47 protein-coding genes, 2 tRNA genes and 3 rRNA genes (2 of these 52 running past the window's edge) are annotated in these 57671 nt (G+C 42.7%); 33 read left to right on the forward strand and 19 right to left on the reverse strand.

The features are described 5' to 3' along the window. The 14 genes from R8P61_14995 to R8P61_15060 all read right to left on the reverse strand — a co-directional run. Window positions 1-471 carry the start of a hypothetical protein gene (locus R8P61_14995; GenBank protein ID MDW3648375.1) on the reverse strand. Its footprint begins 543 nt before the window's first position, so 471 of the gene's 1014 nt are visible here — the first part of the coding sequence; the start codon lies at window positions 469-471; its stop codon lies off the left edge, out of view. A gap of 148 nt (window positions 472-619) precedes the next feature. Continuing rightward, on the reverse strand, window positions 620-1069 hold the full coding sequence (locus tag R8P61_15000; GenBank protein ID MDW3648376.1) for a hypothetical protein: 450 nt from the start codon (window positions 1067-1069) through the stop codon (window positions 620-622). A gap of 397 nt (window positions 1070-1466) precedes the next feature. Next, the gene (locus R8P61_15005; GenBank protein MDW3648377.1) at window positions 1467-1949 is read right to left on the reverse strand and encodes a hypothetical protein; all 483 of its coding nucleotides are present in this window, start codon (window positions 1947-1949) and stop codon (window positions 1467-1469) included. 130 nt (window positions 1950-2079) lie between these two features. Continuing rightward, window positions 2080-3375, reverse strand: coding sequence for a BTAD domain-containing putative transcriptional regulator (locus R8P61_15010; protein ID MDW3648378.1), 1296 nt, complete (start codon window positions 3373-3375; stop codon window positions 2080-2082). 505 nt (window positions 3376-3880) lie between these two features. After that, a 5S ribosomal RNA gene (gene rrf / locus R8P61_15015) occupies window positions 3881-3992 on the reverse strand. A 183-nt stretch (window positions 3993-4175) separates the two neighbouring features. Further along, window positions 4176-7029, reverse strand: a 23S ribosomal RNA gene (locus R8P61_15020). A gap of 216 nt (window positions 7030-7245) precedes the next feature. Continuing rightward, window positions 7246-7319, reverse strand: a tRNA-Ala gene (locus R8P61_15025). A 60-nt stretch (window positions 7320-7379) separates the two neighbouring features. After that, window positions 7380-7453, reverse strand: a tRNA-Ile gene (locus R8P61_15030). A gap of 139 nt (window positions 7454-7592) precedes the next feature. Next, a 16S ribosomal RNA gene (locus R8P61_15035) occupies window positions 7593-9107 on the reverse strand. Together the 16S, 23S and 5S rRNA genes with 2 tRNA genes alongside form the textbook arrangement of a ribosomal RNA operon. Before the next feature lie 420 nt (window positions 9108-9527). Continuing rightward, on the reverse strand, window positions 9528-10391 hold the full coding sequence (locus R8P61_15040) for a hypothetical protein (GenBank protein MDW3648379.1): 864 nt from the start codon (window positions 10389-10391) through the stop codon (window positions 9528-9530). Between the two features lie 49 nt (window positions 10392-10440). Then, on the reverse strand, window positions 10441-13041 hold the full coding sequence (locus tag R8P61_15045) for a leucine-rich repeat domain-containing protein (protein MDW3648380.1): 2601 nt from the start codon (window positions 13039-13041) through the stop codon (window positions 10441-10443). Then, window positions 13038-13913, reverse strand: a complete 876-nt coding sequence (locus R8P61_15050; protein MDW3648381.1) for a hypothetical protein — start codon at window positions 13911-13913, stop codon at window positions 13038-13040. Before R8P61_15050 ends, R8P61_15045 begins: the two co-directional genes overlap by 4 nt. Window positions 13914-14102: 189 nt before the next feature. Next, entirely contained in the window at window positions 14103-14669 is a 567-nt protein-coding gene (locus tag R8P61_15055; protein ID MDW3648382.1) for a hypothetical protein, read from the reverse strand. A 37-nt stretch (window positions 14670-14706) separates the two neighbouring features. After that, on the reverse strand, window positions 14707-15396 hold the full coding sequence (locus R8P61_15060) for a hypothetical protein (protein MDW3648383.1): 690 nt from the start codon (window positions 15394-15396) through the stop codon (window positions 14707-14709). Between the two features lie 198 nt (window positions 15397-15594). Between R8P61_15060 and R8P61_15065 the strand changes: the two genes are divergently transcribed. The 10 genes from R8P61_15065 to R8P61_15110 all read left to right on the forward strand — a co-directional run bounded on the left by R8P61_15065 (window position 15595) and on the right by R8P61_15110 (window position 25013). Beyond that, window positions 15595-16530 carry a polysaccharide deacetylase family protein gene (locus tag R8P61_15065; GenBank protein MDW3648384.1) on the forward strand — a complete coding sequence of 312 codons (936 nt, stop codon included), beginning with the start codon at window positions 15595-15597 and terminating at the stop codon, window positions 16528-16530. Window position 16531: 1 nt separating this feature from the next. Next, window positions 16532-16972: a GNAT family N-acetyltransferase gene (locus tag R8P61_15070; GenBank protein MDW3648385.1), complete on the forward strand. Its 441-nt coding sequence runs from the start codon at window positions 16532-16534 to the stop codon at window positions 16970-16972. Window positions 16973-17230: 258 nt separating this feature from the next. Then, a complete protein-coding gene (locus R8P61_15075) occupies window positions 17231-18019 on the forward strand; it encodes a hypothetical protein (protein MDW3648386.1) in 789 nt (262 codons plus the stop codon). Window positions 18020-18165: 146 nt separating this feature from the next. After that, window positions 18166-18474: a DUF3817 domain-containing protein gene (locus R8P61_15080; protein MDW3648387.1), complete on the forward strand. Its 309-nt coding sequence runs from the start codon at window positions 18166-18168 to the stop codon at window positions 18472-18474. A gap of 6 nt (window positions 18475-18480) precedes the next feature. Beyond that, on the forward strand, window positions 18481-19515 hold the full coding sequence (locus tag R8P61_15085) for an adenosine deaminase (GenBank protein MDW3648388.1): 1035 nt from the start codon (window positions 18481-18483) through the stop codon (window positions 19513-19515). A 5-nt stretch (window positions 19516-19520) separates the two neighbouring features. Further along, entirely contained in the window at window positions 19521-20483 is a 963-nt protein-coding gene (locus R8P61_15090; protein MDW3648389.1) for an ornithine cyclodeaminase family protein, read from the forward strand. A gap of 101 nt (window positions 20484-20584) precedes the next feature. Continuing rightward, entirely contained in the window at window positions 20585-22207 is a 1623-nt protein-coding gene (locus tag R8P61_15095) for a hypothetical protein (protein ID MDW3648390.1), read from the forward strand. Window positions 22208-22296: 89 nt separating this feature from the next. Beyond that, entirely contained in the window at window positions 22297-23355 is a 1059-nt protein-coding gene (locus tag R8P61_15100; protein ID MDW3648391.1) for a DUF3500 domain-containing protein, read from the forward strand. Beyond that, complete coding sequence (locus R8P61_15105) at window positions 23336-24277, forward strand: alpha/beta hydrolase (protein ID MDW3648392.1); 942 nt, start codon at window positions 23336-23338, stop codon at window positions 24275-24277. The genes R8P61_15100 and R8P61_15105 overlap by 20 nt, the downstream gene beginning before the upstream one ends. 88 nt (window positions 24278-24365) lie before the next feature. Next, window positions 24366-25013, forward strand: coding sequence for a TetR/AcrR family transcriptional regulator (locus tag R8P61_15110; protein ID MDW3648393.1), 648 nt, complete (start codon window positions 24366-24368; stop codon window positions 25011-25013). On the opposite strand, the gene R8P61_15115 is transcribed toward R8P61_15110, so the two are convergent. Next, window positions 25010-26425 (reverse strand): MFS transporter, encoded by a 1416-nt coding sequence (locus tag R8P61_15115; GenBank protein MDW3648394.1) that lies wholly within the window; start codon window positions 26423-26425, stop codon window positions 25010-25012. The two genes, R8P61_15110 and R8P61_15115, sit on opposite strands and share 4 nt — an antisense overlap. Window positions 26426-26558: 133 nt before the next feature. On the opposite strand from R8P61_15115, the gene R8P61_15120 reads away from it, so the two are divergent. The 10 genes from R8P61_15120 to R8P61_15165 all read left to right on the forward strand — a co-directional run bounded on the left by R8P61_15120 (window position 26559) and on the right by R8P61_15165 (window position 39604). Then, on the forward strand, window positions 26559-28100 hold the full coding sequence (locus tag R8P61_15120) for an NAD(P)/FAD-dependent oxidoreductase (protein ID MDW3648395.1): 1542 nt from the start codon (window positions 26559-26561) through the stop codon (window positions 28098-28100). A 40-nt stretch (window positions 28101-28140) separates the two neighbouring features. Then, on the forward strand, window positions 28141-29301 hold the full coding sequence (locus tag R8P61_15125; GenBank protein MDW3648396.1) for a hypothetical protein: 1161 nt from the start codon (window positions 28141-28143) through the stop codon (window positions 29299-29301). After that, window positions 29298-30959, forward strand: coding sequence for an AMP-binding protein (locus R8P61_15130; GenBank protein ID MDW3648397.1), 1662 nt, complete (start codon window positions 29298-29300; stop codon window positions 30957-30959). The genes R8P61_15125 and R8P61_15130 overlap by 4 nt, the downstream gene beginning before the upstream one ends. A gap of 12 nt (window positions 30960-30971) precedes the next feature. Beyond that, complete coding sequence (locus R8P61_15135; protein ID MDW3648398.1) at window positions 30972-32012, forward strand: alpha/beta hydrolase; 1041 nt, start codon at window positions 30972-30974, stop codon at window positions 32010-32012. A 70-nt stretch (window positions 32013-32082) separates the two neighbouring features. Beyond that, window positions 32083-33246 (forward strand): acyl-CoA dehydrogenase family protein, encoded by a 1164-nt coding sequence (locus tag R8P61_15140; protein ID MDW3648399.1) that lies wholly within the window; start codon window positions 32083-32085, stop codon window positions 33244-33246. A gap of 94 nt (window positions 33247-33340) precedes the next feature. Beyond that, a complete protein-coding gene (locus R8P61_15145; protein MDW3648400.1) occupies window positions 33341-34522 on the forward strand; it encodes an acetyl-CoA C-acyltransferase in 1182 nt (393 codons plus the stop codon). Between the two features lies 1 nt (window position 34523). Continuing rightward, entirely contained in the window at window positions 34524-35705 is a 1182-nt protein-coding gene (locus R8P61_15150; GenBank protein MDW3648401.1) for an acyl-CoA dehydrogenase family protein, read from the forward strand. A 66-nt stretch (window positions 35706-35771) separates the two neighbouring features. Further along, window positions 35772-36842, forward strand: coding sequence for an SMP-30/gluconolactonase/LRE family protein (locus R8P61_15155; GenBank protein MDW3648402.1), 1071 nt, complete (start codon window positions 35772-35774; stop codon window positions 36840-36842). 114 nt (window positions 36843-36956) lie between these two features. After that, window positions 36957-39119 (forward strand): penicillin acylase family protein, encoded by a 2163-nt coding sequence (locus R8P61_15160; GenBank protein MDW3648403.1) that lies wholly within the window; start codon window positions 36957-36959, stop codon window positions 39117-39119. Window positions 39120-39232: 113 nt separating this feature from the next. Further along, a complete protein-coding gene (locus tag R8P61_15165; GenBank protein ID MDW3648404.1) occupies window positions 39233-39604 on the forward strand; it encodes a DoxX family membrane protein in 372 nt (123 codons plus the stop codon). 71 nt (window positions 39605-39675) lie between these two features. Here R8P61_15165 and R8P61_15170 read toward each other — a convergent pair whose 3' ends face one another. Further along, on the reverse strand, window positions 39676-40134 hold the full coding sequence (locus R8P61_15170) for an isoprenylcysteine carboxylmethyltransferase family protein (GenBank protein ID MDW3648405.1): 459 nt from the start codon (window positions 40132-40134) through the stop codon (window positions 39676-39678). 201 nt (window positions 40135-40335) lie between these two features. On the opposite strand from R8P61_15170, the gene R8P61_15175 reads away from it, so the two are divergent. From R8P61_15175 to R8P61_15190, 4 genes are all read left to right on the forward strand, one after another. After that, complete coding sequence (locus R8P61_15175) at window positions 40336-41301, forward strand: exo-alpha-sialidase (protein ID MDW3648406.1); 966 nt, start codon at window positions 40336-40338, stop codon at window positions 41299-41301. A gap of 67 nt (window positions 41302-41368) precedes the next feature. Then, window positions 41369-42874, forward strand: a complete 1506-nt coding sequence (locus R8P61_15180; GenBank protein MDW3648407.1) for an alkaline phosphatase D family protein — start codon at window positions 41369-41371, stop codon at window positions 42872-42874. Next, window positions 42871-43593 (forward strand): SH3 domain-containing protein, encoded by a 723-nt coding sequence (locus tag R8P61_15185; GenBank protein ID MDW3648408.1) that lies wholly within the window; start codon window positions 42871-42873, stop codon window positions 43591-43593. The genes R8P61_15180 and R8P61_15185 overlap by 4 nt, the downstream gene beginning before the upstream one ends. 128 nt (window positions 43594-43721) lie before the next feature. Further along, window positions 43722-44375: a hypothetical protein gene (locus R8P61_15190; GenBank protein ID MDW3648409.1), complete on the forward strand. Its 654-nt coding sequence runs from the start codon at window positions 43722-43724 to the stop codon at window positions 44373-44375. Here R8P61_15190 and R8P61_15195 read toward each other — a convergent pair. Both R8P61_15195 and R8P61_15200 read right to left on the reverse strand, forming a co-directional pair. Continuing rightward, on the reverse strand, window positions 44372-45418 hold the full coding sequence (locus tag R8P61_15195) for a lactonase family protein (GenBank protein MDW3648410.1): 1047 nt from the start codon (window positions 45416-45418) through the stop codon (window positions 44372-44374). The two genes, R8P61_15190 and R8P61_15195, sit on opposite strands and share 4 nt — an antisense overlap. Window positions 45419-45427: 9 nt before the next feature. Next, window positions 45428-46348, reverse strand: a complete 921-nt coding sequence (locus R8P61_15200) for a sugar phosphate isomerase/epimerase family protein (GenBank protein ID MDW3648411.1) — start codon at window positions 46346-46348, stop codon at window positions 45428-45430. A 165-nt stretch (window positions 46349-46513) separates the two neighbouring features. Here R8P61_15200 and R8P61_15205 point away from each other — a divergent pair, with 165 nt between their 5' ends. The 9 genes from R8P61_15205 (at window position 46514) to R8P61_15245 (ending at window position 55060) form a co-directional block, all read left to right on the forward strand. Further along, window positions 46514-47317 (forward strand): helix-turn-helix domain-containing protein, encoded by an 804-nt coding sequence (locus tag R8P61_15205; protein ID MDW3648412.1) that lies wholly within the window; start codon window positions 46514-46516, stop codon window positions 47315-47317. A gap of 54 nt (window positions 47318-47371) precedes the next feature. Then, window positions 47372-48307, forward strand: coding sequence for a sterol desaturase family protein (locus R8P61_15210; protein ID MDW3648413.1), 936 nt, complete (start codon window positions 47372-47374; stop codon window positions 48305-48307). Then, a complete protein-coding gene (locus R8P61_15215) occupies window positions 48304-48792 on the forward strand; it encodes a DUF2165 domain-containing protein (protein MDW3648414.1) in 489 nt (162 codons plus the stop codon). The genes R8P61_15210 and R8P61_15215 overlap by 4 nt, the downstream gene beginning before the upstream one ends. A gap of 63 nt (window positions 48793-48855) precedes the next feature. Continuing rightward, the gene (locus R8P61_15220) at window positions 48856-49983 is read left to right on the forward strand and encodes a helix-turn-helix domain-containing protein (GenBank protein ID MDW3648415.1); all 1128 of its coding nucleotides are present in this window, start codon (window positions 48856-48858) and stop codon (window positions 49981-49983) included. Window positions 49984-50069: 86 nt separating this feature from the next. Further along, a complete protein-coding gene (locus R8P61_15225) occupies window positions 50070-50456 on the forward strand; it encodes a hypothetical protein (GenBank protein ID MDW3648416.1) in 387 nt (128 codons plus the stop codon). A gap of 123 nt (window positions 50457-50579) precedes the next feature. After that, complete coding sequence (locus R8P61_15230; protein ID MDW3648417.1) at window positions 50580-51743, forward strand: acetylxylan esterase; 1164 nt, start codon at window positions 50580-50582, stop codon at window positions 51741-51743. A gap of 118 nt (window positions 51744-51861) precedes the next feature. Then, window positions 51862-53277 carry an alpha/beta fold hydrolase gene (locus R8P61_15235; GenBank protein ID MDW3648418.1) on the forward strand — a complete coding sequence of 472 codons (1416 nt, stop codon included), beginning with the start codon at window positions 51862-51864 and terminating at the stop codon, window positions 53275-53277. Between the two features lie 47 nt (window positions 53278-53324). Further along, a complete protein-coding gene (locus R8P61_15240) occupies window positions 53325-54359 on the forward strand; it encodes a histidine kinase (GenBank protein MDW3648419.1) in 1035 nt (344 codons plus the stop codon). Then, window positions 54356-55060: a response regulator transcription factor gene (locus tag R8P61_15245; protein ID MDW3648420.1), complete on the forward strand. Its 705-nt coding sequence runs from the start codon at window positions 54356-54358 to the stop codon at window positions 55058-55060. Before R8P61_15240 ends, R8P61_15245 begins: the two co-directional genes overlap by 4 nt. On the opposite strand, the gene R8P61_15250 is transcribed toward R8P61_15245, so the two are convergent. Next, on the reverse strand, window positions 55057-57671 hold the 3' portion of the coding sequence (locus R8P61_15250) for a DUF6807 family protein (protein ID MDW3648421.1). It continues 1177 nt past the right edge of the window; only the last 2615 of its 3792 coding nucleotides appear in the window; its start codon lies off the right edge, out of view — the gene reads right to left on this strand; its stop codon occupies window positions 55057-55059. The two genes, R8P61_15245 and R8P61_15250, sit on opposite strands and share 4 nt — an antisense overlap.

Below are 57671 nucleotides of genomic sequence, written 5' to 3' on the forward strand. Positions count from 1 at the left end.
TCGACTTGTTAAATGCTCTATCTTCCCTTTCAACTCTTCTCCTTCATCTTGTTTATAAAAATCCAGACGAAAACTTGCTTTATGCATAGAATTAATGGGCATTTCCGTATCCGTTTTCTGTTTTTCCTGCTGGGTTTTCAATTCATCCAATTGGGCAGTTAGACTTTTCTCCTGCTTATTCCAGGATTTCTTTTCGTTTTTATATTTCTCCTCAAATTCCATTCGAAAAGCTTCCTGTTTTGCCAATTCGGCTTCACTCTTTTCACTCCTTTCTTCCAGCATCATGGACTTTTCCATCCATTCATCTCGTTCTGCCTCAAGCTTCAAAACTTCTTCATTATCAATCAGTTGAGACGGATCCACCAGATTTTGGGTAGAGTCCATCAAATCCTTCATTTCTCCCTTTAATCTCCTGACTTCCTCAAGCAATTCCGCCTTCGTCATTCGATTTATTGATTTTTGATGGGCCATATCTATGAATTTTGTTAATAGTAAGTAAGGTTAAATAAAAACCCGGATCATTAGATTGAGCCGGGTTTATGAATGTTTGCAAGATCCAATCATTCGAAAGTATCAGATCTTTGTCCAATCAGGATTGTATTCATGCTCTAAGGCTATTTTATCCTTCGTAGAACTTGATTAATCCCAAATCTCCAAATGCTGCAACAGGACCAGGAGTACCGGTAGTTCCTTCCAGGCTCAAGCATACAACTACTCTATAAATGCCTTCATCTACAGTGTTTGCAGGAATGACAACATTCAAGTTGTAAGTAGTCGCCGATGGCTCGTAAAAAATTACGGTTGAAGGAGTTGCACCAGCAAATTCACCACCGCCCATTTTTTCAAGGAAAACTTCACCTTTCCAGGTACCAGACAAGAAAGTAGCAAGGGTACCACCTACATCCCAGTTGATATTAACTGTTGCGGATTGGTCTGTCTGAATTACTTCAGCTACAGCAGGAACACCAGGAAAACCAGTGCTATCTTCTGCTCCTTCAGCTAGGCTGAAAGTACCGTTAGTAATAAGAAAGGAACCTGTAAAAGCATTTTCAAATGTGAGTGAAGGCATAACTATGAAGTTTGTTGATAGTATCTGTTTTGGATTCACACAATGTTTAATTTAAAACAGACGCGATCGGATTGATAATTTGATTAAAGAGCGTGCGAATCGAAAGACAACTTAGGAAGGCCTACTTAAGAGATGCTTATATGAGACTTAAAGCAGATTAAAATTCGATTTAATTTCAATTAATCCTTATAACTTGCTCAATATCAATAAGTTAAACACAAAACAATTGCTTAAAGAAATTATATTAGTCATAAGAACAGTAAAGGAGGATTCAATCATTAAGCACTCCTAAAAGCGGAGAATAAGTGTTTTTTAAGCAGCTTTACTTATGAACTAACAGGATTCTTTGGATAGCCAGGAAAAGGGGGCGAGGAATAGGTACGAATATATCCGTTTATCAGTTTCTTACCGTTGAACTGCCGTATATCATCAGTTTAGCCATTTCCTGAAAAAGACAAAAAACTTCATCATCCGGCTCGGAATAAGGCAAAAAAGTGAGAAGCATACATATCTTGTACATACCGGAAGGAATAGGACTATCACCAACTACAAGGCTGGAAAAACTCAGGGAGAAAGGGGAATCGGCTACCTCCAGTTCAGCGAATGGAATAGCATTGCCTTTTCTCTCCAAAAATACGTCTAAATAAAAGTCTCCCGGAGGAAAGTGGTTTATAAATTCAGGTCCTAGAATACCTGGAGGGAGTAAAGAAAAGTAATCAATTGATTGGCATATATATTTTTCAATGCCTTTTTCCGGGGAAAGGTTAAACTGGCAGATAGGAATTGAGTCTTCAATAGACTCTTCATTTATTCTACCAAGATTCAGGAGACTTGCTTCTATTTGAGCTTTGAGGTTCTGGAATAATCTATGTAAAACCATAGGATAGAGCTTGGTATTCCAATTATGAATCTAAAAGATACAAGCTCAGACTAAAATAGCACTTAAATTCTACTTAAGGATTGCTTAAATAGACTTCAAATTCACCTATAATCGCATATTATTTAATCATTTAGCAAAGTTGATTAGATCGAATTTTTTCAAACATTTCCTGCGTTTTAGGTGCTGGAGAAATATTCAGCTCTTCCTTGAGCACCTCACAACATCTTTGATATTGTCTAATCGCCTGATTGCGCCGCCCGGATTTGCAGTGTGCCAACATCATTTGTCTATGGATATGCTCCCTACAAGTATCGAGCCTTAAGGCCTGCTCTCCATAATGGTGGGCCAGTTTGTATTCCTCCATATCTATGCGATAATCAATCAACCTTTCGAGGATAGCCAGATAGGTTTCCTGCAAATTATCACGCTCAGGTTGTATCCACTCGGAATACAAATCATCCATTAAAAGCGTATTGGTATAAAATGAAGCGGCTTTCTCATAACAGGAAATAGCGGATATTATTCCCGTACTTCTTTCCATGGATTGCCCCTTTTTCCAGTGGTCCAGAAAAGCCTTGACATCGACCTTTATTTCCCATTCAGGATTCAGGGAATAGGCTCCATTTTTATAAATAAGGATATCAGAATCCGGTAAAAACTTCTCAAAAGATTTTCTGATTCCATGCAAGGCTACATTAAGGCTATTTCGGGAACTGGCTGTAGCCACTTTGGGCCAAAAGGTTTCCATCAGAATTTCGCGGGCTATCGGCCTTGGGTGATGATAAAACAAATAGCTTAATAAGCCCTGTCCTTTCTTTCCAGGTAGATTGCTCATCTTCTTTCCCTGAATAAAGATTTCAAGTTTTCCCATCAGTTTCACTTCAATACTAGTAGAATCCTCTTCCTCATATCGCCAATTTTCTGTGGCTTGATGAGAAATACCGATGGGAACAGAATTGAAATGCAAAGAAGAATTTGCAAGGGCAATCGAAGGGCCTGGAGCGTATCTGTTTGACAGTTTAAATAAATTCGTCAGGCTGCTCAGTACAGCTTTTATACTGTTAGTTGGCTTTTTTACCCCTCTTTCTATGAGTTTTTCTACCAGTTCCAGGATTTGATTCTGGTCAGGGTTTATCAGAAAATCATCAACTCCTTTTCGAAAAGCATAGGCAACTTCCTGAGGCTTAGCTTCTTGTTTGATTAGAAAAATGGGTTTATCCTCATACACCTTAAAGAGATCTTCAAGGATATTGAGGTTGGACGAACCCGGGATAAAAATGATAATATCCACCTGATTTCGGAGAAAGCTGTGCTGAAGATTCTGAGGTACTTCCCAGAAAATTTCATAGCCTTCTTTAAATATTTGTCCTAACCACTCAACATATGAAGGAATGTTTGTCGTAATTAAAATTTTTGGACGTTTCATTGAGCAAGGTAAATCAGCAGTTAACGAATAAATGCGTCAAGGAGGATCTAATTAGATCCGCAGGAAAAAGCTTGTATTGATTAAGAACCCTATTAAAGGGTTTGCAGCATTCCAGGTAAACGTCTATGGAACAGGGAAATAAAGCCCTTATGAGGTAAAGCTATTTGCTAGGATAGGAAGGGAATAATTTATCTTAATGTACAATAAAGATACAAGAAAGAAAAATATTCAGCACGAGAAAGTGCTTCTATAGTATACTTACGTCCTTAGTTACGAGAGGTTACAATATTTTAGGGACTATTTTTGGGTTGGCAATAATATGACATATCTTATTTTTTGTATTTGAGGTACAAAGCAGCCCTCAGGAAACTTAATTAGCCAGTATAAGTAGGGACAGATTATAATCTGTCCCTACTGCTACGATCTTCTATTTCTCTCTTTCCTTTCCCTAAAGTTCTAAAACGACAAAGCCCTCAGCTTTCACTGAGGGCTTGTATCTTATAAAGGGAGGCGTCTACCTACTCTTCCGCGTTCTACCGCAGTACCATCGGCGTGGCAGGGCTTAACTTCTCTGTTCGGGATGGGAAGAGGTGGACCCCTGCGCTATGGACACCAATTCTTTGTACCTGTAAGCTGTTTTCTGATCTTTCGATCTTCTTTTATCAAAGTCCCTCTGCTTTCGCAGTCCCGAACCTTTGTCATCAGTCTTACAAGTCTGGTTCTTATTGACTTGTCGAAGGAAGAACACAGTAGCAATAGCAATCTTGTAGAAGTATTCCACTCCGAAGAGTAGGAACACTGGAAGAAAATCTATCGGGTAATTAGTACGGCTCAGCTGAACATGTTACCATGCGTACACTTACCGCCTATCAACGTAGTCATCTTCTACGACCCTCAAGGGAAAATTCATCTCATGGTGGGCTTCGCGCTTAGATGCTTTCAGCGCTTATCCCTTCCCGACATAGCTACCCTGCAATGCAACTGGCGTCACAACAGGTACACTAGCGGTCAGTCCAACTCGGTCCTCTCGTACTAGAGTCAGCTCCATTCAATTTTCCTACGCCCGCTACAGATAGAGACCGAACTGTCTCACGACGTTCTGAACCCAGCTCGCGTGCCACTTTAATGGGCGAACAGCCCAACCCTTGGGACCTTCTCCAGCCCCAGGATGTGACGAGCCGACATCGAGGTGCCAAACCTCCCCGTCGATATGAGCTCTTGGGGGAGATCAGCCTGTTATCCCCGGAGTACCTTTTATCCTTTGAGCGACGGCCCTTCCATACAGAACCGCCGGATCACTATACCCAACTTTCGTTCCTGGTCGACTTGTCTGTCTCTCAGTCAAGCACACTTCTGCTATTGCGCTCTACGTATGATTACCAACCATACTGAGTGTACCTTTGGAAGCCTCCGTTACACTTTTGGAGGCGACCACCCCAGTCAAACTACCCACCACACAATGTCCTTCCGTAGAAGTTAGGCAACTATTAAAGAAAGGGTGGTATTTCAACAACGGCTCCCCGAACACTGGCGTGCCCGGTTCATAGCCTCCCACCTATCCTACACATCCTTTAACCATTGTCAATGTGAAGCTGTAGTAAAGGTTCACGGGGTCTTTTCGTCCCGTAGCGGGTATCCGGCATCTTCACCGGAACTACAATTTCACCGAGCTCGTGGCCGAGACAGTGCCCAGATCGTTGCACCATTCGTGCAGGTCGGAACTTACCCGACAAGGAATTTCGCTACCTTAGGACCGTTATAGTTACGGCCGCCGTTTACTGGGGCTTCAATTCAGAGCTTGCACCCCTCCTTTTAACCTTCCAGCACCGGGCAGGTGTCAGGCCTTATACTGCGTCTTTCGACTTTGCAAAGCCCTGTGTTTTTGATAAACAGTCGCCTGGGCCATTTCTCTGCGGCCCCCCGAAAGGGGCGTCCCTTCTCCCGAAGTTACAGGACTAATTTGCCTAGTTCCTTAGCCACGGATCACTCGAGCACCTTAGGATTCTCACCCCGACTACCTGTGTCGGTTTACGGTACGGGTCTTTTACACCTGAAGCTTAGAGGATTTTCTCGGCAGTCTTTACCCACACTTTCTACGCAACCGTAGTCTTGTAGTACTGTCAGGTTCGACAGGGTCGGCGGATTTGCCTACCGTCCCTATATCTACACCCTTTAACGTGCTATTCCGTCAGCACGCGGTGGTTTCAAGCCTGCGTCACCCCATCGCAGTGTAAATGAGTATCGGAATATTAACCGATTTGCCATCGACTACCCCTTTCGGGTTCGCCTTAGGTCCCGACTAACCCTATTCTGATTAGCATTGAATAGGAAACCTTAGTCTTTCGGTGAAGAGGTTTCTCACCTCTTTTATCGTTACTTATGCCTACATTTGCTTTTCTATGCGCTCCACCAGGGCTCACGCCCCAACTTCCGCGCACATAGAATGCTCCCCTACCACTTGCAGTAAACTGCAAATCCATAGCTTCGGTAGTATGTTTGATGCCCGATTATTATCCACGCTCAAGCGCTCGACTAGTGAGCTGTTACGCACTCTTTAAATGAATGGCTGCTTCCAAGCCAACATCCTAGCTGTCTTAGCGCTCAAACCTCGTTAGTTCAACTTAACATACATTTAGGGACCTTAGCTGATGGTCTGGGTTCTTTCCCTTTCGGACCAGGACCTTAGCACCCTAGCCCTCACTGCCGCGTATATCTTATGGCATTCGGAGTTTATCAGAGTTTGGTAGGATGTGACTCCCCCTAGCCCTATCAGTAGCTCTACCTCCATAAGACTCACCGCGACGCTGTTCCAAAAAACATTTCGGGGAGTACGAGCTATCTCCCGGTTTGATTGGCCTTTCACCCCTACCCACAGGTCATCCAAAGACTTTTCAACGTCAACTGGTTCGGACCTCCATCCCCTGTTACAGGGACTTCATCCTGCCCATGGGTAGATCACCGGGTTTCGCGTCTGCCCCCAGTAACTATACGCGCTATTCGCACTCGCTTTCGCTGCGGCTTCGGTACTGAATACCTTAACCTTGCTACTGAGGAGCAACTCGTAGGCTCATTATGCAAAAGGCACGCCGTTACCACACTAAGTGGCTCCGACCGTTTGTAGATACACGGTTTCAGGTACTTTTTCACTCCCTTATGCAGGGTACTTTTCACCTTTCCCTCACGGTACTTGTTCACTATCGGTCATCTAAGAGTATTTAGCCTTGGCGGATGGTGCCGCCAGATTCAGACAAGGTTTCACCGGCCTCGCCCTACTCAGGATACCACCTGATACTACTTCAATTACGCCTACGGGACTATCACCCGCTACGGTGCTGCTTTCCAACAGTCTTCGACTTCGATCAGATTCTCATTATGTGGTCCTACAACCCCATAGCTGCCTTAACAGCCATGGTTTGGGCTATTCCCCGTTCGCTCGCCACTACTTAGGGAATCACTATTGTTTTCTCTTCCTCCAGGTACTTAGATGTTTCAGTTCCCTGGGTTAGCCTCTCTTTCGAGATTATTGGGTTGCCCCATTCGGAAATCTCCGGATCTTGGAGTGCTTGCCTCTACCCGGAGCTTATCGCAGCTTGCCACGTCCTTCATCGCCTTTAGATGCCTAGGCATTCCCCGTGTATCCTTCTTTTTTTTCTTCCTAAGAATTGCTGCAAGTAAAATTGTTATTTGACTTCTTTTATACGCACGTATAAAGTCCGTCTTTTACTTTTCTCGCTACTGTGTCTTCCTTTCAACATGTCAAATATCTTCGCGCTCCTAACAAGCTTAAGCATCATCTACAAAAGGGCCGGGACACAAAAATCCGGTCGTCTCTTGCTTATAGGCTGATACTTTTTATTAAGAGTCTTTTTGTGGAGAATGCCGGATTCGAACCGGCGACCCCCTGCTTGCAAAGCAGGTGCTCTAGCCAACTGAGCTAATCCCCCTCGAATAACTTACCGCTCTCTCTTCTCTTTGGTATTCCCTCTTTTCCCGCGGCTGATTCGTGGGCCTGCGTGGACTCGAACCACGGACCTCTACATTATCAGTGTAGCGCTCTAACCACCTGAGCTACAAGCCCGTGTTATCCTTGTCCTTCTTGACTCTTAATAACATAAGTAAAATATAGAACCTCGGTTAGAAACTAAACCAGGTAATTTTATGTGTCAGCACACGCTGACGTTTTGTTTGATCTGCATCTCTCGATGCAAACTCTCTAGAAAGGAGGTAATCCAGCCGCACCTTCCGGTACGGCTACCTTGTTACGACTTAGCCCCAGTTACCAGTTTTACCCTAGGCGAGTTTTGACATCGACTTCAGGTACCCCCGGCTTCCATGGCTTGACGGGCGGTGTGTACAAGGCCCGGGAACGTATTCACCGCGGCATGGCTGATCCGCGATTACTAGCGATTCCGACTTCATGGAGTCGAGTTGCAGACTCCAATCCGAACTGAGAACGGCTTTTTGGGATTGGCTGGCTTTCGCAAGTTCGCTACCCGTTGTACCGTCCATTGTAGCACGTGTGTCGCCCTGGGCGTAAGGGCCATGATGATTTGACGTCATCCCCGCCTTCCTCACTCCTTGCGGAGGCAGTCTCGTTAGAGTCCCCAGCTTAACCTGCTGGCAACTAACGATAGGGGTTGCGCTCGTTGCGGGACTTAACCCAACACCTCACGGCACGAGCTGACGACAACCATGCAGCACCTTGCACTCTGTCCCGAAGGAAAAACTGCTTTCACAATCTGTCAGAGGCATTGTAGCCCAGGTAAGGTTCCTCGCGTATCATCGAATTAAACCACATGCTCCACCGCTTGTGCGGGCCCCCGTCAATTCCTTTGAGTTTCATTCTTGCGAACGTACTCCCCAGGTGGATCACTTATCGCTTTCGCTTGGACACTCAGACCGAAGTCCGAACATCTAGTGATCATCGTTTACAGCGTGGACTACCAGGGTATCTAATCCTGTTCGCTACCCACGCTTTCGTGCCTCAGCGTCAGTTCCGCCTTAGAGATCTGCCTTCGCAATCGGTATTCTGCGTGATATCTATGCATTTCACCGCTACACCACGCATTCTAATCTCCTCAGACGGACTCAAGCTTTCCAGTATCAATGGCGGGTATCCAGTTAAGCTGGACGCTTTCACCACTAACTTAAAAAGCCGCCTGCGCACCCTTTAAACCCAATAAATCCGGACAACGCTTGCACCCTACGTATTACCGCGGCTGCTGGCACGTAGTTAGCCGGTGCTTATTCTTCTGGTACCTACAAAACTCCGTATAGGAGCGAATTATTCCCAGATAAAAGCAGTTTACAACCCAGAGGGCCGTCGTCCTGCACGCGGCATGGCTGGTTCAGGGTTGCCCCCATTGACCAATATTCCTTACTGCTGCCTCCCGTAGGAGTCGGGCCCGTGTCTCAGTGCCCGTGTGGCTGATCATCCTCTCAGACCAGCTACCCATCGTTGCCTTGGTGAACCATTACTTCACCAACTAGCTAATGGGGCGCATGCCCATCCTTTAGCGCCGGAGCTTTGATCATTATACCATGCGGTATTATGATAACATGGAGTATTATTCATCGTTTCCAATGACTATCCTCCGCTAAAGGGTAGGTTGCATACGTGTTACGCACCCGTGCGCCACTCGTGTATCTCCGAAGAGACCTTACCGTTCGACTTGCATGTATTAGGCCTGCCGCTAGCGTTCGTCCTGAGCCAGGATCAAACTCTCCATAGTTAAATCTTCTGATTCAAGAAACCAACCGTATATAAGCCTAATTGCTTATATGCGGTCCTATATTTTACATCATGTCAAATAACTCTTATCTATCTTTTTCCCTCAATATCAAGACCCCGCTTCTCCTTAGATAATGTCTTTTTTAGCTCGCTTTCTCTCCGCCTTTTTCCCTCTTCTCTCTATCGTTTTTCCGAAAGCGTGTGCAAATATCGCACTTTCTAACTCACTTTTCCAAATTTTTTCTAAAACTTTTCGAAAAAAAAATAAAGGAGTTCTAACCTTTATTTATGGTGAGCAAAGCAATATGTTAAAGCAACGTTCCCCGCGAAGGGATGACAAAAGTAGAGGTCGTAATTTGTTTTTCCAAATCTTCCGACAATTAGTTTTTCCACATTATCCGGAGTCAATTGATTATCAAGCTTATCGGTCTATATTTTTTTTCACTTTTTTAGGAAAGTACAAAACACAACCTATTCTTAAGCCCGTAAAAGGGAAATCCCGGATACCATACTGGTAGCGAAAAAGAAGTTTGATTTTTTTAAACGATTGTTCAAATTCGGCAGAATAAACGATCGGAAAGTCACCATTTCCTACATAGCCCCAATACCCTCCGACCGATTGTTTGATACTAAATCCTTTCCTGATCAGGTCAATTCCTCCACCAAATTGAATCGCATCGTTCTGACGATATTTAGGATCATAGGTCTGCCATACATAAAAACCTCCCAAGGCATGTGGCCGAATGGTCCAAAGTCCCCGCTTATAGGTTTTGGATGCAGAGACATCAAAATAGTATCCCGGCCCATCTGTAAAGCGTGCATCTTTCAATCTGACTCCTGAAGCAGTACGCATACTCAGGTTCAAAACTATATCCGGAAGCTTTCTATGATCTTTGGTAATCTGGATAAGGGTACTCAAATAGATATCTCCGGCTGCCCATCCCCTACCCGAAGTAGTTCTGGCCCGACGCATATCTCTCACTTCAGGACTCGTGATAAAGTATTCAGCCGGCACGTAGTAACTTTCCACTGCTACCCTACCATCTCCTAAAGGCACATAAAAGCGCGTGAAGTAATCAAAGGTTTGGTCTCCTTTGGCGAAATAATAATCGAAACTGCTTTCCCACTGATATTCCTGTTTGATAAGGCCCTTATGAAAAGGAGGAACCGGTAATGCATTTGGCCCCATAAAGCCCGGAGACATAATCATATATCTTTCCCAGGGAGAAAAACCATCATATCCCACCAGGTTATTCCAATACTCCAAATCAACTTGAGCCCTCAAAGGATTGAGAGGCAGAAGAAAAAGACCGAAGAGTATGAATGAAAGGAATTTAGTAGTAAACGACTTCTGTATTGGGATGAGAGCTTTTGAACCTCTGTACTTTTGCATCTGATAGTTTGGTATTAAAACAGGTAAGGGTTTTCAGGTCAAAAAGAAGCTGAAGTGCTTTGAGGCTACGTACCGGAGTGTTGGAGATATCTAAATCTTCCAACATAGCAAGACCTGAAAGTGGCTGCAAATCCTTTATTTGAGTTCCTGAACAGGATAGCTTACGCAAATTACTCAAGCGAGCCAGTGGATCAAGTTTTGAAACGGGTGTATTATCAATAGATAATTCTTCCAATTCCTGAAGATAAGCCAATGAACTGAGATCCATTACCGGGCTTTGGCTACATCTTAACACTTTGAGGCTAGTCAAAGAGCTAAGGTGCCTCAAATCACTGATGCGGGTTTTGGAGAAACTAAGTTCTTCAAGTGCGATAAATTGATTGAGGGGATAAAAGTCCCTGATCTCATTATTGGATTCTATATTCAGGCTTCTCTTTTGTGTCAAGGCATGTAAAGTAGAAGGATCTGCTTTGTCTTCGATGTATTCTATGGTTCTAAAGAAAGACCTCCATGCAGCAGGTGTCTTTTCCCACCAATCAATGAGTTTTTGAGATTTATAGATAATCAGACAATCAGGAAGCCTGGTCAATAATTCCCGTGCTTCTTTATCCTGGATCTCATTGCCATCACAATAGAGATTGCGCAATCCCTGAAGTCCTTTTAAGGGAATGATACTTCTTATTGAGCTAAAGTCGGCATTGATAAGCTCCAGATTTTGCAAATTGTTTAAAGGGCTCAGATCAGCAACAGAAGTAGAGGAAAAAGTCAGTTCTTTGAGTTTCTCCAGATTTTCCAATGGCAAAAGGTCGGAGATAGAACTACTATCCGCATACAGCCTTTCCAGATTCTGAGCTGCTGCAAGAGGACGTAAATCCAGGACACTGGTATTACGAATATCAACTTCTCTCAGGTTTTTCATTTCCAGCAGCGGGCCCAATCCTCTGATGGCCCTATTTCCTCTTACATCTATGCGGTCAACATTTACTAGTAATTGCAATTGATCTCTTCCGGGCTTTCCTTCAAAAGGAAGCAGCTTCCCCATGACTTCTCTCCAGGCCGGGCTCATTGCTTCCCACCAATCCTGCAAACTGGCCGAACCAAATATTACCAGAACTTCCGGTTTCATCCTCATGAAGCTGCGGGCTTCGTCTTCCGGTACATCTGTATTGTCGCAATATACTTTCCTCAGATTACGCAGATCCTTCAAGGGCATAATCGAATTGAGCTTGCTTTGATCTGCCTGAAGGATTTCCAGGCTATTTAGTTTGCTCAAAGGCCTGATATCTACGACCGGGGTTTCAGATATATCCAGATTTTTCAGACTGGAAAGGTCCTGAACGGTGAAGAGATCATTTACAGCCGTAGCCTTGAGGTCCAGTTTCTCCAGATTTCTCAGATTAGTGAGAGGAGAAATATTGTTGATAGGTGTTTGAGAAAGGTCAAGCTCCTTTAATCCAACTAATTCTCCCAGGGCATATATATCTTCTAAAGGAGTACGAGAAAGATTCAAACTCCTCAATTCCGGCAATTTCCTGAGCACCTCCAAATTACTAATACGCGTTTGGCTTGCATTGAGCTCTCGTAAATTGATGGCGTATTGTAAAGCTGAAATATCTCTTACGGTAGAATTAGAACAGTCCAATATTTCCAGTCGGGTCAAATTCCGTAAGGCATTTAAGTCATAGACCTGGGTTCCGGATATATTTAACGATTTGAGTCGACTCAATTTTGCCAGGGCATTCAAGTCGGTAATAGAAGGATTGTCTGACAAATCCAGTTCTTCTATAAGCAAAAGTTTTTCCAATTCACCGATGGTGCTTTTACTCAGTAAAGATATCAGGCGTATATCTGCAAAGACACTATCCTCTAAATAAACGGTATCCGTTCTTTGCCTGAGATCCGCCATTCCCATATCTGGTCCAAAGCCTAATTGGCCGGAAAAGAGATTTTTCCAATCAAAAGGAAGGCCCATCCACCATTCGCTCAATTCTTCATCCCGGCTCAATTTGGTGGTATACATGCTGGCGATTTTCATGTCCCGCATGCTTTCATCAATATTGATTTCGAGGAAACGAGGTTTCACCAGATTTACTGGCTCCCCATCCTGGGTGGTTCCTCGCATATGTCGAGTCATAGAAACCAGGAGGTACATTTCTCCAAACTCATTGATCTCATCGGAAATCTCATCTATATTCAATTCGAACTCGACTTCCTGGAAAAAGAAGTCGATGTCCTTTAAATAAGCCTGTACATCTTTTTGGGTAATCACGGATCGGCCCTCGATGAGGTCATCTTCTATTTGAACCTGGGCATCCTTAAATACCTTTGCGTAGCTGCTATTTATAATGATCTCCTTATCGCGAGCCGAACTTTCCGCACTTCCCACAGTATTCATGAGGAATTGGAGGAAAGACACCAATTGTTCTGCCTCAGATTTATAGGCAGCAACTTCCGGATCATTGACTACAGGTTGTTGGGCAAAGAGAACTGAAAACAGAAATAAGGGAAGAAGAAATACTTTGTATAAGGTATTGCGGGTCATTTTTGATAGATGTATTGAAGCAAGAGCTCTTTCTGCCCTTTGGGTATCTCGACCAATTGGGAGATCAGCCAGCCTCGATTGGGGCTTTTCCGCTGAAATTCCTTAAGCTCAAAATACCAGCCTTCCACCTGAAAGAAGTGGAACTTAACCGAATTTACAGTATTAAACGACAAATTACCTCTTTTTATCTCATAATAGAGCAAAGTCAAATAGTCAGGACTATATCCAGCCTTGGCATATTGCTCCAGATTTCCAGTATTTTTGAAGACTTTGATAAGTTCAATGAAATCGAGTTCATGGCTAAGTGGGTGTATGAAAGCAGGCATATTTTTGCCCGTATCTGGTCCCCCATCAGCAAAAACTTCCTGAAAGGGTTTGAATAAGGCATGGGTAAATACCCATTTAGAACCCACTTTGGCTTCTTCCAGTTTGAGAAATAAGGTGATGGGTTCCTTCCGACCTTTATAATTAAAAGTTGTTTGTACTTCGGCAAACCATTCCCCTCCATGAAAATCCAAAAACTGGCCATTGCTGCCATTTACAGATTGAATAAACTTTGACTTTAGTCCAGGATCCAATTTGCTATTTTCATTGTCGAAAATGGCATTCAGGTACTTCTCCCGCATTTGGGGATTTCGATAGAGATCATCTCCGGGATAAAAGCGTTTACCTTTACTACTTTCCTCGCAATTGAATCTCCGAAAGAATTGATTGACCTGTTTGGTTTCCGCATAGAGTACGGATTCATCTCCCAGATAATCTCCCAGACTCTGTGCATAGCTAGTAGAAGGAGACACATATACATAGGTGAGGCCCAAAAGCATGAACATACTCATAAGCCGCTTTGCAAGGAGAAATGCGTTGATCTGCATGAATAAAAAATGAATTGCCAACCGAAAGGTAAAAGACAGAGTCTCAACAAGAGATGTTGCGCCTTTGCATTCACCCTACATTTTCATATGATGCTGTTCGAGCTGTTGGTTCTCTTTATATACAGAGCTAAATATCAAAAAAGGTGCCTTTCCCTTCAAATCAATTGAAGGAGAAAAAATTCACCTCATTTATGCAGAGGTTTCTACGACTTGTATATCCCCTAAGAGGACATCCCAAAAGTCTATAATACGTCCGCCAATCTGAGTACTTTTCTTTTCAACATATACCGTGATATCCTTTTTCGTGGTATCCTGATACTTCAAGCCTTCTTTGGTTACCCCTTCAAATCGCTGATAAATGGTAATGACCCCTACATATCGACCATCAGGCTGCAGTTCCAAATCACTTATATACTGAATATTGTACCAGCGAATGGTAACTTTTTCATAACTGAGGGCCATCAACCTTTCAAAGTATCTCCTCACTCCAAAATATTGTAGCGCGGTTTTGTACAAAGAGGAAACAGAAATCTGGCTTCCGTCAGCAAATAGTTCAACTGCACGATCTATCACTCGATTCCCTTCGGAGAATGGCGTGGATTTATCCCCTATAATGCTGATGTAGCGACTCAGGTCCCGTACTTTTTCTATGGCTAAAGAATCAATGGCCTGTTTTCTGGCGCGACTGATCTCCTGGGCCTGGGAAAAGCTGAATGCAAAAGAACAAAGGAGGGCCAGTATTATACTTTTATACATGTCTTAAGTTGTTTGCTTTGTGAATGTGTCTTTGAGGCTATCTTTTGATCAATTCCAATTCTTTGATCTTCCCATTTCTGTCCATGATTACCTGATCAATGTAATCTGCATTTTTTCCCTGATCTTTTAAATAGTTGAGGTATTTCCTGATAGTAGTAGGACGATCGTATTCTCTCCTTCCCCCTACGTCTGAGATGACAATTAGTACGGGAGCATTCGCTGAACTAAACATTTCCAAGGCTCGGTCAATGCGAATGTTGGCAAGTGAAGAGCTTCCTGCATTGCTAATGTTCTGAAAATGATCCAGCAATTGGTCCTTAGCTGAAACAGAACCTGCTTCCTCTCTTCCATTTTCCTCTCGCGCCATCAATTCTTCCCGCTCTCTCTGAAGTTCGTATTCTGCCTTTTTGATCATGGCCTGAATATCGGGATCGTCAATGTTTTGATATTTAATCTGCATCAATTGCCTTTCCTTGTCCCGTAAATCATCCATACTACTGGCAGGATTATCAATGAGTGCCTGGAGCTGATTTCGGATCATATCCATTTCTCGTTCTTTGGCTTCTTTTTCAGCTTCTGCTGCAGCCAGGGCTTCCTGACGAGCCATTTCTTCCGCCAGTTTCTTTTTCTTATTACATCCTGTCGACAAAAACATACTTGCCGCCATCAATAGGATGAGAATGGATTTGGGGGATTGTGTAAAGGAGAGGAGTGAATGAGTAGTCATATTAGGCTAATGAATCTGAATGTGGTCGTATTTGGGCTAAGTTAAACAATCCTACAAAATATCTGGCCTATTCTCGGCTTCAATTTTGTCAAGAATCCTTCATCTTCGACCAAGACATACTTATTTAAGACGAATGCATTACAGGCATGCCAGAAAAAATTGGTAATTAGCCCCTGAGAACTTAAAAATGCCTGATACATGAGAATTTTACTGAGCATCCTGTTTTGTTGTCTGTCGGTGTCCATATGGGCGCAAGAGAAAGAAATCTGTGTAAGTGTGGATGATCTTCCTTTTGTGAGTTATGGAGAAAATGATCCCCATGTACTCAGGGCTATGACGAATCAATTGCTGGAAAGTTTCACCTCTTATGAGATTCCGGCCATAGGTTTTGTGAATGAGAAGAAACTGTATATGTATCGAAAAAATAAACTCAAACAAAGCCAGCTTGATTTACTCAAGGTATGGCTCAACAATGGTTTTGAGTTAGGAAATCACAGTTTCTCTCACTTCAGTTATCATAACACGCCATTCACTACCTATACAGAGGATATATTAAAAGGGGAAAAGATAAGTAAAGCACTTTCTAAAGAATACGACCTCCCCTACCGATATTACCGCCATCCTTTTCTCAGACTGGGACTTAGAAAAAGCCAGCATGATTCCCTGACTAACTTCCTTCACCAACATCAATATGAAGAAGCTCCAGTCAGTGTGGATAATGAAGATTATTTATTTGCCAAGGCCTATGCCATCGCCTGGAAGAAAAAGGATGAAGCTCTGATGAAAAAAATCGGTACTGATTATGTCGACTATATGATGGAGAAACTCAGCTATTTTGAAGGCAGATCAGAAGCATTATTTGGGAGAAATATTCGACACATTCTTTTGATCCATGCCAATAAAATCAATGCTGATTACTTTTCACTCCTTGCAGAACGTATGAAAGCAAAAGGTTACACCTTTGTCGGGATGGAAAGGGCTTTAGAGGATCCTGCTTACAAGACTCAAATAAGCAAGTATGGAGATTATGGTATCAGTTGGCTGGATAGATGGGCACTGAGTAAAGGGGTGCCCAGCGATTTTTTCAAGGATGACCCCAGATCTCCTGACTACATTTATGAAATGACTCAATAATATGTCCTATATCATCCGTGAGATAGCCAATGAGCTTGAGCGAGAAATGGTCTATCAACTCCGCCAAGAGGTCTTTGTTAAAGAGCAAGGAATTCCTGCTTATCTTGATAAGGATGGAAGAGATGAACAAAGTCGGCATGTAATTGTGTTGAATGCACAAGAAGAAATCATGGCAGGAGGCAGATTGAGTCCTCATCCTAAAGAAAACATCGGCATCCTTAGCCGAATAGCTGTTTCAAAAGTTCATCGAGGAAAAGGTCTGGGGAAAAAAGTAATTAAGGTATTGGAATCTCTCGCTTCAGAAGATGCCTATCAAGCCGTTCAATTAAAGCCTCATCTGCATTTGGAATCCTTTTACCAAAGCCAGGGTTACAAAACTCTGTCAAAAGATGAGAATCCTGCAGGCAAGTATCCGCTACTATTGATGGAGAAAGTTTTTTAATCAAGCTCTCCTTCAGGACAGATTCAAACTTATTGACTATCAATCAATTAAAAGCAGATTTTGGCTAGTTTCCAATTTTTGCTTACCTTAAGTACAACTCCTATCCGATTTCCTTTTTCCAAATCATTTGCAAAATCCCGAAGATATTTGCCAGGGAAACATTTGCCCTTTTTTTGAATAAAAGGGCAAGACTCTCTATGCAAATATTTCGGGATTATCTGAACACACAATAATTCAATAATCCCTAAATCACCTATCATGTTAAGAAACCTAAGAATCTATTTTATCGCGACCGTGCTTGTATTAGGTCTATCTGCCTCGGCCCTCTTTGCTCAAATCCCCGAAGTAATTTCTATGCGAGACGTAGGAGTAAAAGAAGGTGCCGATACTGAAATGCTGGAGAAAATGTCAAAACATGGAGCCAAACAACTTGCTGAAAAAAGCGAAGGAATGTTTTTCGCCTTGCTTATGGGAAATCGAGGCCAACGGAAAGGCAAATACATGCACTCTTATGCCTTTGCAACTAAAGAACAAAGAGACCATTATTTCCCTAAGGAAGGAGCTGATGCACCTCAACATACCCAGGATCTTTTCAATAGTATAAGTTTCCCTGGAGATCAAAACCCAAATAGTTTCCTCGAAGGAGGTGAGTTATATACCGATTATGTAATCCTGGGTTATGATCAAATGGAAGCCCCAAAAGGAGGTGCGGTTGTATCTATTCATCTATTAGAAGTGGCCGAAGGAAAAGAAGCCGAATTTGAAAAGATGGTTACAGAATCCATTCATCCCCTTTGGCAAAAGAATATAGAAGGTATGTATATCTATGTTCTCAAGGGAGATCGTGGAGCCAGAAAAGGAAAATATATCCAGATGATGATGTTTGACTCCATGGAAAGGAGAGATGCTTACTTCCCGGTAGAAGGGGAAGGTTTCTCAGAAGAACTGGCCAAGCAAATTACGGATGAATTGTGGCCTGCCAAAAAATTTGAAGCCCTGGGCATGTCAAGTTCGGGCTATACAGATTATCATTTTGTGAGTCGGTAAGAAGCTAGCCATCGCGCATGCCAAGTGTTATAGTGCTTTAGTATTATAGTTATAGAGGTTTTAAACTTTTCAACTACAACACTAAAGCACTATAACACATTTTATTTCCCCCAATTCCCTATCTTTGCGGCAAAAGAAAATCACTTATGCTGAAAACCAAGCTGGGTCAATTAAGGGCCCTTGCATTTGCCGAAGGAATAAGTCTTTTACTCATCTTTGCCGTTTCCATGCCTTTAAAGTATCTCTATGATATGCCAGGACCCAATAAGGTCATAGGCATGATTCATGGCGTGCTCTTTATTGCTTATTGCTATTGGCTCTGGGAAGTCGCACAGGAAAAAGGATGGACATGGCCCACAAAAATTTGGGGCTTCATCGCATCTTTCATCCCTTTCGGAACATTTATAGCAGATGAAAAGATTTTCAAGAAGGCCCAGGCCCCTAAGACCAATTAAACAAACATGGATAACACAAGCCTGAAAGCCTTTATCGAAGGCATTCCCAAAGCGGAATTACACCTCCACATAGAAGGGAGTTTCGAACCGGAACTCATGTTTGAGATCGCTACCCGAAATGGGATCAAGATTCGCTTTGATTCTGTAGAGGCAGTAAAAGAAGCCTATCAATTCAATAACCTTCAGGAATTTCTGGATATCTATTATGAAGGGGCCAATGTGCTCATTCATGAGCAGGATTTTTATGATCTCTGCTGGGCTTATTTGAAAAAAGTGCATAGCCAGAATCTCGTTTATGCCGAGATTTTCTTTGATCCACAAACCCATACTGATCGAGGGATAAGCTTTGATACAGTTATCAAAGGTATAAAGCGTGCATTGGATGATGGGAAAGAGCAATTGGGCATAGAAGTGAAATTGATCATGTGCTTTCTCCGCCACCTGGATGAAAGTTCAGCAATCGAAACCTTTAAACAATGCCTCCCTTATAAAGACTGGATCATAGGTGTCGGACTGGATTCTTCTGAAGTTGGGAATCCTCCTTCAAAATTTGAAAACGTTTTTGCCATGGCTCGGGAAGCGGGCTTTATCCCGGTAGCACATGCCGGAGAAGAAGGCCCTGCCGAATATATCCGCGAAGCCCTGGACTTACTCAAAATCGAAAGATTGGATCATGGGAATCGCTGCTTAGAAGATGAAGATTTGGTGAAAGAATTGGCTGAGAAAAAAATGGCCCTGACCCTTTGTCCCCTCTCCAATCTCGAACTCAAAGTTATTCAGGACCTGAAAGATTATCCGCTTAAGGAGATGATGGAGAAAGGTCTTCTGGTAACCCTCAACTCAGACGATCCGGCTTATTTCGGAGGATATATGAATGAAAACTACTGGGAAGTAGCTAAAGCCATCAATCTGGATGAATATCAGATTTACGAACTTGTCAAGAATTCTTTCCAGGCAAGCTTCCTGAGTGAAGAAGAGAAAGCGACATATATCAAGCAGGTCGACGATTATTACCAGGCCTATTTACAGGATAAATTTTAAGCCATATGAGTCAGGCTCCCCTCATTCTCGATCTGGAAAAAATAAACTCCCTTTTACCCAAAGCTGACCTCTTCAATGACATTATGCAGGGCTTTGTAGCTTTTTCTAAAGGCGAAGCCGTTATTCCGCCGGTTGGAGAGCTCCTTATACCCGAACACGAAGGTGAGGTTCATATAAAATACGGATACCTTAAATCGGCGCCCTACTATGTCGTAAAAATCGCATCTGGCTTTTATGACAATGCAAAACTGGGACTACCTACAGGAAATGGTTTGATGCTGCTTTTTGATAAAGGCAATGGTCAACTAAAATCTATTTTGCAGGACGAAGGGCATCTGACAGATATTCGCACAGCGGTGGCAGGTGCTTTATCAGTTTCCAGTCTGGCACATAAATCGATGAAAAAAGTGGGCATAGTGGGCACAGGCATTCAGGCACATCTACAACTGGAATACCTTAGCAAGGTTTGGGAAATTGAGTCCGCCTTCATTTGGGGCCGAAATGAGGAGAAAGCACATGCCTATCCCGCAGAAATGTCCCATCTTAAGTTTCCCATTCATCCGCTTTCCGATCTTGAAGAATTGTGCCAAAAGTCAGATATCATCATCACTACCACCCCTGCCAAAAAAGCCCTCATTCAATCCGAATGGATTCAAGCTCCGAAATGCATAGTAGCAGTCGGATCTGATACCCCTGAAAAAGGCGAACTCGATCCAACTCTTTATAAAAAAGCCAGTCTTTCTGTTGTCGATAGTCTCGCCCAAAGCCAAAGCAGAGGAGAAGTGTTTCAAGCACGCAAGAATGGCTTTGTCTCAGATCAAACAGTCGTAGAACTAGGTAGCCAAATTGATAAGAAAGAGAAGCTACAGAAAGAGCAAAAAGGAATTACCATCGTAGACCTCACAGGCATTGCCGTACAAGACCTGATGATCGCCAAAGCCATTTTCGAACTAGCAGAAAAAGAATAATTTTACCGCACAATAATTTACCAACCATGAATACAGCAAAATCACTTTTGTTCACTTTCCTATTTATTCCTCTCCTTCTTATCGCTCAAACTGAAAGCTCCATGAGCTGGGGACCGTTGATACCCAAGAAGAAAAGCCAGGAACGCCCAAAAGTTGTCGCACAATTAGAGGACAGCTTTATCGCTTTGAGAAGATTTAGGAAGATCGAGGATAAAAAGGGAAAGTTTTATAATGATCAGTTTGAACTGATAAAATTTGATAATTTGGGTAAAGTCCTGAAGAAGAATGTCCTTTCCTTAAAAGGCATTCCCCAAAATCCTGAAAATTTATCTCTCATTTACCTGAGAAATGAACTTTTCGCCATTTACGAATATTATCAATCGAAACAAGAGAACTATGTTTGGGAAAAGAGAAGCATAGATATAGAAAGTCTTAGCTTTAAAGAAGATGCACAAGAAATCTCTCGCAGCAATAGCAAGGAAGATTTAAGCCCAAGAAGCTATTCCATAAAAGCATCCAGAAATGAAAACTTTCTACTTTTCTATCGGGAGAAGTGGAATCCTGGAGAAAGTAAAAGAGTATTTTTTGGAATGATGGTCTTTGATCAGAATTTCAGCAAAATCCTCGACAAAACCATCAAAAAGGAAGTAGAAGATAAAGTCCTGGCTTATGGCAGCGTAGCAATTGATGATCAGGGGGATGTATATTTTGGCCTACTCATTGAACCCCCAAGTTTTGGAATGCTTGCTTCAAAAGCCAAGGTAAAAGAAACTCGCACAAGTTTCCGATTATACCATTTGAAAGCGCAAGCCTATATAGAAAAAAGTTACGAACTTGAATTATCAGGGGCATATATAGCCCAAATGGAAATTGATTTAGATCCCAATGGGAAAGTCTTTGGGAAGGGGCTTTATGGGGAGTATTATAAGCAAAAACAGTCAGAGCTTGAGAATTCCTCAGAGGAAGAGCGTGATGTTTACAGAAATTTTGATAGAAACACAGCTCACGGTATCATAACCTTTAGGGAAGAAGACCTTGTAGGTACAAAGATTAGCCCTCGGTTACAGGCCTTCACAGAAACATTTGCAATAGAAAACATTCCGCATAGCAGAATTGTGAAGAATAAGGGAATGACTGATTTCTTTTACCATAAATTCAAACAAGGGAGTGATTCCTTTATATTCCTCGAAAAGTTTAAATCCGAAGTTGTGCCTGGCCCAAGTGCCAGCTTTGATATGAGTTTCTCCCAAACAGTTCCACTATTTAATGACGGATTTAGTTTAAGTGCTGCAACAGTAGTTGTCACACAGCTCAAGGACATTATCTTACTTAAGATAAGCGAAACAGGGGAAATAGAATGGCATAAAACCCTCCCAAAATTCCAACGGATGGGAAAACTACAATTGACGGAACAGAAGTGGAGCTACGGTTCATTCGGAATTTTAGATAAGGGCAATTCGCTGGTACTTGCCCTCAATGATGGTCCCATCAATTTCCAACAACGTGAGAAGGCCTGGCCTTATTCAAAGCCAGATAAAATGGAAATGATCAGCCTGCTACACATTGACGAAAAGGGAGAAGTCAAACAAGAAGTCATCGAAGAAAGCAAGAAGGAAAAATTCAAATTGGTGCCCAATTGTTTTTCGGATTTTGAGGCTACCAAAAACAATGGAATCTATTACGCAGAGAATGCAAAAGGCTACAAATGGGGCTTTTTAAAATAGTTTCTGAAACTAGCTAAATCAGGGACTTTCCCATTGCCAAACATTTAGTATATTTAGTCAAGAAGCCTATTGACTAACACTAACTAACTATGCGATTCCTCATTCAAATTGCTAGCTTCCTGTTGTTATGCGCATTTTTTAGCTGTAAAACTGCACCAACCCAAACTAGCGAAAAGGAATCTACCACAGAGGTAGAAAAAACCGAAATGCAAATGGCGGCTTTACAGCTGCTTTCATCAATAACTGATGAGCAGAGAAGTGAAGCATCCTTTTCCTTCGAAGTCGAAGAAAGATTCAATTGGCATTTCACTCCTAAAGAAAGAAAAGGACTTCAGTTTGCCAAACTGGATCAAGCTCAGCGTGAAAAATTGAGTGCGCTCATGCGTACCATCCTTAGCGAACAGGGTTACAACAAAGCCAAAGATATCATGAGTCTGGAATTGGTCCTTCGCATCGTGGAAGACCGACCGGAAAATGATAGCTATAGAGATCCGGAAAATTATTATTTCTCCCTTTTTGGTGATCCCTCGACGACTGAAGTCTGGGGATGGCGCTTTGAAGGTCATCATTTGTCCCTCAACTTTTCCTCCCTCGGGAATGAGCTATCTGCAACACCTTCTTTTTATGGTTCCAATCCTGCTATTGTACCTGTTGGAGAAAGGAAGGGTCATGAAGCCCTGGACAAAGAGCAAAATCTGGCCAGAGCATTTGTGAAAAGTCTGGACGAAACTCAGCAGAAAGCAGCTCGGGTAATGGAGGAGGTTCCAGAAGAAATCATCTCCGGAGTCGCTCGTAAGGTGGAAGAAATGCCCCTCGAAGGACTTGCTTATGCCGACATGGATGATGGGCAAAAAACCGCCTTTCTCGAGTTATTGGATGTTTATCTGGGAAATATGGTGGCTTCTTATGCTGAACAACAATTGACTCAAATCAAAGAGGCGGGTTTTGATAAATTACACTTCATGTGGGCCGGAGGTATGGAAACCGGTGATGCCCATTATTATCGCATCCATGGACCTACTATCCTGGTCGAATATGACAACATTCAAACCAATGCAAATCACATCCATACGATCTGGAGAGATTTAAAAAATGATTTCGGAGAAGATCTATTAAGTAAACACTATCGTGAAAGCGACCATCATTAATAATTCTAATCCCTATTTTCTATTGCCTATGAACCCTTTGGCATTCTTCCTTCTCTTATGCTTTAGTAGCTCAGCCATTGCTCAACATAGCGTTTATGAACTCATGGCCAACTACCATGAGAACATAACCGATCTTACCTACTTGAAGATAGGAGATCAGGAACTAAAGCTGGATATATATCGTTTAGGAGATCACATTGGAGAACCTCCCTGGATGGAGTATCCCGAAGGAAAACGGCCTACCCTCATTTATATTCATGGAGGCGGATGGGTAGCCCTGGATAAGTCGGTGGTAATGATGAAATTCCTTCCCTATTTAGAAAATGGATGGACAGTTGTAAATGTCAATTACCGTCAGGGAGTAGGAACAGCACCGGCTGCTGTGGTAGATTGTCGATGTGCCTTAAATTGGGTCTATGAAAATTCGGATAAATATGGCTTCGATACAGACAGGATCGTACTTTCAGGAGCGTCTGCGGGGGGGCATCTATCTCTGATTACCGGGATGAAAGATGCCGACCATTATGATAGTCCCTGTCAAATCAATCGCGACCTCAAAGTTGCAGCCATAGTAAACTGGTTTGGGGTAAGTCGACTCAGTGCCTACCAGAATCCGGAAACTGGAGAACACAATATATATTGGATGAAAAAAGGGGATGATTTTGAGGAACTAAACAGGCGAGTATCTCCTGTATATTATGTAAACAGCAATACACCACCGATCATTACTATCCATGGAGATAAGGACACATCCGTTCCTTATTCTCATGCAACTGAACTTCACGAAGCCCTCGATAAGGCGGGCCTCAAACATGAATTACACACAGTTAAAAATGGGAAGCATGGTGGGTTTACAGCCAATGAATTAAGTTTGTGTTTTGAAAAGATTTGGGCTTTTCTTGATGCGCATGTTGGGAATTAATAGAATTACGATCAGGGAAATTTGGTTTGTTTTGCTAATTGAATTATACGAAACGGGAATTAATTAAACCCTTACGGGAAATTTGTTCATGAATAAAACGAAGAAAAAGATCATTTTAGCCTCCATTACCTTGTTCAATGAATTGGGTTTGATGAATGTGAGGAATCAGGATATTGCCAAAGAGGCAGGAATGAGCTTAAGCAATTTTAACTACCATTTCAAAACCAAGCAGGACCTTGTACATGCAGTTACAGATTATATGAAAGATGTGCTGCAAGAAAAGGTTTATGGGAATAAACTTCTGATTAAGGAAGGGAAAGGACTGGACATCACTAAATCATATTTCGAATTTGAAGAGGAATTCCGCTTCTTTTACCTCGACACCTACAATATCCTTCAATCTTATCCCGAGATCAAAAAGGAAATGCAGCAACAAATCCAGGAAGCTTTACAGGTAATCAAAAATCTGAATTATCTGGCTGTCGGTATGGGATATCTAAAAGCAGAGCCTGAGGATATGCCAGGTTTATACGACCAACTTGCAGAACAAATCTGGATTAATAATCACTTTTGGTTTACTCAAATGCATATTCGCGGAGAAGAAGATAATATAGTTATAAAAGGCCTGAGAGCTTGTGTTGCTATTTCTTATCCTTATCTAACCGAAAAAGGGAAAGAAGCATACAATACATTCCTTGAAAGAGCAATCAAAGAGAAAGATGCTCCTGCCGATTAACGAGCTTCCAAAACCGTCCGTATTTCTTTGTATTTAGCCTTATTGATCGGATAATACAGGATAAAAATAATAGAACTTAAATAGAACATAAGAAGGATCGGTCCTCCAACCATACCCAGACCATCTACTGCTTCCTGAGGAATTTCTCCTAGCTTTGCCTGCTTGGGAAATGCGATCCAGCTTAGTAATATTCCTGCGATAAACTGTCCCAATCCTGTGGTACATTTAAAGGCAAAAGACATCGCAGCGAAAAAGAGCCCTTCTTGTCGTTTCTTAAACCGCAACTCATACTCATCGATCACATCTGCCATCATGGAGTTTGCCAAACTAAATGAAACCCATAGAAACATATAGGCTATAATGAGGGTAACAACATAAATCCCAAGCAAGGCAGGATCTCCATTGGAAGGAAAAGCTCCTATCATTCGTAAAAGAAATGGAAGGCTAAAAAATACAGCAAAAATCACGGTGCTGTAAATGGCAGCTCTCTTTTTATCCAATCTTTCCCCTAGACCTGGAGCCACCAGCAATGCCAGGATTCCTCCTATTGCAGAACCAATAGGTAAAGCAGCCATTTCCTTGGTGCTAAATTCGAAATAATATGTCCCAAAATAGGTACTGAATACCACCCCTACCCCTATTCCAACATAAACCATCATAACAAAGAGAATCAGGCTCCAGAAGGATCGCATTTTTGCAGCTTCATTTAAACTGGCAAATAACTGAGTAGTACTTAGCCTTTCCTGTTCAGCTGAAAGTTTAGGCAAAAGGGGGATCATTTTTTTAGTACCATATACACAAACCAAAATGGCGATGATCATTAAAATAGAACAAAGAAGGGCAAAATCAGGATAGGCTGATTTATTAAAAAGGCCATTGCTAAACTCCTCTGTCGCCGGAAAATAAAAGAGAAAACCGATGATCATGATGACAGGGGAAATGAAGGCAGCAAACATGATTCGGTAAGCCGTTACGGAGGTCCGCTCCTTATAATCCGTTGTCAATTCGGCTCCCAAAGACATATGAGGAACGATAAAAAAAGTTAAGGCCAGTCTGACCAGAACTGAAAAACTTGTCATCCACCAGAAGAGACCATTTTGTTCCAGGGATTCTGGAGGAGCAAATAGCAAATAGGTAAAAACACCAAGCGGAAGGGCAGAAACCAACATAAATGGATGTCTTCTTCCCCATTTTGCAGATTTCCATTTATCAGACAACAAACCCACCAGAGGATCAGAAACCGCATCAAACATCAAAGCTAGCAAAGAGGCCGTCCCAGCGAGTGCAGCATCAAGTCCCAAAACCTGACTAAAATAAAAAAAGAGAAAAATCTGAAACAGACCATCCTTTATTCCCTGTGATGAGAAACCCAGCCCATACAGAACCTTAGTAGTAGTAGTTAAGCCCTTCATGTATTCTTTGGTTTAGTATTCAATTTACTAAAATTAAATCATTATTTGTATAGGATATACTAAAATGCTTTCGTAAGTTTAGATATAAGCCTAAAACATCAATATAAAGATAGCTAGCCCTTAAGCCCAAATCATGGAAAATAATAATCAACAAACTACGGCTTCCTATGATATAGCTATCATAGGTGCTGGTTTCGCTGGGATTGGAGCTGGAATCAAACTGCGAGAAAAGGGCAAAAACTCCTTTGTGATCTTCGAGCGCGCAACAGAATTGGGAGGTACCTGGAGAGACAATACTTATCCAGGCTGTGCCTGTGATATTCCTTCTTTTCTCTACTCGTATTCATTCGAACCCAATCCCGAATGGAGTCGTTCCTTTTCCCGACAAGGAGAAATTCTGGAATATCTCAAAGGCTGTGCGGAGAAGTATGATATTCTTCAGCACATCCAATTCAATACCAACATAAAAGAAATCTCTTTCAATGAAACACATGGGTACTGGCATATTTATGATGACAATGGCCGTGAAACCATCGCAAGGGCTATAATCTCTGCGGCTGGACCTTTCAATACTGCATTTTATCCTGATATTAAAGGTCGAGAGAGTTTTCAGGGAGAAAGTTTCCATTCGATGCATTGGAATCATGATTATGACCTTAAGGGGAAAAGAGTAGCTGTGATAGGAACAGGAGCCAGTGCTATTCAATTTATACCGGAAATAGCAAAAGAAGTGGGCGAGCTCATTGTTTTCCAGCGTACTCCTCCCTGGATTCAGCCTAAAATGGACAATAAGATCACAGAAAAAGCCAAAGCTCGCTTCAGAAAATTCCCCTGGTACCAACGTCTTTGGCGGGAATTAATTTATTACTTCCTGGAAAATAGAGGAAAAGCCCATTTTGGTAACAAAAAACTGAGGGCGAAAAGAAAGAAGGAAGCTCTGGATCATCTCCATGCTTCCGTAAAAGATCCGGAATTGAGAAAAAAACTGACTCCGGATTATGAAATTGGTTGTAAACGAATCTTAATCTCTGAAGATTATTATCCGACCTTGCAATTGCCCCATGTTCAGCTTCACACAGATGGGATAGAAGAAATACAGACTAAGGGATTGAAAAGTAAGAATGACTCCTTCATAGAAGTAGACGCGATCATTTATGGAACCGGCTTTTATACGACCGAATTTCCCGAAGCCTATAAAGTAGTCGGAAGAGCCGGAAGAAGTCAGCATGATGAATGGAAAGAATCAGGTCCTGAAGCCTATTATGGAATATCTGTGAGTGGATACCCTAATCTTCTCTACATGGTAGGCCCTAATACCGGTTTAGGCCACAATTCTATCATCCATATGATGGAATCTCAATTAAACTATATTTTAGATTACCTGGACAAATTGGAGCAGACGGATAAAGCATCCGACTATTTTGATGTAAACCCTGAAGTTCAGCAAAGCTTTAATGAAGAAATTCAACAAAGCCTGAAGAAAATGGTCTGGACTGATGGAGGCTGTAAAAGTTATTATCTCTTAAACCGGGATGGCAAAAACACTTCGATCTGGCCCGGATCAACCATTGCATACCGAAAAAGAACCAAAAAAGTAAAACTTGAAGACTATACCCTCATCCAGGGAGATCAAATAAAAGAAATAGATACTTCGAAATTCGAACAATTACGATAAGCCAGCTTTTATTTGTATTCTTATGCAGCTAAAGCGCCTCATGATCTACCTACTCGCACTGATACTGCTACTGCTTGCAGCAGGATATGGCATACGAGAATCTGTAAAGCCCGTATTCCTGCCTGCCCTGGAGCCTGCATATCATTTTCAAGCGACCAGGTTGAGTGAAGGGCCTATCATTTACAGCAAACTCCATCAACGATTATTAACTGAAGAAAAAGAGCTAGGTTATCCCAACATCAATGGACCTTCTCTAATCAGAGTACCCGACTGGCTCCCCCATCCTCTGGGAAAATACTATCTCTACTTCGCGCACCACAAAGGGTCTTATCTGCGATTGGCTTATGCCGATAGCCTCTCAGGTCCCTGGAAGGTTTTCGATTCAGAGATTCTGCCCCTGAATAAAACAGGCCTGGCTACCGAGCCATCTGATAAAGCCTCAGGGGTGTACGATCTTATAAAATATACACACCTAAGCGAAGCTTTGGCTTTGTATAAAATTGGTACTGATGCTCGAAAAGCCTGGGAAGAACGCCAGGAGAAAAAGATAAGAAGCTCTCCTCCAACTACTCCACACGTAGCAAGTCCTGAGGTAATAGTCGACCATGAGCATAAAAAAATCAGGTTGTACTATCATGGCGTTGTTGAGGGAAGTCTTCAGATGACTAAAGTAGCAGAATCAGAAGATGGCCTGGACTTCCAAGCCAGGAAGGGTATCCTGGGTCTTCCCTATATGCGGGTATTTAACTACCGGGGCAAAGTGTATGGAATGTCGATGCCCGGAATTTTGTATCGATCTCGGGACGGAATACGTGAGTTTGAAGTACGTAAACGTTGGCTTTTTTCTACCGACGTACGCCATGCAGGTCTTTATCTGAATGGAGAAGATCTTTATATATTTTTCAGTAAAGTCAGTGATAGCCCGGAACGAATATTCTATACCCGAATGAATATGCGGGCCGAGGATTGGAATGAGTGGGCTGTAGAGCCTCCACGAGAATTATTGCGACCGGAAAGGGCATGGGAGGGAGCGAGTCTTGAAAAGAAAGCTTCCTTAAGAGGGGCCATGGGAGAAGCAGTCAATCAATTAAGGGATCCTGATATTTTTCGGGATGTCGATGGTAAATTATATATGCTATACACAGGAGCTGGAGAACAGGCCATAGGTATAGTTTCGCTCGATAAAATCCAGGATCCATGAGTAAATATGAAATTAGGTTTTATGAATGGGAGAAGAGGCATAGCGAAAAGGTCTATCTCCGTCAGCCATTTGGAGACAGATGGGAAGAATATACCTGGGGAGAAAGCTGTCAGATGGCGAGGAAACTTGCTACTGGTTTGAAATCTTTGGGCTTGCCGGATAAGAGCCATATAGGATTGGTCTCAAAAAACTGTCGGGAATGGATTATTGCAGATATGGCTATCATGATGGCCGGTTATGTTTCTGTCCCTTTCTATCCTACCCTGACTTCTGAACAAATCAATGAGGTAATCAACTTGGGTGATGTCGCAGCCTTGTTTGTAGGTAAAATGGAAGTCTGGGACGAAATGAAAAAAGGAGTCCCTGAAGGAATGCCCATCATTGCCTTTCCTCACTATGAAGGAAATTCGAAAGTCGAAGAAGGAGAACAATGGCATGAGTTTATCAATCGCTTCGATCCCATGGAAGGCCAATACTATCCGGATACCGAAGATATCTGGACCATTGTATTTACCTCTGGAACGACCGGCACACCTAAGGGAGTAGTTCTTCCCTATGCTATCCTGAATAGTACCAGTGCAGTTGCAGAAAAAACCAATGCCCTGAAAATATCTTTTGAAGGAGATAATCGCTTTTTCTCCTACTTGCCCCTCAATCATATAGCAGAAAGAGTAGTAGTCGAAAATTCTTCCTTTGGATATGGGGGAACGATTTCTTTTGCAGAAAATCTGGATACTTTCGCCCAAAACCTCAGAGATGCCCGTCCTACCGTATTTTTTGCCGTCCCAAGGATCTGGACAAAATTTCAAATGGGGGTCTTTTCAAAGATGCCCCAGGAGAAGTTGGATCGATTACTAAAGATTCCCATTGTAAGTGGTCTGATAAAGAAGAAAATCAAAGCCGGCCTGGGCCTGGATAAAGCAAGGGTATGCATGTCGGGAGCCGCCCCTATTGCTCAAAGCCTCAAAGAATGGTATCAAAAACTGGGAATCTTTATTGCAGAAGGATATGGGATGACGGAGAATTGCGCCATTTGCACCAACCTGGCTGGGAAAGATAGTCGTCCGGGGTCAGTGGGCAAACCTCAGGCAAACGCAGAAATTAAAATTGATGAAAGTAGTGGCGAAATTTTGATGAAGGCTCCTTATGTGATGCAAGGCTATTACAAAGACCCGGAAAAAACCGCAGACACCATTCGAGATGGCTGGCTACATACAGGAGACCAGGGTTACATCGATGAAGATGGTTATCTATTTATTACCGGTCGGGTGAAAGACACCTTCAAAACCTCCAAAGGAAAGTTCATCGTACCGGCTCCTATCGAATGGAAATTCGAGCACAATCCAGATATAGAACAGATTTGTATAATGGGATTGGGATGTCCTCAACCTATAGCATTGGCAGTCGCCTCAGACATAGGAAAATCAAAAGCCCAGGAAGAAATAAAGGCCAGTCTCTCAAAAACCCTTGAAGAGGTCAATCAATCCCTACCCAATTACCAGAAAGTATCCAGTCTCGTAATTGTCAAGGAAAGCTGGGGAGTCGATAATGGCTTACTCACGCCTACCCTGAAGGTCAAAAGAGGCGCCATGAACCAAAAATACCAGGAACAATTGCTCAACTGGCATGAAAACACTGATTCTATCATTTTTCAATAACAATCAGCTTATATGTTAATAGCTTTTCTATTTATTCTCGTCCTCATTCCTATAGCTATTTACCTGTATGTGCAATCGGGGCCACAGCTCCCCCCGGAAACGGATACTTTGATCAAAGAAGTACTATCAGAAAAACTGCCAAAGCTAATTAGTGGAAGAACAGGTAAAGCCATGAATGGCCATGTTTCACTCTACTACGAAGTGATGGAAGGAGAAGATCACTCGAAAGGCAACATTCTCCTCATCAATGGGCATAGTTCGACCCTGCTCTATTGGCAGCCTTATTTCTACCAGCCTTTATTGGATGCTGGCTATCGATTGATTCGCTTTGACAATCGAGGGATTGGCATGTCGGATTGGATTCAGAATTGGAGCAAAGAAACGGCATTTACGCTCGAAGATATGGCTAAGGATGCCATGGCAGTTTTAGATGCTTGCGGTATTGAAAAAGCCCATGTCCTGGGTATGTCCATGGGAGGTATGATTGCACAAAGGATAGCCATTAGTCACAGTGAACGTGTACTTTCCCTCTGCTCTATTATGTCGAGCGGATTTATAAATGACCCTGAGTTGACCACCGTACCTGCAAAATTCAAAGCAGATCTTACCAGACTCACGCTTCGATACATGCTCAAACCAACAGAGATCAACCGTATGAAAATGCAGTTGGGGGTAATGAAAGTATTGGAAGGAGATGGGGACTATGCACTTGATCCAAAAGCTGTCCTTCAGGCCACGCTTTACAATATTCGGCGGAGAGATGGTATGAACAAAAAATTGAGAGATCAACATACCTGGGCCATTACCTATTCAGGATCCAGATATGAAGAATTAGCTTCAATTAAGGTGCCCAGCCTAGTCATTCATGGAACCGCTGATCCGCTGGTAGAATTTGAACATGGGAAAAAATATGCCGCAATGATACCCCAGGCTGAGACCTTATTCATTGTGGGAATGGGACATGACATCCCACAGCTTCATATTCAGGAGATTCATAAAGCAATTTTCAGAAACCTGGATGCCATTAAGAATAATCGGAATAAAGTTGCGTAACGCTGATTAGAGATTATCCTGAAAAGCAGAGAAAATATCCGTAGATTCATTTCCCCAAAATTTGAGAGATATGAGCTCCCATTATTTTTCTGAAGAACATGAATTATTCCGGCAAAGTCTGAGGGCTTTTCTAGAGAAAGAAGCGATTCCTTATCTGGATAGTTGGGAAGAGGAAAGGAGAATTCCCCGGAGAATATGGGAGAAGATGGGGGAAATGGGATTTCTGGGTTTATCTTATCCGGAAGAATATGGAGGAGCAGCTCTGGATTTCTTCTATGATGTTGTTTTCAATGAGGAGATGGGCCGCTGCAATTCGGGTGGCTTTGTCATTACTCAACAGGTTGTTCAGTACATGTCCAGCCCCTATATTCTTAAGTACGGTTCGGAGCAACTGAAACAAAAATATCTTCCAGGTATTATTTCGGGCAAAAAAATATCTTGTATCGGGATCACAGAACCGGGGGCAGGTTCGGATGCTGCAAATATTCAGACCCGGGCCATTCGCCAGGGAGATCACTACATCGTCAATGGTTCAAAAACCTTTATAACCAATGGCGTTTATGGAGACTTTATCGTAACGGTAGTCAAAACTGATCCGACGGCTGGGGCAGCAGGAGTAAGCCTGCTTGTCATAGATAGAGATGCAGAAGGAGTTTCAGCCAGAAAGTTAAAAAAACTGGGCTGGCATGCCTCAGATACAGCGGAGCTCAGTTTTGATAATGTAAAGGTTCCGATTGAAAATTTGATTGGTGAAGAAGGCAGAGGATTTTATTACCTCATGAATGGACTACAACTTGAAAGGCTTTGTTTCATTCCTGGCAGTGTTACGTCTATGGAAACAGCCATAGACAAGTCCCTGCAATATATGTCAGAACGGGAAGCCTTCGGCAAACCCATCAACAAATTTCAAGTACTCAGGCATCGCATCGCCCAATTGGCATCAGAAGTCGAGGCCCTCAAAGCTTTTAGCTACCATTGTTGCCAAATGTATGGGGATGGGATATACGATGTAAAGCTTTGCTCCATGGCCAAACTTATCTCCACAGAATTACAGGAAAAAGTTGCCACCCAATGCCTCCAATTCTTTGGAGGTTATGGATTTATGGAAGAATATCCCATGGCTCGCATGTACAGAGATGTGCGTGTCGGGACCATAGGAGGAGGTTCTTCTGAGATCATGCGAGAAATTATCTCCAAGATCGTCATTGATGAAATGAATTATGAGAAAGTATAAAAAACGTGTTCGAGTGTTAACGTTTTAGGGTATTGGAGTTAATCTTCGCTCAACGCTAATACACAAGCACGCTAACACGCTATAACCCTTAATTATGAAAGAAGCCGTAATCGTATCAACAGCAAGAACAGGCATCGGTAAAGCCTACCGGGGAGCCTTCAACAATACAAATGGACCTACACTCGGAGGACATGCCATCCGGGAAGCAGTAAAAAGAGCGGGAATAGATCCGGCTGAGGTAGATGATGTAATCATGGGCTGTGCCATGCCTCAGGGAACCACAGGTATGAATATCGGTAGGTTAACTGCCCTTGCAGGTGGCCTCCCCGTCACGGTAAGTGGCATGACTGTAGACCGCCAATGCTCTTCAGGTATGATGGCCATTTCTGTGGCCGCCAAACAAATCATCCATGATGGTATGCAAGTCGCTATCGGAGGGGGCCTGGAGTCTATCTCTTTGGTTCAGAATGAGCATATGAATAAACACAGGCTAATAGATAAAGCCCTTGTAGCCCAACACAGAGATGTTTATATGCCTATGCTCCAAACGGCAGAAGTTGTAGCCAAAAGATATGGCATCTCCCGCGACCAAATGGATGAGTATGGATACCAAAGTCAGATGCGTACAGCCGCCGCACAGGAAGCCGGGAAATTTGATGATGAAATCATTCCGATGACGACCACCAAAGGAGTATTGGATAAAGCAACTGGCAACATTGACTTTGAAGAAGTTACCCTGACCAAAGATGAAGGAAACCGCCCAAGTACCAATATGGAAGGCCTGTCAAATCTTCGTTTGGTAATCGAAGGCGGAACCATTACTGCAGGAAATGCAAGCCAGCTTTCAGATGGAGCTTCTGCATCCGTCCTTATGGATAGCAAATTGGCAGAGCAAAGAGGACTTGAGCCCTTGGGTGCATACCGAGGGATTGCTGTAGCAGGATGTGAACCAGACGAAATGGGCATCGGCCCCGTTTTCGCAGTACCCAAACTCTTAAAAGCACATGGATTGAAAATGGACGATATCGGACTTTGGGAGCTGAACGAAGCTTTCGCAGTTCAGGTACTCTATTGCAGGGATCGCCTGGGTATTCCTGATGAAATTTTGAATGTAAATGGAGGAGCTATTTCTATCGGACATCCCTATGGCATGTCAGGAGCCAGAATGGTTGCGCATGCATTGATAGAGGGCAAAAGAAGAGGTGCCAAATATGTAGTCAGCACCATGTGTGTAGGCGGCGGTATGGGAGCTGCCGGGCTTTTTGAAGTTTACTAAGATGCAAAGTTATTATTTCACCGAAGAGCATGAATTGTTCCGCTCCTCTTTTAGGGCTTTCCTCGAAAAAGAAGTCAGGCCATATGTAGATCAATGGGAAAAAGATGGACATCTACCCAGAGAGATTTACAAGAAATTTGGCGAAATGGGCTTCTTTGGAATGTCCTTACCCGAAGCATATGGAGGCATAGGAGGAGATCTTTGGTACAATGTGATTTTTGATGAAGAAATAGCAAGGATGAATTCCGGGGGATTTGGTGCATCGATTGGTGCCCATCCCCTACTGGCTCTCACCCATCTGAATGCAGAAGGGAATGAAGCCCAAAAACAAACATACCTCCTACCGGGAATTGCAGGCGAAAAAGTAGGCTGCCTGGCAATAACAGAACCTAATGGAGGTTCAGATGTAGCCGGAGTCACAACAACTGCCATACGCAAAGGGGACCATTATCTTGTAAATGGTTCCAAAACCTTTATCACCAATGGAGTCCTGAGCGATTTTCTGATCGTAGTCGTAAAGACAAATCCTGATATGGGGGCAAAAGGGATTAGCCTCCTGATTATAGACAGGGATAGCCCGGGTCTATCTGCCACAAAATTGGACAAACTGGGCTGGAGAGCTTCCGATACCGGAGAAATCGCTTTTCAGGATGTAAAAGTTCCCATCGAAAACCTACTTGGAGAAGAGAACAAAGGCTTTTTGTACATTATGCAACACTTTGTCTCTGAAAGGCTTTCTCTTGCAGTCGGTGGATACGCATCTTCTGCTTATGCATTGGAACTTAGCCTCCAATACATGAATGAAAGAAAAGCCTTTGGAAAGAAGATCAACCAATTCCAGGTATTGAGGCATCGGATAGCGCAAATGGCAGCAGAGATAGAAATGAATAAGATCTTTGTTTATAGTCTGTATCGACGCTATCTTGCTGGGGATTATATTGTTAAAGAAGCTTCGATGGCGAAGCTATTGGGGACCCAATTGGCAGATAAAGTAATGACGCAATGCCTTCAAATGTTCGGAGGCTACGGATTCATGGAAGATTTTCCCCTGGCACGAATGTTCCGGGACGCAAGACTTGGACAAATCGGAGGAGGTACTTCCGAAATTATGTGTGAGATTATTGCAAAAACCATGATAGATGGACGGGGGTACAAAGAACCCGCTGAACGTAAGTATAATTGACAAAAGGAATCAGCTCAAGGAAATCTTAAACGCGGCGCAAGGGCCTAAGTTTAATAGAGCGGCAAAATGAAGAAATTATTACTGGGCATACTATTGATGCTGGTATTGACCAGCCTGTATTTTCTATTCTATCCGGTAGATTTTGATCCCGTAGCCTATTCTCCACCAGAGAATCCAGGCTTCGAAGGAGTATTTGCACCAAATCAAAAGCTTGATCAGCTACAATTTATTCTTAATGAAACAGGCATGGCACCAGAGGATATTGCCCTGGGGCCAGATTCAGCCTTATACACAGGTTTTGATGATGGTAGAATCGTAAAATTTAGCCTGGAAGGAGAATTGATTGCTACCCTGGGAAATACGATCGGCCGTCCGCTCGGAATGAAATTTGATCCTGCTGGAAAATTGATCATTGCAGATGAATATAAAGGTCTGATCAGCATGGATGAGTTAGGAGAAGTGAGGGTATTGACCAATGAGGTCGCGGGTACTCCCATTCATTTTGCAGATGATCTTGACATTAGTTCCGAAGGCATCATCTACTTTACCGATGCCTCTCAAAGGAATCATGCAGATGAAATCGAAAAAGAATTTTGGGAACTACAACCTACAGGAAGGTTATTAAGTTACCATCCCGAAAGTCAGGAAACCCGACTTGAACTTTCCGGTTTAAGGTTTGCAAATGGAGTAGCCATCGGGCCAGAGGAAGAGTACCTGCTCATAAATGAAACCGTAGGCATGCAAATCATGAAATACTGGCTTAAAGGACCTAAACAAGGTCAGGCTGAGGTTTTCTTTGATCAACTCCCCGCCTATCCGGACAATATAAATTTCGATGGAGATTCTTTATTCTGGGTTGGACTTAGCCAGGCAAGAAATCCGGCTTTCGAAGAGCTGTATGAAAAGCCTTTCACCCGAAAAGTCATTGCCCGACTGCCTAAATTCCTAACAGAAACCGAAGAAGTTGCCCCTATGGGATTGGTACTTGCCATCAATCTTAAAGGCGAAGTGATCCATTTTCTCCAATCCCCTACAGGCAAGATTCATGATGTAACCAGCGTCCTTCCGATTGGGAATCAGCTTTACCTCGGCAATCTGGAACATACCGCTATTGGCAAACTCCCTATCCCCCAATAAGTTTCCTTTCTTTCTCTATTAGCGAAGAATTCCTCCTTCTTTGCCTTGCAACTCCCTTCTTCGAATCAAAAAGAAATGCTAATTTCCATTAGCCTTTCAACCAAATGATCAATAATGAGAAACCTACTGCTACTTTTGCTAAGTCTATCCTATCTTTCCTCTTTTTCCTTTAGCCCCGAAGAAATCGCTCGCTGGGAAAAACGAGCAGAAGGAATCGAAATAATCAGAGATAGCTGGGGCATCCCTCATGTCTATGGGAAAACAGATGCGGATGCCATTTTTGGAATGCTCTATGTCCAGTGCGAAGATGATTTTGCGCGGGTCGAAAGAAATTATCTGGACGCCACAGGACAAATGGCCCTCGCTTATGGGGAAGATTATATTTATCATGATTTAAGAGCTCGCATGTTTCTCGATTCGGTGGAAGCAAAAGCCTACTATGCGAAAAGTCCACAATGGATGAAAGACCTTTGTGATGCCTTTGCAGATGGTATCAATTTTTACTTGTATAAACATCCGGAAGTCAAAACGGATTATCTGACACGCTTCGAGCCCTGGATGCCTTTTACTTTTAGTGAAGGAAGCATAGGAGGTGATATAACCCGTATTCCTCTTCAGGGAGTCAAGGCCTTTTATGGAGATGGAAAAATGAGTTTTCTCGATGATCGCTGGGCATTGGAAGAAGCACCTACAGGTTCCAATGGATTTTCGATTGCACCTGCCAAAAGCAAAAGCGGAAATTCCCTTTTCCTCATTAATCCTCATACATCCTTTTATTTCCGTTCCGAACTCCATGTAAATAGTGAAGAAGGACTCAGAGCCTATGGAGCCGTAACCTGGGGCCAATTTTTCATCTACCAGGGCTTCAATGAAAACTGTGGATGGATGCATACCTCTACCTATGCAGATGCGATAGATCAATACGAAGAGACCATCATCAAAAAAGGAAATAAATACTTCTATAAGTATGGGAAAAAAGAAAGAGCTATAACTGAAAAGACAGTATCCATTCCCTATACTTCTGGAGATGAAATCAGAAGAAAAGAATTCACCCTCTATTTTAGCCATCATGGACCTATCATAAGAAGTCAGGGAGAAAAATGGATCAGCTTTCGAATGATGAATCGGCCGCTTGATGCCCTAACGCAATCATTTATGCGAACCAAAGCTACGGGCTATAAGTCATTCAATAAGACGATGAAAATCCGAACCAATTCCTCCAATAATACGGTCTATGCAGATAATTCAGGTAATATCGCCTACTGGCACGGCAATTTCATTCCTAAGCGAAATCCTGAATATGACTATAACGGCTTGATCGATGGGAGTAATCCCAGGACTGATTGGGGAAGGCTGCACAAAGTCAAAGAAATGATCCATGTGCTAAATCCTTCCACGGGCTGGATTCAGAATTGCAATGCCACGCCTTATACCGTAGCGGGAAATGCTAGTCCCAGCAGAAGCAATTATGCAGAATACATTGCACCTGATCTGGAAAACTTTAGAGGAATCAATGCAGTAAAGGTCTTGAGTAGATATACTTCTTTCGATATTGAAGATTTGAAAGAGGCTGCCAATGATCCATATTTGGCCTTTTTTGAAAAAACCATTCCTGCTTTGGTAGCGGCATATGATCAACAAAAGAGTGGAAATCAGGACATGAAAGAAGCTATTGATCTATTGAGAAGTTGGGATAAAGGATATGGGGTTGAATCCATTGAAACTTCATTGGCGATTTATTGGGCGGAGCAATTACGCCCCACGGTATTGGCAAATACTAGCCGGCTTGAAAGGAGACAGAGCATGTTTGACCAATTGTTGATAGACAAAATTTCAGCTACAGAAAAACTAGCTGCCTTTAAACGGGCGATGGATAAGTTGAAAGAAGACTTTGGGACCTGGAAAACGCCCTGGGGTGAGATCAATCGATATCAAAGGCTGACCGGAAAAATAGAAGAAAGCTATGATGATGAGGGAGAAAGTATTGCTGTTGGATTTAGCAGTTCTCGCTGGGGTTCGCTGGCTGCTTTCAACACAAGATCACCGGGAACCAAAAGACGCTATGGCCGCTCTGGTAATAGCTTTGTAGCAGTCGTCGAATTTGGCCCTAAACTCAAAGCCCAAACCATCGTCAGCGGTGGCCAAAGCAATCAACCTGATTCCAAACACTTCGGCGATCAGGCGGTTAGGTTTAGCAAAGGTCAATTTAAAGAAGCCTATTATTACCGGGAAGATGTTATGAAGAATTCTGAAAGGAAATATCGACCGGGGGAATAGGGAAAGTGTTCTAGTATTCTTGTGCTCAGGTATTCTAGAGAACTTTTTACCTCTGATAAAAAATCTTACTAATCCACAACAGGAATCCCCAGAATCCTGGAAAACAAGAATACATGAACACCCTTAAACTTATCCTCCGCCTACTCATGGCAGCATTTATGATCTATGGTGGAGTCAATCACTTTCTGAATCCTGCATTTTATGAACCTTTTATGCCCGATTTTTTCCCAAAAGATTTGGCAAATTATGCTTCGGGAGCAGCAGAAATTATCATGGGAATTGCTTTGCTTATTCCCAAATACCGTAGACTCGCTTCATGGGGCCTCATAGGACTTATGCTAGCTTTTCTACCTCTCCACATTTGGGATTTATTTAAGGAAAACCCGGCCATTGGCAGTAAAACAGCTGCATGGGTCAGGATATTTGTTCAATTCCTATTCATCGCATGGATTTGGTGGGTAGGACAGGAAGACAAGAAAAATTAAGTATTCTTGTCTTCTCGTGTTTATGAAATAATCACAAAAACACCTGAATACCAGAACACGAGAATACCTCTCTATAACCACCTCCTTACCTTCTCGGTATAGACGGTATAGCTTTCACCAAATTTCTCCTGAAGAGCTTCTTCTTCTGATTTAATCTGAACTCGACTCATATAGACATAGAAGAAAGCCAGTACAAATAAAGCCAGGGCATTTTGCAGATAAAAGGCCCAACCGATCAGGATAGCCAAAAGACCGAGGTACATCGGGTTTCTGGTCCATTGAAAGATACCCTCAGTAATCAGTACAGAAGTCTTGGAAGGATTCATGGGATCAAGACTTGTTTTAGCTGCTCGAAAGGCAATAATTGCTGCCATTCCGCTTGCAGATCCCAAAATCATAAAAACCAAAAATACAGACTTTCTCCAGGAAGCCTCAACTTCAAATTCACCGAATTCAATATAATTTGCGATGGCCCACATGGCCAGGCCAGAAAGAAATGTGAGAACGGGAGGTACTATACGTAGTTTCATCTGCTGTATTTTTACTAAATAATAGATTGGCTCTAATTACATATGTAAGTAAGCAGTAGTATCCCTATTTGATAGGCAAGACCCTTTCTATTACAATTTATCGAATCTTTTTCCCCTTTAAAAACCAAACGTAAAAGACCAAATTAGCCCACCCCATCCAAACTCCTCTCGTTATCTGTTTTTAGCCACCACCTCAGACCAATGAAAAAAATTAGCCTACTACTAGCTATTCTGACCCTCTTTTTTGCCTGCTCCAAACCCAGGCAAGCGGAAACAGCAAATCAACTGGACCTTTTGACAAAACCGGATTCAACTGCATTGTTTGGACCTGGATATGTTTCTACTCCCCTAAATGAAAGAGACCTTGCTATAAATCCCGCAGGAACTGAGCTTATTTTTACCCGTGGAAACCATACCTATGGCATAAGGGCTTTAATCAGCATCAAGAAATTCGGCGAGAAGTGGGAGGAAGCAAGCATTCTTCCCTTTTCCGGTTCCTACCATGATTTAGAACCCTTTTTCAGTCCGGACGATCAAAAACTATTCTTTGCCTCCAATCGGCCCATAGCAGAGGATAGCTCACGCAAAGACTACAATATCTGGTATGTCGAGCGCAGAGGAGATTCCTGGTCAGAGCCCTTTGCCCTGGATAGCCTCATCAATACCCGGGGAAATGAATTTTTTCCGGCAGTTGGCGAAAGTGGTAATCTCTATTTCACAGCTGCCTATCCGGGTCATCCGGGAGGAGAAGATATTTACCTCAGCAAATGGGAGAATGGGAACTACACAGCGCCTATTGCCCTGGACTCAGCGGTAAATTCGCCTTCCTATGAATTCAATGCCTATGTATCTCCCAAAGAAGATATCATTGTTTTTAGTTCTTTTGGAAGAGCAGATGGCAAAGGAGGGGGAGATTTGTACCTGAGCAAAAAAGATGAGGCAGGGAATTGGCAAAAGGCTTATCCGCTAACTGCTATTAATACCCCCGCTCTCGACTACTGTCCTTTCATTGACCTTCCCAGAGGGAATTTGTACTTCACCAGTAATTCAGGGGAGGAAGCCCCGAAGAAACTTAAGCATCCAGATCAATTTATCAGTTTGCAAAAGGAAATCAGAAATAGAGCGGGTAATATTTATCGGATTGATCTCGATCAAATTATGCAATAGCTCATCAATCAGGATTTTAGCCCAAATTTTCTGTTATTTTGTAGCATAGTTTTCTTGAGTCAAATCTATGAAAAAGTCTTTGCTACTACTATTGCTGTTTTCTTTACTCGCCTCCTGCGATTTGGAAACGCAGGGATATAAATTTCATCTGGGACAAGGCATTATGATTGGAGAAGTGAGCGAAAATTCTGCAATTCTTCAGGCCCGCCTAACTACCAGCCCCAAGCTCATCGAGGATGATATGCCGGGAATTACAGGCACAGGTATCTTTGAAGTAAGTCCCAATGAGGATTTTTCCTCTCCAACTTTTACACACAATGTGCTTGCGCTGAAGAAGCAGGACTACATCATGAAATTTCAGCTAAATGATCTCCTCCCTGATACTCGCTATTACTATCGCTTACTCTATGGAACTGTCGGTAAGCTTTATCTCACTAGCAAACCCGGAAGTTTTAAAACCCTGGCAGGAGCTGAAATAAGTAGTGATCGCTCTTTTGTGGTAGTTACCGGAATGAATAATTACTACTTCCATTATGGAAAATACAATGCAGCCAAAGCATATAAAGGGGCAGATAAAGAGAAAGGATTCCCGGCTCTGGAGGCTATAAAAAATTTGGCGCCAGATTATTTCATTGGAACGGGAGATAATGTGTATTTCGATCATCCTAACCAAAAGGGCTTCAAAGCTGCACAAGAAAGAGGTGATAATCCCCATCCGGCTACCTATGGAGGAAAGGCTGTCGAGGATGAAGCCGGAATGCGAAAGAAATACCATGAACAGTTTAGCCAGCAAAGGTTTATAGAACTTTTTAGACAAGTGGGTACCTATTGGGAAAAAGATGACCATGATTACCGATTCAATGATGCGGATCCTTTCCGAGACTTTCCGATCTCTCATGAATTAGGAATCAAAAACTTCCGGGAGCAATTACCGGTAGTAGATCCCAAAGATCCTCTTGCGAAAACCTACCGCAAGCATCGCATGAATAAGGAGCTAGAAGTCTGGTTCCTGGAAGGTAGAGATTATCGTAGTAATAATCAGGATGAGCCTTCTAACACAAAAACGATTTGGGGGGCAGAACAGAAAGCGTGGCTGAAGGAGAGTTTGAAAAAAAGTGATGCAAGCTTCAAAATCATCATCTCCCCTACTCCTATGGTTGGACCCGATGATGCCTACAAAAAAGACAATCACACAAATCCCAACGGATTTCGACAGGAGGGAGAAGCTTTTTTTGACTGGCTAAATGAAGAAGAATTCCCTCATGACAAGCTCTTTTTCATTTGTGGGGATCGCCATTGGCAATACCATGCTAAACATCCCAGTGGATTCGAAGAATTTGCCTGCGGTGCACTCGTTGATAATAATAGCCGAGTGGGCCGTGTTGCAGGTGGTCCGAAAAGTACAGATCCCGAGGCCTTGATCAAACAATTTTATATACAGGACGAAGCAGATGAGGCCAGTGGTGGCTTTCTCCACCTAGCCACTGAATCAGCGAATGGAAATACTAAACTCATTTTCAGTTTTTATGACGAAAAAGGAGAACTACTCTATCAAAGCATCAAAGAATCATGAAGCCTTTACTTCTCAGTTCCCTCTTTCTCCTTGCTCTTTTCTCATATTGCTTTAGTCAGTCTCCAAAAGTGGGCCTGATCCTCCCCCCCGAACAAATGGGGACAACTTATAAATGTTGCGTAGCCATACCTCAAAGTGGGTTTACCCTCTATGAGGAAGCAAGAGACAATTCTATAGGAGGATGCATTCTTCCTGGCAAGCAGGAAAATTCGCAGGAATACTACGGCTATGAAACTTATCCCAAATCTGGTTCAGAGATGCTGAAGTTTGAGGATATGCATCGCTTGAGTTATGAAGTATATTGCCTGGAATTTTGGGAAGAACGTGCAGGCTTTGTTCGTATCAATGAAACCTACTGGGTCAAAAAGGAGGAGATCAACAAACAGGGCTTTAGCCTATCATACTGGATGGATTTTCTTGTAAAAAACAGCGGAAACTTCCTGGGCTACTATGCCAATGATTCAGGTTTGAATCTACGCAAAGGAGTGGGAACTGAATTTGAAAAAATAGTTACCATGCGTGGAGATGAAATGGAAATAAGCCTTACTGGAGAGGTCAAGGGATTGTGGGCGAAAGTAAAGGTCAAACAATACAAAGAGCATCCCTGCAATCAAATGGAAGAGGGTGAACCCCAGATTATCAATACCTATGAAGGTTGGGCGAAAATCCTGGATGATTCCGGAACGCCCAATATTCATTATTATGCAGGAGGCTGTTGATTGAGGAATTGAAGAACAAGGAACAAGGATTGGAGAATGGAGAAGGAAGGAGCTAGTTTTAATTTGAAAATTTTCCGCTTTTACCTTCCTTGTTTTTACTTCTTACCTTTTTCCCAAAAGCCATATTCATGAAAATCTATAAACATCCCCATGTCCAGCAAGTTCAGGAATTCTATGGAGAGCTTCTTAAGGATTTTCATCTCCACTATAGCGTGCAGGAACATTTGAGACTTTTGGCTGAAAAGCTTTGGTCAGGTATAAAGAGTGAGCATGAAGTAGTCGCCATAGAATTATCAAATTACCATCCGAACTATTTGGGTGAAAAATGGCAAGAAATAAAAGAAAACAAGCTGTCAAAGGCAGATGCTTTTCGCTGCATAGCGGCTCAGTATGGATTTGGAGAATGGGAGAAAGTTGAAGCACTTGGGAATCAAGCCTATCATCAGGATTTTGAGCAATTGGTGGATCTCTTGTTGGCGGGAGAAATATCTGAGCTAAAGTCTTTGGTTAAAGAATCTCCTGAGATCATTCAGCTCAGGTCCAGCTATGGTCACCAGGCCAGTATCCTCCACTATTGCGCAAGCAATGGTATGGAACTATGGCGTCAACAAGTTCCTGCAAATTTGGTAGCTATAAGCGAATTCCTGATAGCAGCGGGTGCAGATAAAAGCGCCAAAATGAAGGTCTACGGAGGAGCGTTTACTCCTTTACCCTTATTAGAGACCAGTGCCCATCCTTTAGTAGCTGGGATCATGGATGAGATGAAGGCTGTTTTAAGCTAAAATTCAATACAAACGGGCGTCTTACATTCAAACACATGCACAATACCCGGGATAGGTCTTCCTTTCTTGTCCAGTTTATAAACCGAAATATTGTTGCTATTCTGATTGGCACAGAGTAAAAAACTCCCACTGGGATCGACCTGAATATCGCGAGGCTCCTTTCCCCCGGAAGGAAGTCTTGCCATAAAGGATAGCTTTCCTTCCTTATCTATAGCATAAGCCGTAAAACTATTGTGTTGGCGATTACTCACATACAATGCTCGAGCCCTTGGATGAATCCGGATGGCGGCTGAAGAAGGCATTCCCTTGAAATCGGGAGGCAAGGTATTGATCTCGTTTTTAATACTGAGTCCACCCGAGGATTTCCGATATTTTGCTACAGATAAAATGGCCGTCAATTCAGAAAGAATGTAGGCGATGGGTTCGGCAGGATGGAAAACCATATGCCGGGGCCCCGAACCCGGAGGAAGACTGAGTGCATTTTTTGCCTTTTCCAAAGGCTTTTTTAGTCTATGACTCCAAATTTTATCTGAACCTAAATCGCATACATACAGATACTTCTTATCAGGGGAAAGAATAGATTGATGTGCATGCGCTTTTTCCTGCCGAGCTTTATTAGGTCCTTTTCCTTTATAACTAAAAGACTTTTCCAGACTTAGCTTTCCTTTTTTACTCTCAAATACATCCAATAGTCCATCTGCATAAGAAGTAGCAAAGACCCTCCCTTTATGATGCAAGACATGGCAGACAGCTTTCCCGCTCGCCTGCACCTTGTCTATCCGCTTAAGTTTCTGAGACTTTTTGATCTCATAACTCACTACCTTGCCTTCCTTTTTTTGAAAAGCCTGGGAAACATAGAGAATGCCTGCTCGCTCATCATGGGAAAGATAAGCGGGATTCATGCCCTTTTCAGAGGTATGCACCTGCTCGATTACGCCCGTTTCCAAATCCAGGTTGCAGGAATATACACCTTCCCCACAGGCGTTAGGCGCATGTGCTACGGCTTGGGTATAACATCCGACAAAGAATGGCAAAGAAGGCATAAGGGCTAATTATAGTTTGGGAATAAATTGTCGCAAATAGGTATGGCTTTGAACCAAAGAAAGTTTTTGTTTTTCCAGCGAGCCTTCATAGGCTCTATCCTCCACTTCCACACAAACGGGCCCATCATATCCGGCACTTGTCAAAACGGAAAAGAATTTCCCCCAATCAATCTCTCCCATGCCCGGCAATTTAGGGGTATGCCATTTATTGGGAGGGGCCATAATCCCATATTCGTCCAACAAGTGTCGATCGATGCGCACATCCTTGGCATGTATATGAAAAAGTTTGTGAGCATACTTCCTCATCGGCGAAAGGTAATCCATGTGTTGCCAGATCATATGAGAAGGGTCATAATTGAGCCCAAAATGATCACTGGGAATATCCTCCCACATCTTCTTCCAAATGGCTGGAGTTGTTCCTAAGTTCTTTCCACCCGGCCATTCATCATTCGTAAAAATCATGGGGCAGTTTTCAATACCAACACGCACCTTCATGGATTCTGCGTAGGCGATAATGTCCTTCCAAACCTCCATAAATCGCGGCCAGTTCTCTTCGACAGATTTGGTATGATCACGACCGATAAAAGTATTCATCTGAGAAATTCCCAATTGAGCCGCTGCCTTTATCACTTTTTTGATATGGTCAATATAAACGTCTCCTTCTGCCTTATCTCCTACCAATGGATTGGGATAATAGCCGAGAGCACTTATGCTAACTCCATATTTCTCACAAAGTCGATGAACCTCCTTTGCCTCATCCACTCCAAAATCACTGACATCAATATGGGTAACTCCCGCATAACGTCTTTCTGCTTTCCCCTTTGGCCAGCACATGACTTCAACACAGTCATATCCGGTTTCGCCGGCAAATTTCAGTACTTCTTCTAAATCCAAATCCGCTAATATCGCACTTGCAAATCCTAGTAGCATATTCTTTTTCTTAGATCCTGTAATGAGAATAGAAATTAGAAAGAATTCGGTGACAATTCAATTTATAAAAGAGATTATAGGCGGAATCTTTTTTCTTCAGAAATAGCAGGATTTGTAAAGTTTGAACTTCTTTGTATCTATAATTTTAAGGTCAAGTGTCATTTTATGCGCATAGAGATTGAAAAAGCCCTGGTCCTGATTTCTCAAAAGTTCAGGCAGAAATTGACCACAGAAATGTTGGCCGAAGAAGCGGGCTTATCCGCTTTTCATTTTCATCGTCTTTTTGTTGAGGAAAACGGACTCACGCCGCAAAAATATATTGAAAAACTCCGACTGGAACATGCAGCCCATGTTATGGTACTCAATCCCGGTCTTAAAATGATACAGTTGGCTTTTGAAAGTGGTTTCTCCTCCCCTTCCAGTTTCAGTCGGTCTTTCCAGCAATATTTCAGGATGAGTCCCAGTCGATTCAAAAAGGAACAAAGGCCGACTTATCAGGGAGATGCCACAGCTACAGAAGAACATTATCGGCTAACGAAAGGTTTGGAGATATCCTACCTGGGTCATCAGTATTTCAAGACCCAATTGATCCATCCCATACCGGAAGAGATAGAAGCTAAAGCAAAGGAGCTTTGTCCAGATGAAGATAGAATCATCTATGGAATTTACCTGGATGCACCCATTCATCATGATCCCTTGGATTGTAGGTATCTGATTGGATTGCCCTCAAAAAAAACTGCCAATCACAATGCCAATATGGAAGGGGGCTATTTTCTGCATTTCGAAGTCCTTGGCAATATGGATGTTCTCAGAGAACAATTACTGGGCATCCATAAATACCTCCTCCACCTCAACTACGCCATCAAGACTCCCATAGCTATGGAGAAGTTTCAAGTTGCTAAAAATGAGACTCCTTTTAGGTATCTCGATAGCCCTCGTGAACTCTTTATCCCCATTATCAAAAAATAGCAGGATTTGAAAAGCTGCTGAAACTTAGGTCCGCTTCCTTTACAGAAAAAAGAGATGAAGCGATTTATTACCTATGCTTTTTACCCGATACTTCTGTTTTCTCACATCATTGGAGCATATCTGGCGATAAGCCTCGATTGGAATTTGGGCATCACCTACTCCTGGATAGCTGGAGTTCGATTGGCCCTCTGCGTTATTGTAGAATTTAGTTTCCCCATGAAAAAGGCCTGGAAAATGAGTTGGCGTTCCTTCTTCCGTGATTTGAAATATGTCGGAGTAGGCTTACTTAGTTTCCGCTTAATTGACTTTATCCTCGGCCTGATTCTGATCAATGCGAGTGAGGGGAATCCAGGCCTATTGGAAGACAGTACAATCCTGGGTGGTTTTCTACTTACCGCTCTATTTTTCGAATTCTTTCAATACTGGTATCATCGCCTTAGCCATGAAATGCCGGGCAAACTGGGTGCATTTCTTTGGAAATCCCATGCTGCCCATCACCTGCCAGAAGAGGTTTATCTCCTTATGCATGCAGTATTTCATCCCATCAATGCGTTTTTCACTTTCTTCATTATTCAGGGGACCTTATGGTTGATGGGAGCTCGTCAGGAAAGCATTTTTATCCTCAATCTCCTCATGAGTTTACAAGGCCTGATCTCCCATTTCAATGTCGAAATCAAAGCCGGGCCTCTCAATTATATCTTCATCGGTACAGAACTTCACCGCAATCACCATAGTGCCAATATAGAAGAGGCCAGGAATTATGGTGCTTTCCTTACTTTCTGGGACCTCATTTTTGGTACTTTTTCCTACAATCCAAACAAAGCCCCGGAAAGATTGGGCGTTGCTGAGCCAGAGCTCTATCCCAAAAGCACAGAGATTTTGAAGGTCCTTGCTCTACCGTTTATTCCCTCAAAAAAGGAGATCAATCAACTCAATATTTCTCAGGAGATAAATCCGTATCTTGAAGAGAAAGAACAAAATCTCTCATGAACCCCATCCGTCTGAGTAAAATCCTCCTGCTATTTATGGTGGGCTTTTATATGCTGCTGGTTGTCCTGAATAATATTACAGACTATGACTCCAATTTTGCTTTTGTCTCCAATGTAATGGGAATGACGGATACCTTTTCTGCAACTCCTCCTGCTTATCGAATCATAAAATCAGCTACAGCTCATCATATTTTTTATGTTGGAATCATCCTGACAGAACTGAGCATCTTCTTGCTTTGTATGAGAGGAGTTTGGGGATTGTGGAAAGCACGTAAGGAAACAAATAAAGTCTTTGTTCAAGCTAAAAAATACGGCATTTACGGACTTTGTTTGGGATTATTCTTATGGTTTACAGGATTTATTGCTGTGGGAGGAGAATGGTTTATGATGTGGCAATCAGAAAGCTGGAACGGAAATCCTACCGCTTTCAGAAATAGTATTCTATTCACGGCTGTCCTCATTCATTTGAGTAATAACAATGATTAAATTCAACAAAACCATTTCTTTGTTATAAAGTTAAGCTATGTAGTGAGATAAAATCTCAATTACATGGAAGCCAGTATTCTTTTATTTACCGTTGTCTTATTTTTGGGATGCTTGCAGGGGCTTATCATGGGGCTCATCCTGATTCGGGATAAAGGGCCCAATCAAAAGGCTCATAAATGGCTGGCGATCCTGCTTTTTTTCTTTTCCTATCGCTTGCTGGCAGAGGCCCTCAAATTTTTTGAGATTGGCTACTTTGATTTTGCCTACCATATCACCCTCGAATATAATTGGATATATGGGCCTTTGATATTCTTTTTTATCCGGGCTTATATTTATCCGCAACTGCTCTTTAGCAAAAAGGATTATTGGCATTTTCTTCCGGTCCTGATCGAATTTCTTTTTAGTTTTTTTATCAAAAGTCAGAATTTCTATTGGGATGGAACCCGGGAAAGCCTGAGCTGGGCCGGGTACTGGGGCTATGTTTTGTGGATGCATACTCCGTTTATGTACCTGATCGCTGCTTTGATGATTCTGATCTACACACGAAAGTCTGTACACTTATTGAAAGGGGCCGAACAGAATGAGTCGCAGAAATTGATCATAGAAAATCTCAAGTGGATTAAACAGCTCTTGCTGGTATTGAGTATCTATTCCGGTCTATTTATTCTGATCGTAGTAGTCGATTTTATTTTCTTCAATTATGCCTTCAACCATTTTGACTTTTATCCTCCCTTCTTAGCCCTGGCTGCGATCACCTACTGGATCGGTCTTCAGGGTTTTGCGCACAGGAATAAGGTCCCCTACAAAAAGAAGAAAATGGCTTCCAGTCAGAATCAGGAAATTCTGCAGGCCCTGGCTCTACGTTTGGAAAAAAGTATGAGGGAGGAGAAATTATTTACCGATCCGGAATTGAGTCTGCATTCTCTGGCTAAAAAGTTCGAAGTCAAACCTTACCTGATTACGGAAAGTCTCAATCAGATTCTAGGCAAAAGCTTTAAGCAGTTCATCAATGAATTTCGCCTTGCCGAGGTACAGGAAATGCTGGCTTCCCATCAATATGAGAATTTCACTTTATTAGGAATTGCCTTTGAAGCTGGATTCAATTCCAAAGCTTCTTTCAATCGGGTGGTAAAACAAATGACAGGAAAATCCCCCAAAGAACTAAAATCCACGACCTTTACTTCAAAATAAAGTCTCATTTCTCCAATTGAGCCGATAAGCGTGTCTATGAGTCCTTTCTTGTGGCATATTCTTTCACTTCATAAAAATCAACAAACATGAAAAAGATACTTATTGGCCTCAGTATTTTACTAGTCGTTCAACTGGCAACTGCTCAAAATCAGGAGCAAAAGGATCCATTTAAAGAACTCGAAGGCACCTGGAAACTGGACCTAAGCCCAGCTAACCTGGAGGATGATAATTTCACCGAATTGGTCATCAAAGAAATCAGTCCACTTGGGCTAAAAGGGAGTTTCTATTATAGTAAACTTCGGGAAGGAAGGGTAAACATCAATTTTGATGGCGTTTATTTCGCCTTTGTTACGGATGACGGATCGGGAGATTATAATACTACAGCTATTTTCAAAGAGGGCAAACTCATGGGTACCACCCATTCATTGGGCAGAGATTTCCTTTCCGTATGGACCGCTGTTAAAGTAAAGTAGCGATTGGCTTAAGCTCAAAATGAAAGTTCCTGGCTTTGTCAAAGAGTCGGGAGTTTTTCTTTTCATCTTGCCGAGATGTGCATTTCCAAAGAGAAAAGTCTAATTTCTGGAAAGCTTTCTGCTATGAACTACTACAAAAGATTTTTCTTACTAACGATTTCCTGCCTATTCACATTCCAGCTTTGGGCTCAAGAGAACATGCTTTGTCAGGGTGCCTACTGGTCGGAAGATGAAGGCAATAAGAGAATGAAAGAATTTGCCGAACTGTGGAATGATAAAGACAGCTGGGAAGAAAGAGCCTCAGCGATAAAAACCCAAATGAAGCTTGGTATGCAATGGGAAAAAATGCCGCAGCTATCAGGAAATTTCAATCCCATCATCAGAAAGAAAAGAATAATGGATGGCTATAGTGTAGAGAATATTGCCATCGAAAGTTTTCCCGGATTTTATATTACGGGTAATCTGTATCGACCACTGCAAAAAACAGGAAAACATGCTGCAATTCTCTCTCCTCATGGACATTGGGAGAATGGGCGTATGCGGGAAGCAATGCAGATTCGTTGTGCGGCTTTGGCAAGAATGGGAGCTATCGTATTTGCTTATGACATGCTGGGCTATGGAGAATCTCAACAGCTCGATCATAATATTCCGATTGCTTTACACCTGCAAACATTTAATAGCAAACGTGTACTGGAATATTTGCTTTCGAGAGAAGATGTAGATGGGGAAAGGATCGGTATGACCGGAGCTTCAGGCGGTGGCACGCAAACTTTTGTATTGTCGGCCCTGGATGAAAGAATCAAGGCTGCAGTTCCCGCCATTCAGATTTCAGCCCACTTTTTTGGAGGATGCGTCTGCGAAAGTGGAATGCCCATTCATAAGTCTGAACATTTACAAACAAATAATGTAGAAATAGGCGCTTTAATGGCTCCCCGACCGATGCTGATGCTTTCAGATGGAGGAGATTGGACCCGAAACACCCCAAGGGTAGAATATCCCTATATCCGCAAAGTCTATGCTCTTTATGATGCAGAGCACAAACTGGAGCAAGTTCACTTCCCCTCGGAAAGACATGATTATGGCTATTCAAAACGAACTCCCATGTATATGTTTTTTGCGCACCATCTCAAGCTCAATATCAATATGCTGGAATTTCAGGGACCTCCAAAAGAAGATTTCTTTCAACTCCTGAGTGAAGAAGAACTTCAGGTATTTGATAAAGAACACCCTCTGCCAGCAAATGCTTTGAAAGGGGATGCATCAGTATTGAAATATCTGGGTTGGTAAGAATGTATTTCCTCTGACGACTAAAGCTGTGACCGTTCATCATTTTATTTGACCGTTGCTCATAAATCTTCATCCTGAGCATCCCGACGGGCGTATCTAGAGGAAAATCACAACGATTATGAAAAAAGTATTCTTATCTATCATCAGTTTTATACTAAGCACATTTGGCATGGCACAAGACATTAGCGGTAGCTGGAATGGTGCTTTAAGTGTTCAAGGCACTACACTCCGAGTAGTCTTTCACATAGAAAAAGACGGCTCTACTTACTCAAGCAAAATGGACAGCCCGGATCAGGGAGCTTTCGGAATCCCGACCGGTACAACTACTTTTGAAGAAGGAAAACTCAGCATCTCAGCTCCTTCTTTGGGAATGTCCTATGAAGGGACACTTTCTGAATCCGGCGACAAAATCGAAGGAAGCTTTAAACAAGCAGGCATGGATCTACCTTTGGAACTAGGTAGAGAGGAAGTAAAAGTAGAGAAAAAGAAGCCAGAGCCCAGACCTCAGGATCCACAGGATTTCCCCTATGAACAAGAGGAAGTGAAATTTACTGTAAATGAGGGTGGCCACGAAATGGCCGGCACCCTCACCTACCCCAGCGATGGGAAATTTGAGCAAGTGGTTGTACTTATTTCCGGTTCTGGACCACAAAATAGAAATGAAGAATTGGGTCCCATGAATCATCGCCCTTTCTTAGTCCTTTCTGATCATCTCACGCGTAAGGGCATTGCAGTATTGAGATATGATGATCGGGGAGTAGCCGAATCCGGAGGTGATTTTAAATCTGCTACTTCTATGGATTTCGCCCATGATGCTTCAGCAGCAGTTGCCTACCTCAAAGGCAGAAATGATATGAAGGGCAAAAAAATTGGATTGATGGGACATAGTGAAGGAGGCATGATCGCTCCTATTGTTGCCAGCAAAAATAAATCTGTTGATTTTATTGCCTTATTGGCTGGACCGGGAATCAATATTCCAGAACTGATGCTCATGCAAAGTGATCTTATAAATAAAGCCAGTGGTGCTCCTGATGAAGTTCGCGAATCCAATAATAAAGTTTTGAAAGAAATTTATGCACTCATGAATGCGAACCAGAAGGCAGATGGAGATGAACTCAAAGAAAAAATGGAGGTGATACTGGAAGAATCCTATAAATCTCTGAGCGAAGAACAGCAGGCAGAAATAGGCGATAAAGAAAGCTTTTTCGCTACCCAAACCAATGTATTGCTCAGCCCCTGGTTTCGTTACTTTATGGCCTTCGAACCCGATGACTTTCTTTCAAAAGTTAAGTGTCCGGTACTAGCGGTGAATGGAGAACTGGATTTACAGGTGCCTTCCAAAGAGAATCTGGAAGGGATCAAGAAAAGTTTGAAAAAAGCGGGAAACAAGGAAGTTGTAACCAAAGAATTTGCTTCTTTAAACCACCTTTTCCAAAAAGCCGAAACCGGAGCGCCCTCAGAATATGCTGAAATTGAAGAGACCTTCAATCCAGAAGCCCTCAACTTCATTTCTGCCTGGGTAGTAAAACAATAAACCAAAAGGGACAGATATAAGGCTGTCCCTATGTATCTTTATAGATTATGATCGAAACCGGTAATAAGCAATTCTGGATCTACCAGAGTCTGGGATGGGGAACGATTGGGCTGTCAAATTTTGTGGTGCAATTAATAGGAGGATTCCCCTGGGACTACTTACTGGGCAATGCCATTCTTCCTTTCATTTTCGGACTGGCCATTACCAGCATTTACCGTAAGCTAATCAAGGATATGGATTGGCAAAAGTGGAAGATTAGGCAACTGCTTTTACTGATTGTTGGTTCGACCCTTTTACTTACCACTTTATTTCTTGCTTCGGTTGTCTTTGCCAGCTATATCATATATCCTACTCCTGGCATAAACTTGCCCAGCCTCTTCTCCAATTTCTTCATATTTACTATCATCATGGGGCTTTGGAACCTGATCTATTTCCTCATCCACTACTTCAATAATTGGAATAGAGCAGAGATAGAAAAATGGAAACTGGCAGCGGAAATGAAAGATGCTCAATTGGGCTCTTTGAAATCCCAAATCAATCCTCATTTTGTTTTCAATGCCCTCAATAATATCCGAGCCCTTATTCTCGAAGATCCCGATAAGGCTCGAGATATGCTCCTCAATTTCTCCGACCTCTTTCGATACTCGCTTAAGCATACCGATCAAGCCAAAGTTGATCTGGAAGAAGAATTGGAAATTGTCAATCAATACCTGGAACTCCTATCTATTCAATACGAGGATAAACTCCAGTATGAGTTGTCTGTTTCGCAGGGTTTAGGAGAAATAAAAATTCCACCTATGATCCTGCAATTGCTGGTCGAAAATGCAGTCAAACATGGCATTTCCCAAAATAAAGCAGGGGGAGAAATCAGGATAGATATTTCGAGAAGTCCGCAAAATATGGACATTGAAGTAAAAAACTCCGGCAGCCTGAAAAAATCGGCCAAGCTGGGAGAGAAACTGGGAGTAGGATTGGAAAACATATCTCGCAGGCTTGAGCTCATTTATAATGGCAAAGCGAAGTTTGATATGTATGAAGAAAAAGACTTTGTGGTAGCACGTTTAAATATTCCTTTGGTATGAGTACTTGTCTGGTAATAGAAGATTCCCGTCTCGCCCGTCAGGAACTCATCGCGATGCTGGCTGATCTGGGAAGTTTTAGCGAAATATTAGAAGCTGAAGATGCTGAACAGGGAAAAAGGCTGCTTCTTCAGGAAAATCCCGATCTGGTATTTCTGGATATCCATTTGCCCGGACAAAACGGCTTTGAGTTTCTGGAGAGTCTGGATGAACTACCAAAAGTGATATTCACGACTGCCTACGATGAATATGCGATCAAATCATTTGACTATAATGCCATAGATTATTTGCTGAAACCGATCAAAAAAGATCGATTAGAGAAGGCATTGGCTAAACTGGATTTGGCGCCTCATGGGCAACCAAAAACGCTGGGAATTGGGAAGCAGGTATTTGTAAAGGATGGGGAAAAATGCTGGTTTATCAAGCTAGGAGATATTCGCATGTTTGAGTCAGTGGGGAATTATTCAAAAGTCTATTTTGAAGGGGGAAAACCCATGATCCACAAATCCCTCAATTATTTGGAAGGGGTATTGGATGCTGAAATATTTTTCCGGGTCAATCGCCAACAAATCATCAACCTCAACCATATTGAAAAACTGGATTCATGGTTCAATGGAAAACTAAAAATCCGATTGAAAAGCGGGGAAGAAGTTGAAGTCTCCCGCCGTCAATCCAATCGGATCAAATCTCTTTTTAGTATCTAATCAGTAGCTACTTCTTCTGTACCCCCCACAATCATGATGTATTTGATCAGATCAGCTACTTCTTCATCTGAAAGTGTCTGTAAGAGTCCCTGCGGCATCATGGAAACCTCCGAACTTTCTCTACTCTGAATATCGGCTTTATTGATGATCAGTTCTTCCTGACCTACAATCCGCATCACAATCTGACGATCATTTTCAGCGGCGATATTTCCCAGATACGTTCGTCCGTCCCGACTCGTGATTACCTGCATTTTGTAATCATCCTGGATGTCTCCATTAGGGTCCAGCATATTGTACAGCAAATAATCAATGCTTCCTCTATTGGCTCCCGTGAGATCCGGGCCTATTCTTCCACCAGCTCCATCCAGAATATGACAGGCTCCACAATTCTTGCTAAAAAGCTGCTTACCATTGCTGGCAGATGCTGCATTTAACACAGATTCTGAGAGAAGTTCCGTATATCGCTCAATCTCTGACTGTGTATTTTCAGCCAATTGATCGATAGGTCCCCAAACTTCGACAAAGCCATTGCCCATTACTCTTCTCAATTGTCGGGCAACATAGGCGGGGATATCTTTACGGGGTACATGCTCTTTCTTGATGGCTTCTGTTAGCATATTGGCATACATTCTTCTGGTAGCCATGCTTTGGATGGTTTCTGATTTTTCTTCAGAGGAAAGGGAAGGATAGTCTTTAATCAGGGTCAGGCCTAAATCATAATTCTCATATTGAGCCATCGCGCGGATAGCTTCTATGCGCAATTCATCTTCCTGCATCAGATCTTCCAGTTTTCCATGGATTTCCGGCCATTTTTGACTAGCCAAGGCCCGTAAGGCTTTCTTTCGCTCCTCCAGATCTGCATCCTTGTCTGAAAGAACATTCATATAAGCCTGCGCAGCTTCGGCACTCCCAAACAATCGGGAAATGTCCTGCACCACATCCTTAAAGGCAGGGTTTGTTCGCAATCTATCTCTTGTGGCTGCCCAGGGATTGGGTTCTTTGACATCCGAGCGACCATCCAGGGCTTTCTGCATACCTTTCAATATGGCTTCGGTATTAGTGGAATTGGCATTGAGAGATACAATCAATTTTACCATATGATCTCCATCTACCAATCTGCGAGAGATGAACTGACTGATCATGGGATTTTTGCTGTTCAGAGCCAAAGACATCGAACGAGCAAAGTTATCGTTTACCAAAGGTTCGAGTCCAAACCAGGTCATCAAAGGAATATTGGGATCGGCATTGTCGAGATCTCTGCTCAGGAGATTTGTAGCAAGTCGCCATGCCGTTTCGGTATCAACCCGCTGCATAGCTGCTGCCAGATAAAGTCGAACCACAGCAGAAGCATCTTTGCCCGCCATATCAATCAGCATTGAAGCCATTTCCTCTTTGAGATCCTTATCCTCGGTCAGCAATTGAACGGCCCAGGCCCTGATGTATTCATCCTTATCTTCCAGCGCTTTGGCCAGATCATTGTCTCGAAAAGCCTGACTCACATGTAAGGTCCACATCGCACGTAGTCTGAGGTCGCCATCCTGGTTATTCCAAAGCATATCCTGAAGTTTGGCTTTGGCTTCCTTTGATATTTCGCCTTTGCTGGCTCTGTATTGAAGAATCACACGAGCCCTTCTTGCGTGCCAATCACTTTCGCTCAATTGTAAATCCACCAATTGTTCGTCATTGAGGCTGGATAAATCTGCATACCTTCCTTCCCAGTTCTTTGCCTGTGATTCTTCTGGGTAAATGCGGAATACCCGTCCGGTTTCTTTTTGCTGTACGGAATTCCCACAAATATCTGCATCATGCCAGTCCAGGACATAGAGATTTCCATCAGGCCCCACCTCCATACTAAATCCTATCCACTGCGCATTATTGGCCAACATAAAATCTTCTCCATGACTGGCAGTAAAACCTGAACCATTTCGATTGAGTTCATCTGAAAGTACTGCATGCTCATGGATATTGGCCATGAAGATGCGGCCCCGTTGATCTGCCGGAAAGGCATCAGATTGATATACTCTTGCTCCTCCATGGGCTGATCTATGTCTGTGATCCACTATCGTCTGAATGTCCTGGTAAACATAAGGATTGAAGTGCTGGCCTCCCTGGCGATGGTAGATGCCCCCGGGAATGACATGGAAAAGGTGGGGGATTACACATGCACTGATAAACAATTGCCCCTTAGGATCATGATCTATGCCCCAGGGATTGCTGAAGCCATGAGAAACCACTTCAAAAATGTCTTTGGTGGGATGGTAACGCCAAACACCACCATTGATATCAACTCCTTCTTTCTCAAATATATCTTCGGGAAAAGGATCCTTGTGCTTATACATTTTCCCATCGCCTTCAGGTTTTCGAATACGAGAAGGAGTAGCAAATCCTTCAAGCCCATAGAGCCAACCATCAGGCCCCCAATGAAGGCTGTTTATGGTCTCATGGCGATCCCGAATTCCCCAACCCGTACGAAGGATTTTTATATCCTCTTCATCGGCTTTATCGTCCTGATCAGCATCCGGAACAAACATAAAGTTAGGCGGAGCTCCCAGATAGAGTCCATCAAATCCAACCGCGATAGCGGAAGGGAAGGGAATCCCTTCCAGGAATA

The sequence above is a fragment of the Bacteroidia bacterium genome, assembly GCA_033391075.1.
Taxonomy (GTDB): Bacteria; Bacteroidota; Bacteroidia; order J057; family J057; genus JAWPMV01.

Bases quoted from the DNA above. Each gene is read 5' to 3' on its own strand.
- R8P61_15000 (MDW3648376.1), bottom strand. From the start codon at position 1,069: ATGCCTTCACTCACATTTGAAAATGCTTTTACAGGTTCCTTTCTTATT.
- R8P61_15005 (MDW3648377.1), bottom strand. From the start codon at position 1,949: ATGGTTTTACATAGATTATTCCAGAACCTCAAAGCTCAAATAGAAGCA.
- R8P61_15010 (MDW3648378.1), bottom strand. From the start codon at position 3,375: ATGAAACGTCCAAAAATTTTAATTACGACAAACATTCCTTCATATGTT.
- R8P61_15045 (MDW3648380.1), bottom strand. From the start codon at position 13,041: ATGACCCGCAATACCTTATACAAAGTATTTCTTCTTCCCTTATTTCTG.
- R8P61_15050 (MDW3648381.1), bottom strand. From the start codon at position 13,913: ATGCAGATCAACGCATTTCTCCTTGCAAAGCGGCTTATGAGTATGTTC.
- R8P61_15055 (MDW3648382.1), bottom strand. From the start codon at position 14,669: ATGTATAAAAGTATAATACTGGCCCTCCTTTGTTCTTTTGCATTCAGC.
- R8P61_15060 (MDW3648383.1), bottom strand. From the start codon at position 15,396: ATGACTACTCATTCACTCCTCTCCTTTACACAATCCCCCAAATCCATT.
- R8P61_15065 (MDW3648384.1), top strand. From the start codon at position 15,595: ATGAGAATTTTACTGAGCATCCTGTTTTGTTGTCTGTCGGTGTCCATA.
- R8P61_15070 (MDW3648385.1), top strand. From the start codon at position 16,532: ATGTCCTATATCATCCGTGAGATAGCCAATGAGCTTGAGCGAGAAATG.
- R8P61_15075 (MDW3648386.1), top strand. From the start codon at position 17,231: ATGTTAAGAAACCTAAGAATCTATTTTATCGCGACCGTGCTTGTATTA.
- R8P61_15080 (MDW3648387.1), top strand. From the start codon at position 18,166: ATGCTGAAAACCAAGCTGGGTCAATTAAGGGCCCTTGCATTTGCCGAA.
- R8P61_15085 (MDW3648388.1), top strand. From the start codon at position 18,481: ATGGATAACACAAGCCTGAAAGCCTTTATCGAAGGCATTCCCAAAGCG.
- R8P61_15090 (MDW3648389.1), top strand. From the start codon at position 19,521: ATGAGTCAGGCTCCCCTCATTCTCGATCTGGAAAAAATAAACTCCCTT.
- R8P61_15095 (MDW3648390.1), top strand. From the start codon at position 20,585: ATGAGCTGGGGACCGTTGATACCCAAGAAGAAAAGCCAGGAACGCCCA.
- R8P61_15100 (MDW3648391.1), top strand. From the start codon at position 22,297: ATGCGATTCCTCATTCAAATTGCTAGCTTCCTGTTGTTATGCGCATTT.
- R8P61_15110 (MDW3648393.1), top strand. From the start codon at position 24,366: ATGAATAAAACGAAGAAAAAGATCATTTTAGCCTCCATTACCTTGTTC.
- R8P61_15115 (MDW3648394.1), bottom strand. From the start codon at position 26,425: ATGAAGGGCTTAACTACTACTACTAAGGTTCTGTATGGGCTGGGTTTC.
- R8P61_15120 (MDW3648395.1), top strand. From the start codon at position 26,559: ATGGAAAATAATAATCAACAAACTACGGCTTCCTATGATATAGCTATC.
- R8P61_15125 (MDW3648396.1), top strand. From the start codon at position 28,141: ATGATCTACCTACTCGCACTGATACTGCTACTGCTTGCAGCAGGATAT.
- R8P61_15130 (MDW3648397.1), top strand. From the start codon at position 29,298: ATGAGTAAATATGAAATTAGGTTTTATGAATGGGAGAAGAGGCATAGC.
- R8P61_15135 (MDW3648398.1), top strand. From the start codon at position 30,972: ATGTTAATAGCTTTTCTATTTATTCTCGTCCTCATTCCTATAGCTATT.
- R8P61_15140 (MDW3648399.1), top strand. From the start codon at position 32,083: ATGAGCTCCCATTATTTTTCTGAAGAACATGAATTATTCCGGCAAAGT.
- R8P61_15145 (MDW3648400.1), top strand. From the start codon at position 33,341: ATGAAAGAAGCCGTAATCGTATCAACAGCAAGAACAGGCATCGGTAAA.
- R8P61_15150 (MDW3648401.1), top strand. From the start codon at position 34,524: ATGCAAAGTTATTATTTCACCGAAGAGCATGAATTGTTCCGCTCCTCT.
- R8P61_15155 (MDW3648402.1), top strand. From the start codon at position 35,772: ATGAAGAAATTATTACTGGGCATACTATTGATGCTGGTATTGACCAGC.
- R8P61_15160 (MDW3648403.1), top strand. From the start codon at position 36,957: ATGAGAAACCTACTGCTACTTTTGCTAAGTCTATCCTATCTTTCCTCT.
- R8P61_15165 (MDW3648404.1), top strand. From the start codon at position 39,233: ATGAACACCCTTAAACTTATCCTCCGCCTACTCATGGCAGCATTTATG.
- R8P61_15170 (MDW3648405.1), bottom strand. From the start codon at position 40,134: ATGAAACTACGTATAGTACCTCCCGTTCTCACATTTCTTTCTGGCCTG.
- R8P61_15175 (MDW3648406.1), top strand. From the start codon at position 40,336: ATGAAAAAAATTAGCCTACTACTAGCTATTCTGACCCTCTTTTTTGCC.
- R8P61_15180 (MDW3648407.1), top strand. From the start codon at position 41,369: ATGAAAAAGTCTTTGCTACTACTATTGCTGTTTTCTTTACTCGCCTCC.
- R8P61_15185 (MDW3648408.1), top strand. From the start codon at position 42,871: ATGAAGCCTTTACTTCTCAGTTCCCTCTTTCTCCTTGCTCTTTTCTCA.
- R8P61_15190 (MDW3648409.1), top strand. From the start codon at position 43,722: ATGAAAATCTATAAACATCCCCATGTCCAGCAAGTTCAGGAATTCTAT.
- R8P61_15195 (MDW3648410.1), bottom strand. From the start codon at position 45,418: ATGCCTTCTTTGCCATTCTTTGTCGGATGTTATACCCAAGCCGTAGCA.
- R8P61_15200 (MDW3648411.1), bottom strand. From the start codon at position 46,348: ATGCTACTAGGATTTGCAAGTGCGATATTAGCGGATTTGGATTTAGAA.
- R8P61_15205 (MDW3648412.1), top strand. From the start codon at position 46,514: ATGCGCATAGAGATTGAAAAAGCCCTGGTCCTGATTTCTCAAAAGTTC.
- R8P61_15210 (MDW3648413.1), top strand. From the start codon at position 47,372: ATGAAGCGATTTATTACCTATGCTTTTTACCCGATACTTCTGTTTTCT.
- R8P61_15215 (MDW3648414.1), top strand. From the start codon at position 48,304: ATGAACCCCATCCGTCTGAGTAAAATCCTCCTGCTATTTATGGTGGGC.
- R8P61_15220 (MDW3648415.1), top strand. From the start codon at position 48,856: ATGGAAGCCAGTATTCTTTTATTTACCGTTGTCTTATTTTTGGGATGC.
- R8P61_15225 (MDW3648416.1), top strand. From the start codon at position 50,070: ATGAAAAAGATACTTATTGGCCTCAGTATTTTACTAGTCGTTCAACTG.
- R8P61_15230 (MDW3648417.1), top strand. From the start codon at position 50,580: ATGAACTACTACAAAAGATTTTTCTTACTAACGATTTCCTGCCTATTC.
- R8P61_15235 (MDW3648418.1), top strand. From the start codon at position 51,862: ATGAAAAAAGTATTCTTATCTATCATCAGTTTTATACTAAGCACATTT.
- R8P61_15240 (MDW3648419.1), top strand. From the start codon at position 53,325: ATGATCGAAACCGGTAATAAGCAATTCTGGATCTACCAGAGTCTGGGA.
- R8P61_15245 (MDW3648420.1), top strand. From the start codon at position 54,356: ATGAGTACTTGTCTGGTAATAGAAGATTCCCGTCTCGCCCGTCAGGAA.